The following is a 57186-nucleotide window of genomic DNA, read 5'->3' as shown; positions in this document are numbered from 1 at the left end:
CCCGGCGTGCCCCAGACCACCGGGCCCGTCTGCCAGTCGACCGGCTCGCCGTCACGGCCGACGGACTTGCCGTTGGACTCCATGTCCAGCTGCTGGAGATAGGCGGTGAACTTGGAGAGGTAGTGCGAGTACGGCAGGACGGCGTGCGACTGCGCGTCGTGGAAGTTGCCGTACCAGATGCCCAACAGGCCAAGGAGCAGCGGCACGTTGGACTCGGCGGGCGCGGTGCGGAAGTGCTCGTCGACGAGGTGGAAGCCGTCGAGCATCTCGCGGAAGGCGTCCGGGCCGATCGCGATCATCAGCGAGAGGCCGATCGCCGAGTCGTACGAGTAACGGCCGCCGACCCAGTCCCAGAACTCGAACATGTTGGCCGTGTCGATGCCGAAGTCGGAGACCTTCTCGGCATTCGTCGACAGGGCCACGAAGTGCTTGGCGACCGCGCTCTGGTCGGCGCGAAGGCCGGTCAGGAGCCAGTCGCGCGCGGAGGTCGCGTTCGTGATCGTCTCGATCGTGGTGAACGTCTTCGAGGCGATGATGAAGAGCGTCTCGGCCGGGTCCAGGTCCCGCACGGCCTCGTGCAGGTCGGCGCCGTCGACGTTCGACACGAAGCGCACCGTGAGGTCACGGTCGGTGAAGGACCGGAGCGTCTCGTACGCCATGGCGGGGCCCAGGTCCGAGCCGCCGATGCCGACGTTCACGATGTTCTTGATGCGCTTGCCGGTGTGCCCGGTCCACTCGCCGGAGCGGACCTTGTCCGCGAAGAGGGCCATCTTGTCGAGCACGGCGTGCACGGCCGGCACCACGTTCTCGCCGTCGACCTGGACGTCCGCGTCACGCGGGGCGCGCAGCGCGGTGTGCAGGACGGCGCGGTCCTCGGTGGTGTTGATCTTCTCGCCGCGGAACATGGCGTCCCGCAGGCCGAAGACGTCGGTGGCCGCGGCAAGATCGCGCAGGAGCGTCAGGGTCTCGTCGGTGACGAGGTGCTTGGAGTAGTCGATGTGCAGGTCACCGACCTGGAGCGTGTATCCGGTGCCGCGCGCCGGATCCTTGGCGAACAGCTCACGCAGCTGCACCTCCCCCAGCTGCTCCCGGTGCTTGCTGAGCGCCGCCCATTCGGGCGTCTGGTTGAGCCTGGCGCGGCTTTCTGCGTTCATCTCGGACTTCAGCCTTCTCTCGTACCTGTGTACGTACCTTGCCCCGCTGCACGTTCCAACCTAATTGATCAGGGCCCGGTATGAGATGTCTGCAGCTGTCTGTCCGGACACGTGCCGGTAAACCTCACGTGAAAGCGTGAAAGACGAACTACTCCATGAAAAGCGCAGCGGCCGGACATCCCTGATGTCCGGCCCCATCGCAAGTCCTAGATCTCGCCCCGCAGTTTGGCGAGCGCCTCCGCGAGAATGGCCTCGCCGTCCGCGTCGCTGCGCCGTTCCCGTACGTACGCCAGGTGCGTCTTGTACGGCTCGGTGCGGGGCGGGTCCGGCGGGTTGTCCCGGTCCTGACCGGCGGGGAAGCCGCAGCGGGGGCAGTCCCAAGTATCGGGGACCTGCGCGTCGCTGGCGAAGCTGGGCACCGTCTCGTGTCCGTTGGAGCACCAGAAGGAGATGCGCAGTCGCGGCGCGGACTCACCGCGCTCGGCCTCGCCCATCGGGCCCGCCCCGACCCGACTTCCACGGATCGCGTTGCCACTTGCCACGGTCGTAACTCCCTGCGTGATGGTGCTGCTGCGGGCGCCTCAGTCTACGTAAGGCCCAACGCGCGTCCAGTGTTCGGAGTTACACCCTCACCCCGACACGCAAGCCCCATGATAATCCGCGCTTGTGAGCGCGCACCGTACATGGGGCTTTTAGCGAAGCTTTCGCAAGGTAGCAATCAAGCCGCTTTCGCGGTCAGTTGTTCACCTTCATCAACAGGCCGAGCACGACAATGCACGCGAACCAGAGAAGACCGACCACGACAGTGATGCGGTCGAGGTTGCGCTCGGCGACCGACGAGCCGCCGACGGAGGACTGCATGCCGCCACCGAACATGTCGGACAGACCGCCGCCCTTGCCCTTGTGCATCAGCACCAGCAGCATCATCAGCAGGCTGAAGACGATCAGGGCGATCGAGAACCCCATAACCACGGCTGGACCAACTTCCTCGGATCTGAATCGACTCTGTATCGACGACGGGGGCCGGATGCCTCATGATGTGAAGCCGCCCGGCCCCCGCAAGGGTACGACGTATCGGCGCTACCGCCTACTCACTGGTCGCGGAAGCGGACGATCTTGACGAACTCGTCCGTGTCCAGCGCCGCGCCGCCCACCAGGGCGCCGTCGACGTCGGGCTGCGCCATGATCGCGGCCACATTGCCGGACTTCACGGAGCCGCCGTACTGGATGCGCACCTTGTCGGCGAGCTCCTGCGAGTACAGCTCGGCGAGGCGGCCGCGGATCGCACCGCAGACCTCCTGGGCGTCCTCGGGGGTCGCGACCTTGCCGGTGCCGATGGCCCAGACGGGCTCGTACGCGATCACGATGGACTCGACCTGCTCGGCCGGCACGTCCTTGAGACCGCCGTCGAGCTGGGCAAGGGTGTACTCGATCTGCTGGCCGGCCTCGCGGATGTCCAGGCCCTCGCCGATGCAGAGGATCGGGGTCAGGCCGTGCTTGTAGGCGGCCTTCACCTTGCCGTTGCAGATCTCGTCGGTCTCGTCGTGGTACTGACGGCGCTCGGAGTGGCCCACGGCCACGTACGTGCACTTCAGCTTGGAGAGCATCGGGCCCGAGATCTCGCCGGTGTAGGCACCGGAGTCGTGCGCCGAGATGTCCTGGGCGCCGTACTTGATCTTGAGCTTGTCGCCGTCGACCAGGGTCTGCACCGAGCGCAGGTCGGTGAAGGGGGGCAGGACGGCGACCTCGACGGCCTCGTAGTCCTTGTCGGCCAGGGCGAAGGCGAGCTTCTGGACGTGGGCGATGGCCTCGAGGTGGTTGAGGTTCATCTTCCAGTTGCCCGCCATCAGCGGGGTACGGGTAGTCATCAGGTCTCAGTTCTCCAGTGCGGCGAGGCCGGGGAGCGTCTTGCCCTCGAGGTATTCGAGGGAGGCGCCGCCGCCGGTGGAAATGTGGCCGAATGCGTTCTCGTCGAAGCCCAGGATCCGGACGGCCGCGGCGGAGTCGCCACCGCCGACGACCGTGAAGGCCGGGGAGTCGAGGAGAGCCTGGGCGATTGCCTTGGTGCCCTCGGCGTAGTCGGGGTGCTCGAAGACGCCCATCGGGCCGTTCCAGAAGACGGTGCCCGCGTCGGCGAGCTTCGAGGCGTAGAGCTTACGGGTCTCGGGTCCGATGTCGAGACCCTCCTGGTCGGCCGGGATGGCGTCCGCGGCGACCGTGGTGGGGTTGGCCGGGGCCTTGGTCTTCAGGTCCGGGAACTCGGTGGAGACCAGCACGTCGACGGGGAGGACCAGCTCGACGCCGCTCTCCTTCGCACGCTTGATGTACTCCTTGACGGTCGGGACCTGGTCCTCCTGGAGGAGGGAGATGCCGACCTCGTGGCCCTGGGCCTTGAGGAAGGTGTACGCCATGCCGCCGCCGATCAGGAGACGGTCGGCCTTGCCGAGCAGCTGGTCGATGACGGCCAGCTTGTCGGAGACCTTGGCGCCGCCCAGCGCGACGACGTACGGACGCTTGACGTCGTCGGTGAGCTTCTTCAGGACACCGACCTCGGTGGCGATGAGGTAGCCCGCGTAGTGCGGCAGGCGCGCCGGAAGGTCGTACACGGAGGCGTGCTTGCGGTGCACCGCACCGAAACCGTCGCCTACGTAGACGTCCGCGAGGGCCGCGAGCTTGTCGGCGAACTCGCCGCGCTCGGTGTCGTCCTTGGACGTCTCGCCCGCGTTGAAGCGGAGGTTCTCGATGACGGCGACCTGGCCGGGCTCGAGGCCGTCGACCGCGTCGTGCGCGGCGGGGCCGACGGTGTCCTGGGCGAACGCCACGGGCTTGCCGAGGAGTTCACCGAGGCGCTCGGCGGCGGGCAGCAGCGAGAACACCGGGTCCGGGGCGCCCTTGGGGCGGCCGAGGTGCGAGGCGACGATCACCTTGGCGCCCGCCTCGACGAGCTTGGTGACGGTCGGCAGGACGGCGCGGATGCGGCCGTCGTCGGTGATGGTGCCGTCGGCGAGCGGCACGTTGAGGTCGGCGCGGACGAAGACCCGCTTGCCTTCGACCCCTTCGGCGAGAAGTTCACGAATCGTCTTCATGGCTGGACTCCAGGACTCCTTAAGAGGGCTGACGTGCGACAAGGCCCGGACCACGCAGTATCGCGCGGTCCGGACCCTGTGCTCACATCGAGGTGCCTGCTCTGATGCTGATGCTTAGAGCTGACCGCCGACGAAGACCGTGAGGTCGACGAGGCGGTTGGAGTAGCCCCACTCGTTGTCGTACCAGCCGAGGATCTTCACCGAGTTGCCGTCCTGGACCATGGTCAGGGACGAGTCGAAGGTGCAGGACGCCGGGTCGCTGACGATGTCCGAGGACACGATCGGGTCTTCGGTGTAGGCGAGGAAGCCCTTGAGGTCGCCGTCGTCGGCGGCCTTCTTGAACGCGGCGTTGACCTCGTCCTTGGTGACCTCGCGCTGCAGCGTGACGACGAGGTCGGTGGCGGAACCGGTCGGGACCGGGACGCGCATCGCGATGCCGTCGAGCTTGCCCTTGAGCTGCGGAAGGACCAGAGCGGTGGCCTTGGCGGCACCGGTCGTGGTCGGGATGATGTTCTCGGCGGCGGCGCGGGCGCGACGCAGGTCCGAGTGCGGGAAGTCCAGGATGCGCTGGTCGTTGGTGTACGCGTGCACCGTCGTCATCAGGCCCTTGACGATGCCGAAGTTCTCGTCGAGAACCTTCGCCATCGGCGCCACACAGTTGGTGGTGCAGGACGCGTTCGAGATGACGTGGTGGTTGGCCGCGTCGTACTTGTCCTGGTTGACGCCCATCACGATGGTGATGTCCTCGTCCTTGGCCGGAGCCGAGATGAGGACCTTCTTGGCGCCACCTGCGATGTGCTTGGCGGCATCGGCCTTCTTGGTGAAGATGCCGGTCGACTCGATCACGATGTCGACGCCGAGGTCGCCCCACGGAATGTCGGCGGGGTTGCGCTCGGACAGCACCTTGATGGTGTGGCCGTCGACCGTGATGGTGTCCTCGGTGTGCGACACCTCGGCCTTGAGACGGCCCAGGATGGTGTCGTACTTCAGGAGGTGCGCCGTAGTCGCGGTGTCACCCAGGTCGTTGACAGCCACGATCTCGATGTCCGCACCCTGCTCAAGCAGCGCCCGGAAGTAGTTGCGCCCGATGCGGCCGAAGCCGTTGATGCCTACGCGGATCGTCACGAACCGATCTCCTCGTTGGTACGCCGGTTTCAGACGCCGGCGAGTTGTATGGGATGTCCCCGACCGCCTCCGACCCTACCTCTCTGAGGGCCTTTGGGTGACATCGACAGGGGGCCCGAGCGGCACGGTGGCTCGTACCCCCCAGTAGGGAGCACGAGCCACCGGTATTCAGGTCTTGATTACGCAGCGTCAGCGGCGCAGATGTGCAAGGGATGCGCCCATAAGAGCGGCCCGTTCGGCATTTCCGGGTACGTGCTCGAACCCGAAGCCGAGCAGCACACTGTCACGCGCTGTGACGGCCGCATAGGGCTTGTAGAGCTCCCCTGTACGGGCCCAGTCACCCGTGATGTTGGGGCTGCCGGGGGGCGCCGGAGCGACCGCCCAGGTGCCCAGTGAGGACTCGAATCCCTCGGTCTGCGTGGCGTTGCCCCCTATCACGAGCTGAGCGTTGTCGGCAAACAGTCCGCGGCCCCCGCTGGAGGGGTCGGTGATGGAGCTGAGCGACACCTCGACCGTCTTGCCCGCGTAGGCGCTCAGGTCGAAGGTGACGGGCTTCCAGCCGCCGGAGGATCCGGTGAAGCTGTTCCAGGCGCCGCTGGTGCCGCTCGCCGTGCAGCCGGTCGCCGACTGCGTCAGGTAGTGGCGCAGGAACGGGTGGCCGTTGATGAAGAACCCGGCCCCGCACTCGGCGGGCACGGCCTGGGACGAGTTGCCGTTCGTGTCCGGCAGCGTGGTCCAGTCGTCGGCGCCGGTGGTGTGGGCCTCGAGGACGCCGTGGTCGTAGCCGGGCTCGAGGTTCCAGTTGAGCGCGAACCGCAGCTGCGGCTGGTCCGCGGCCGTGACCCCGGTCAGGTCGATGGTGCGGGTCAGCCGCTTCCAGTCCTGGTCGGCGTGGGTCGCCGAGGCCATGCCCTGGCCCTCGAAGGGCGCGTAGGGGTTGCTGAGGCCGGGGTAGCTGCCTGCCGCCGCGCTCCTGAACTGCGGGAACTGGTCGGCGGGCAGGCTGTCGGACGTGACGGTGTAACGGCCCGCCTTGTCCAGGGGGTTGGTGTCGGCCGCGGCCAGCGGCGTGTTCACGCCGTCGAGCGCGCCGCTGCCGGCGAAGCTGGTGGCGCCGGGCGCGGAAAGGCGTTCGTACGCCCCCAGGTAGTACTGCGCGAAGTCGTCGGAGAGCGCGTCCCCGAGGTCCACGTTGGAGCCGGTGCGCTCACCGGACTCGATCAGCTTGCCGCCCTCGTTCAGGTAGGCGCGCAGGGCGAGTTGGGTCGGCGCTCCGGGCACCGGGTCGCCGGTGTAGTGCACGACCGCGGAGAAGTGCGACAGGACGCCGAGCGGGTGCGGGGTGCCCTGCTTGGCGACGTCCCAGACCACGGCGGAACGCCCGTTGGCCTTCAGGGCGTCGACGTACTTCTGGGCCTGCGTCGCCGCGGCGCCCTCCTCGGCCACGACGAGGGTGTTCGCCTTGGCCCGCTCGGTGACGGTATACGTGAAGTGCGGGCTCTCCGTGCGGCCCTTCTTGTTGCGGCCGGTGAACCACACCTCGACCTTGTCGCCAACGCGCGCGTCCTCGACCTCGGCGCGGTACTGGTCGAAGTGGATGTTGTCCTCGCCGCCGTAGGTCTCGCCGCCCTTCCAGGCCTTGAGGTCCTCGTCCTGCGTACGGCCGCCGTTGATGCGGTAGTTGAGCTCCTTGTCGCGCACCGACTTGCGGGCGGTGACGGCGACTTCCTGGTCACCGCCGCGGGCGTACGAGTCCTTGAAGGTGTCCGGCGTGAAGTCGGGGGCCTCGATGTCGGTGACGGAGACCGGCTGGTCGGGGTGGAGTGCGGTCTCGGCCACGGCGAGCGCGAACGGGACGTTCTTGGCGAACTCCTGCTGGATCAGCTTCTCGTCGTCCGGGAAGGTGAAGATGGAGGCGCAGTCCTCGGGCCTCCAGGGGTCGTTCGGGTCGAGGTTGGAGACCGTCTGGCAGGTGGACATCTCCGGCGTGAACATCGAGAAGCCGTTGACGTTGCCCGCGTGGCCGTCCGCCTCGCCGTTGGTGGTGTAGAGCTCGGAGGCGACCTGCGGGTGGTAGCCGGGGATCGCCGGCTTCTCCGGGGTGCCCGCGAGCGCCTTGTAGAGCACGTCGTCGGGGGTGGGGGTCGCGACCTGCCAGCCCACTCCGTAGAGGATCAGTTCGGCCGCCGAGTGGTAGTTGATCCCGTACTCGAAGCCGATGCGCTTCTGGAAGCGGTCCAGCGCCTTGGTCTCGGGCTCGGAGATGGGGCCCGTGCCGCGGTAGGTCTCAGAGGAGGGCGCCGGGGACGAACCCTCGTTGTCGTAGCCCCACTTGTAGGCGAAGTTGCGGTTGAGGTCGACGCCGTCGCCCGCCGCGATCCTGCCGTCGCCATCGATGTCGCGGAGGTTCTTGCGCCACTGGCGGTTGCCGTCGGGGGCGTGCGTGAAGTCGTAGCCGTCGGGGTTGGCGGAGAGCACGAACCACAGCTCGGTGGAGTCCACGAGCTTGGTGATGCGCTGGTCCTTGCCGTAGTTGTCGAGGTAGTGGTGCATCAGGCGGCGGGTCATCTCGGGGGTGATCCACTCGCGCGCGTGCTGGTTGGACAGGTAGAGCGTGGACGGCTTGGAGCCGTCCTTGGACTTCTTGGCACCCTTGGAGAGCTTGAGCGCGAGGATGTCCTGCCCCTTGAGCGACTTGCCGATGGAGACGACCTTGGTGAGGCCGGGGTGGGCCTGACCGGTCTTGACGATCTCCTCCTTGAGGCCGCCCTTGCCGCTGTACGGCCGGAACACGCCGTCCCCCGCGGCCTTGAGCTTCTGCTGCGTGGCGGCGGAGACCTTCTGCTCGGTGAGCTCGACGCCCTCGCGCTCGACGCCCTTGGCCTGCGCCTCGGTGAGATAGACCTCGACGCGGGCGGTGCCGCGCTCGGGCGCCTGCCCCGCGAGCTCGTGGGCGTCCTGGCCCGCGTCGATGAGGATCGGGATCTGCTTCTTGGTGACCTCGGCCTCGTAGACCTTCACGGCCGCCGGGTCGTCGGTGGCCGGGGCCTTCGTCCCGCTGTCGGCCTGGGCGTGCGGTACGGCGACGAGACCGCCGACGAGCAGCGCGCCCGCGGCGACGACCGATCTGAAACCGGCTCTGGATCTCGCTCTTCGTCTCATGAGCCCCCCTTGCGGTTGTCCGGCACATTTGTGCGCGAACGCCAGGCTCGTGACACTTCATGATCATGTCAATATGGTGTGAGGGCAGACGCGAAAAGGACGCAAAGAAGCCGCCGGGGCCTCGGCGGCCCCGGCGGCTTGCGTGCCCTACGACGGTGGTCAGACCGCCATGTTGTCGGCGAGCTCCTCGCTCAGATTGGACTCCGTACCCGGAATCCCCATGTCCTGCGCCCGCTTGTCCGCCATGGCGAGCAGCCGTCGGATACGGCCCGCGACCGCGTCCTTCGTGAGCACCGGCTCGGCGAGCGCGCCCAGCTCCTCCAGGGAGGCCTGCTTGTGCTCCATGCGCAGCCGTCCGGCCGCCGCGAGGTGCTCGGGGACCTCGTCGCCGAGGATCTCCAGGGCGCGCTGCACGCGGGCGCCGGCGGCGACGGCCGCGCGGGCCGAGCGGCGCAGGTTGGCGTCGTCGAAGTTGGCCAGGCGGTTGGCGGTGGCGCGCACCTCGCGGCGCATCCGCCGCTCCTCCCAGGCGAGCACCGACTCGTGGGCGCCGAGCCGGGTGAGCAGGGCGCCGATCGCGTCTCCGTCCCGGACGACCACGCGGTCCACGCCGCGCACCTCACGGGCCTTGGCCGCGATCTGGAGCCTGCGCGCGGCCCCGACCAGGGCGAGCGCGGCCTCCGGGCCGGGGCAGGTGACCTCCAGGGAGGACGAGCGGCCCGGCTCGGTCAGTGAGCCGTGCGCGAGGAACGCCCCGCGCCAGGCCGCCTCGGCGTCACAGGTGGCCCCCGAGACCACCTGGGGCGGCAGTCCTCTGATGGGGCGGCCGCGGCCGTCCACCAGACCCGTCTGCCGGGCCAGCTGATCGCCGCCCGCCACGACCCGTACGACATAGCGCGAGCCGCGCCGCAGCCCGCCGGGAGCCATCACGATCAGCTCCGAGCTGTGCCCGAAAATCTCAAGAATGTCCCGCTTCAGCCGCCGCGCGGCCATCGCCGTGTCCAGCTCCGCCTCGATCACGATGCGGCCGCTCACCAGGTGAAGGCCGCCCGCGAAGCGCAGGATGGCCGAGACCTCTGCCTTTCTGCAGCAGGTCCGGGTGACGGGAAGCCGGGAGATTTCGTCCTTCACCGCTGCCGTCATCGCCATGGGCCGATCCTTCCATGCATCCGAAAAATACGGTCGTACGCGGTGGCCAGGAGCTCCGGATCGTGCCTCGGAGTGCCATCGTGCCTGGCCACCGGCGCCAGCTCGACCGTGGCGCCGAGCCGCTTGGCGGCATCGGTGAGTGACTCACGGTCGGGCACGGCGGCGTCGTCGGCCAGCACCACGTCCAGGGCGAGTTTAGGGGCGTGTCGGGCCAAAACCTCCAAATGACGCTGCGGAGAGAACCCATCGGTTTCTCCGGGTTGTGGCGCGAGGTTGAGCGAGAGCACCCTGCGGGCCTTCGTCTGGATGAGCGCGTCGAGCAGTTCGGGGACCAGCAGATGGGGGATCACGGAGGAGAACCAGGAGCCGGGACCGAGCACCACCCAGTCCGCGTCGAGCACCGCGGCGACCGCCTCGGGGACGGCCGGCGGGTCGTGCGGGACCAGGTGCACGGACTGCACCTCACCGGGGGTGAGTGCCACCGTGGCCTGCCCGCGCACCGTGTCCACGTCGTCCGGGCGCTCCGGGTCGTGCCCCCTGACCAGGGCCTGGAGCTCCAGCGGGACCGCGGACATGGGCAGCACGCGCCCGTGCGCGCCCAGCAGCTTGCCGACCAGGTCAAGGGCCTGGACGTGGTCGCCGAGCTGCTCCCACAGGGCGACGATCAGCAGATTGCCGACCGCGTGCTCGTGCAGGTCGCCCTTGGACTGGAAGCGGTGCTGGATCACGCGGGCCCAGGTCTGGCCCCAGTCGTCGTCCCCGCACAGGGCGGCGAGCGCCTTGCGCAGGTCGCCGGGCGGCAGGACGCCCAGCTCGTCGCGGAGCCGTCCGCTGGAGCCGCCGTCGTCGGCGACGGTGACCACGGCGGTGAGGTCACCGGTGATGCGGCGCAGCCCCGCCAGGGACGCGGACAGGCCCATCCCGCCGCCGAGCGCCACGACCTTGGGCTGTGCGCCCCGCTTGCGGCCCAGGCGGTTCAGCCGCAGGGAGGATTTCACTCTCGCCCCATGTCCCGATGGACGAGGACGGTCTCGACGCCCTCGGACACGAGGCGCGCCGCGAGCTTCTCCGACATGGCGACGGAGCGGTGCTTGCCGCCCGTACAGCCGACCGCGATCGTCACGTAACGCTTGCCCTCGCGGCGGTAGCCCGCGGCGATGAGCTGGAGCAGCTCGGCGTACCGGTCGAGGAACTCCTTGGCGCCGGGCTGATTGAAGACGTACGCCGCCACCTCTTCGTTGAGCCCGGTGTACTGACGCAGCTCCGGCACCCAGTGCGGGTTGGGCAGGAAGCGCATGTCCACGACGAGGTCCGCGTCGACCGGCAGGCCGTACTTGAAGCCGAAGGACATGACGGTGGCCCGCAGCTCGGGCTCCTCCTCGCCCGCGAACGAGGCGTCCATCTTGGCGCGCAGCTCGTGCACGTTCAGGCTGGAGGTGTCGATCACCAGGTCCGCGTCGCCGCGCAGCTCGCGCAGGAGCTCGCGCTCGGCCGCGATGCCGTCGACGATGCGGCCGTCGCCCTGCAGCGGGTGCGGGCGGCGGACCGACTCGAAGCGGCGCACCAGTGCGTCGTCCGAGGACTCCAGGAAGACGATCCGCCGTGTGACGTGCTTGGCCTCCAGATCCGCGAGGGACTGGCGCAGATTGTCGAAGAAGCGGCGGCCGCGGACGTCGACGACGACCGCGATGCGGGCGACGTTCCCCTGCGAGCGGGCGCCGAGCTCCACCATGGTGGGGATCAGCGCGGGCGGCAGGTTGTCGACGACGAACCAGCCGAGGTCCTCCAGACACTTCGCCGCGGTGCTGCGTCCGGCTCCCGACATGCCGGAGATGATCACCAGCTCGGGGACCACTTCCGCGGTCTCGCCCGGCGTGATGGTCGTGCCCGTACTCACTTGCTCGCCGCCTTCGTCGTGCTCGGTCATGTCTCCTGCCCCCGTCGTTCCTCTGAGGCGCCCGCGGACACGGGCTCCTCGCCGTCGCTGGAGGATCCCGCGCGTGCGGGCTCCTCGTCTTCAATGATCTCTCCGGTCGCCGTGTTCACGGCGGGCGCCACGGGTGCCGCGGCGGCCAGGGCCACGACGATCGCCTCGGCCGTCTTGCGGCCTATGCCCGGAACCTCGCAGATCTGGTCGATTGTCGCGGATCGCAGCTTCTTCACCGAACCGAAGTGCTTGATCAGCGTCTGCTTGCGCGCGTCGCCCAGGCCCGGCACGGCATCCAGGGGTCCGGCCTTGAAACGCTTGGCCCGCTTGGCCCGCTGATACGTGATCGCGAAGCGGTGCGCCTCGTCGCGCACCCGCTGGAGAAGGTACAGGCCTTCGCTGGTGCGCGGCAGGATCACCGGGTCGTCGTCGCCCGGCACCCAGACCTCTTCGAGGCGCTTGGCCAGGCCGCACACCGCGATGTCGTCGATGCCGAGCTCGTCCAGGGCCCGCTGGGCGGCCGCGACCTGCGGCTGGCCGCCGTCCACGACGACGAGCTGGGGCGGGTAGGCGAAGCGCTTGGGGCGGCCGTCCTCCTCGGTCAGGCTCTCCTGCTCGCCGTCGGGGTCCCACTCCCCCGCCTTCTCCTTGTCGGAGAGATAGCGCCTGAAGCGGCGCGTGAGCACCTCGTGCATGGAGCGGACGTCGTCCTGGCCCTCGAAGCCCTTGATCTGGAAGCGCCTGTACTCGCTCTTGCGTGCGAGGCCGTCCTCGAACACGACCATCGAGGCCACGACGTCGTCACCCTGCAGATGCGAGATGTCGTAGCACTCGATGCGCAGCGGGGCGCTGTCCAGCTCGAGCGCCTCGGCGATCTCCTCCAGGGCGCGGGAGCGGGTGGTCAGGTCCGAGGCGCGCTTGGTCTTGTGCAGCACGAGCGACTGCTGGGCGTTGCGCGCCACGGTCTCCATGAGCGCCTTCTTGTCGCCGCGCTGCGGGATGCGCAGCGAGACGTTCGAACCGCGGCGCTCGGTGAGCCACTCCTGGACGGGCTCTATCGGCTCGGGCAGCGCGGGGACGAGGACTTCCTTCGGTACGGAGTCGCCGCTCTCCTCTCCGTAGAGCTGCTGGAGGGCGTGCTCGACGAGGTCGCCGCTGGTGACCGCCTCGACCTTGTCGGTGACCCAGCCGCGCTGACCGCGCACCCGGCCGCCGCGGACGTGGAAGATCTGGACGGCCGCCTCCAGCTCGTCCTCGGCGAGGGCGATGAGGTCGGCGTCCGTGGCGTCGGCCAGGACGACGGCGCTCTTCTCCATGGCCTTCTTCAGGGCCCCGACGTCGTCGCGCAGGCGGGCCGCCTTCTCGTACTCCATGTCCTCGGCGGCCTCCGCCATCTGCCGCTCGATGCGGCGGATGTACGCCCCCGTGCGGCCCGTCATGAACTCGCAGAAGTCCTCGGCGAGTTCGCGGTGCTCCTGGGGCGAGACGCGCTCCACGCAGGGCGCGGCGCACTTGCCGATGTACCCGAGGAGGCAGGGGCGGCCGGTGCGCTCGGCGTTCTTGAAGACCCCGGCCGAGCAGGTGCGGACGGGGAAGACCCGCAGGAGGAGGTCGACGGTGTCGCGGATCGCCCACGCGTGGCCGTACGGACCGAAGTAGCGGACGCCCTTCTTCTTGTGGCCGCGCATCACCTGGACGCGCGGGAACTCCTCGTTCATCGTCACCGCGAGGTACGGATAGCTCTTGTCGTCGCGGTACTTGACGTTGAACCGGGGGTCGTACTCCTTGATCCAGGAGTATTCGAGCTGGAGCGCCTCGACCTCGGTGGAGACCACCGTCCACTCGACGGAGGCGGCCGTCGTCACCATCGTGGCGGTGCGCGGGTGCAGGTTCGTCAGGTCCTGGAAGTAACTGGCCAGGCGCTGGCGCAGGCTTTTCGCCTTGCCGACGTAGATCACCCGGCGGTGTTCGTCGCGGAACCGATAGACCCCCGGCGAGTCGGGGATCTGTCCCGGCTTGGGGCGGTAGCTGGAGGGGTCTGCCATGCTCCACACCCTACTGGCGGGGGCTGACAGTCAGGGGTCGGAGGGGGCCTGCACCGCCGCCTCGGCGAGGTGCCACCCGGGACCGGCAGAGGCCTGCCCTGTGCCGCACCGGCGACCTGACGCACGCGACCGACAGGAGCCTGCACTGCCACACCGGCGACGTGGCGCCCGGGGGTCGGCAGAAGCCTGCCCTGCCGTCCGGGCGACGTGCCGCAGGGGACCGGCAGAACCGGCAGAGGCCTGCCCTGTGCCGCACCGGCGACCTGACGCAGAGGACCGCGACAGGAGCCTGCACTGCCACACCGGCGACGAGGCGCCCGGGGCCGGCAGAAGCCTCCCCTGCCGTCCTGGCGACGTGCCGCAGGGGACCGGCAGAACCGGCAGAGGCCCGCCCTGTGCCGCACCGGCAACCTGACGCACGCGACCGACAGGAGCCTGCCCTGCCACACCGGCGACGTACCGCCCGGGACCGGCAGAAGCCTGCCCCGTGCCGCACCGGCAACCTGACGCACGCGACCGACAGGAGCCTGCCCTGCCGCACCGGCAAGCTGGCGCCTGGGACCGGCAGGAACCCGCCCTGCCGTCCGGGCGACGTGCCGCAGGGAGCCGGCGCCGCATCGCCCGCCCTTGAGCCCACCCGCCCTGAAGGGCGGGTGGGTGGGGGAAGCTCCCGGCCGCAGGCCGGGGCTGGTCAGCCGTGCCGCCGGGCGCGACGGCGCAGGACCGCGGCCCCGGAGAGGCCGAGGGCCAGCACGGCGCCCGCTCCGGCCACGGAGGAGGCGACCGTGACGGGGCCGTCAGCCGAAGCCGGGGCCGAGCCCGAGGCTGCGGCTTCGGCTGCGGGCGAATCAGCCGCCGGGGGCTCCCCGGTCCGCTCCTTCGGGGCGAAGCCCCCCGCCTTGCCGGACTTCGCGTACTCGGAGCCGGGCAGCTTGTCGGCGTACGCATCGTGCACACGCTTCTGATAGGCGGCGACCGAGGCCCCGCCCGAGCCCACGGCCCGCACCGCGTCCGCGTCCAGCGGAAGCACCCGGCCCCGCCCCTGGACGTACCAGGCGTTGATCTGCGGCTCGTGGAACACGGTGCCCCCGGGGAGCTTGTCGGCGCCCACGCGCGCGTAGTGCGTCTCGTCGTCCCCGGTGGCGATGTTCACCACCTGCCAGGAGCCGCCCTGCTTCACCGTCCACAAGGAGGCCTCCTGCCCGTCGGACGAGACCGCCTTGCTGGCGAGGAACTCCACGCGGGCGATCGGCGCGCCCTTCTCGCCCGCGACGAACTCCGGGGAGAGGTAGCGCACGGGCACGGCGTCGTCGCCCCGCACACGCGGGTCCGCCGCGGCCTTGCTGACGGCGCCCTCCCGTGCGAAGAAGCGGGAGAGCGTGTCGAGGGTCTCGGGCGCGCTCGCGGCGTCGTGAGCCGCCTCGCGGGAGGCCTCGGAGGGCCCGGAGTCCGCGGAGGCGTGCGGCGCCGCGACGCCGAGCAGCAGGGCGGCGGCCGAGCCGGCGAGCGCCGCCCTGAGGAAGTGGCGGGGAAGGTGACCGGTCATCGCGCTCACGCCCCTATCCGGTACAGCGAGTGGGTCCAGGAGAAGGTGTTGTTGTTGACGTACCAGCTGTGCGAGGCCCAGTTGTAGCGGTCGCTGGAGGGCCACGGGTCGCCCCAGTAGACCCAGCTGCTCGCGTCGTCGTACCCGTAGATGACATGCATGTGACCGCCGCCGTTCGACCACTGGATGCGGGTCTCGACCGGGCGGCCCGCGTTGATCTCGGCCTGCACGGTCGGATAGCGCAGCCAGCCGTTGACGTACGAACCGGCGTTGATGCCCGCCCAGTCCAGGCCGTTCTGCACGTCGCCGAGCGTGGCCTGGGAGTTGGGGCACTCGGTGTTCTGGCTGCGCCCGAAGGCCGCGTTGCAGAACTGGTTCTGGCTGTACTTCTTGCCGTAGAAGGTGGCGATCGTGTTCCCGGCCGCCGCCCAGCACCAGTTGGTCTTCTGCTGGGCCTGCATCGTGATGTTCAGGCGCTTCGCGGCGAGGACGGAAGGGGTGTCGGCGCCAGGTACGGACGCGGACGGAGGACTGTCGGGGGCGGCCGTGGCCGTGGCCGCCGGGGCGGCGACCAGGGCCGCCGCCACGAGGGCGAGCGCGGACAACCGTCTGCGTCCGCTGAACCTGCTGCTTCTATGGCGCATCGCGTTCCTCCCAAGCGGGGGGTGGGGTGGTGGAGGAGCGCGTCCGGACGCTGCGATTGAGCATCGAGTGTTGTCGGGTGCAGGTCAACAAGGTTCAATGCGGGATTACTTGGGCCGTGAACGGCGGCGTACGTATGTGAACACCCCTCGTACGTCCACCTGGTGGCCCGCCCCGACCGGCGCGTACGCCCGGGCGGCCGATGTGAATGTTCACAGAAGGGTCTTGCGATGCGGCACGGCACACAGCTCGCGGACGGCGCGCCTGCGGATCTGGAGGCCGCGCTGCGCACCGGCCCCTTCCACGTGGCGCTGCGGGCCGCGATCGCCGCACGGCGCCTTCCCCTGCAACGCGTACGGCATCATCTCGCGCGCCAGGGCGTCAACGTCGGGGTGACGAGCCTGAGTTACTGGCAGCAGGGCGCGAGGCGCCCCCAGCGCACCGAGTCGCTGCGCGCCGTGCGCGCCCTGGAGGAGATCCTCGGGCTCCCCGAGGAGTCACTGATCCGGCTCCTGGCCAAGCCCTCCGACCGCCCCGCCTGCGAACGCCCCGCCGCCCGCTCCTACCGCTCGCTCCTGGCGGCGTCCGACGTCCTCCAGGAGCTGATCACCGACCTCGGTTCGCCGCTGGACGGCGGTCTGCACACCGTGGGCCACCACGAGCGGGTGCGGATCGGCGGGCGCCGCGAGCTGCTCGGCCGCGACTCGCAGCACGTGGTGCGCGCCCACCGGGACGGCGTGGACCGCTACCTCGCGATCTACCGCGGCGACCCCGGCTGCGTGCCGGAGCGCATCGGCGTCCACGCCCTGGAGAACTGCCGCACGGGGCGCGTGCGCCTGCACCACGAGACGGGAGTGCTCGTCGCCGAGCTGCTGTTCGACGCGCGCCTGCGCGCGGGCGACACGCATCTGTTCCGCTACGGCTTCGAGGACGGCACGGCGGGGGCGGCCACCGAGTACTTCCGGGGCTTCAGCTTCGCGGGCGGGCAGTACGCGCTCCAGGTGCGGTTCGACGAGGAGGCGCTGCCCGTACGCTGCCACCGCTTCGCCCAGCATTCGGAGGCCGCGCCGCGCGGCGGGCGCCAGGAACTCACGCTGAGCGGCAGCCACCGGTCGGTGCACCTCGTGGAGCCGCAGGTGCGGGCGGGGATTCTGGGGATCGCGTGGGACTGGGAGTGAGTCGTGCACTCCCGGCTAGTGAGCCTTAGGCTCCGGGACCCGCGATGATCTTGCCGTCCTCCACCTTCACCGGCAGCTCCTTGAGCGGCGTGACGGCGGGGTCGTGCAGCACCTTGCCGTTCGTGGCGTCGAACTGGCTGCCGTGGCAGGGGCAGGTCAGCTTGTGCCCCTCGAGCTTGTTGATGGGGCACTTGGCGTGCGTGCAGATGGTGCTGAACGCCTTGTACTCGTCGTCCGAGATGCGGCTCACGACCACGTTCTCGTCGGTGTAGAGCTTGGAGGCCCCCACCTTCACCTCGTCGGACGCACCGAGGTCCGTCGGCGCGGTCGGCGCCGAACGGTTGGAGCCGCCGTCGCCGCCCCCGGACGAGCAGGCCGTGATCCCCAGACCGGCGGCCGGGACGAGAGCGGCGGCGCGCAGCACCGTGCGGCGGGCGGGGGGCGGCGTGCCGGGCATGGAATCTCCACAGGTCAGGCGCTTCGGTGACGGATCAGACCATACCGGTGGGGCGCCGCCTGCCCGCGTTGGGCACGGCCGTGCCCGAGTGGCGCCCGTGCCGGGCCCGGCCCGCCGGGAAGCTCTAGCCTGTGGCGGAAGCCGGGGGCACGAGCGCTGACCACGACAGCAGAGCCGCCGCGGAGCCACCGCAGAGCCGAGAGGAACCACCCGTGATCGTCGTCGCCGGAGAGGCCCTGATCGACCTCGTCCCGCAGGATTCCGCCGGCGCTTTCGGCGGTGGTGACGCCGGGCTGCCCGCGCTCGCCCCGCGGCTCGGCGGCGGTCCGTACAACACCGCGGTGGCCCTCGGCCGTCTCGGCTCCCCCGTCGCCTTCTGCTCGCGGATCTCGGCGGACGCGTTCGGCGACGCCCTGGTCGACGGGTTGCGGACCGCGGGTGTCGACGTGTCGTACGTCCAGCGGGGCGCCGAGCCGACGACGCTCGCGGTGGCCTCGATCGGCGCGGACGGCTCCGCCGGTTACTCCTTCTACGTCGAGGGCACGGCGGACCGGCTCTTCACGGCCCCGGAGCGGCTGCCCGACGCCGTGCGCGCACTCTCGTTCGGCACGTGCTCGCTCGTCCTGGAACCGGGGGCGAGCGCGTACGAGGAGCTGATGCGCCGGGAGGCGGCGCGGGGCGTCTTCACGGCCCTCGACCCCAATGTCCGGGCGGGTCTGATCCCGGACGCGGACGCCTACCGGGCCCGGTTCAAGAGCTGGCTGCCGTCGGTCTCGCTGCTCAAGCTGTCGGAGGACGACGCGAGTTGGCTGGGCGGCACGCCGCGGGAGTGGCTCGCGTCCGGGCCCGGCGCGGTGGTGGTGACGCGGGGCGGCGACGGGCTCACGGTCTTCACGCGGGACGGCGGGGAGTGGTCCGTGCCGGGTGAGCGGGTCGACGTGGTGGACACCATCGGCGCGGGCGACACGGTCAACGCGGCGCTGCTGCACGGGCTTTGCGCACGGGACGCCCTGTCGGCGGATTCCCTCTCCGCGCTCGGCGCGGACAGCTGGGGCGAGGTCCTGCGCTTCGCGGCACGCGCGGCGGCCGTGACCGTGTCCCGCGCGGGGGCGGAGCCGCCGTACGCGCGGGAGTTGGGGTAACCCCGACGGTCAGCCCGTCACGGCGCGCAGGCCGCCCGGCTGACGGCCGTTGAGGCGGTCGAGCGCGGCCGACGAGGCCTCGTCGGCCGGCAGGTGGACGACCAGGCGCTGGCCGTCCGCGTCGGGCAGCGTCAGCGTCTCGTACGAAAGGCGCACCGCACCGACCTCCGGATGCGCCACGCGTTCGACGCCACTGTGCCGGGGCAGCCGCGGCACGGCCGCCATGCGGTCCGCGAACGGGGCACCGGCGATGACGGTCAGCTCGTCGGCGAATCCCTCGGCGTGGGGGTCGCTCAGCATGGAACCGGCCCGCAACGATGCGACCTGTTCGTCGGCGACGCGGTCCCATTCGGGATAGGCGGCGCGGGCGCGCTCGTCGGTGAACAGGAACCGGACGAGGTTGGGCCGCTCGTCGTCGAGGAGACCGATGGGCCCCACGATCCGCTCATAGCCCGAGGTGTACGCGAGGACGTCGCCGAGCCGGTTGAACAGGACGGCGGGGGTGGGCTCCAGGCGGTCGATGAGCGCCCGCACGGTGGGGCGCACCGACTGGGAGGGCACGCTCGCCGTCGGGCAGCAGGGGTCGCCGCTCGTCTCCTTCTCCAGGCGGCGCAGGTGGAAGCGCTCCTCCACGGAGAGCCGCAGGGCATCCGCGAGCGCGCCCATCACCTGCGGTGACGGATGGCGGTCCCGGCCCTGTTCGAGGCGGGCGAGGTACTCGACGCTGACGCCGGCGAGCGTGGCGACCTCGGAGCGGCGCAGGCCCGGCGTGCGGCGCCGGGGGCCGGTCGGGAGGCCGACCTGGGCCGGCGTGACCGCTTCACGGCAGGTGCGCAGGAAGTTGCCCAGCTCGTTGTCGCTCACCGGCCGAACGTACCAGCCGGGAAGGGACCGGATCGTGGCCCTGTCACTACCAGCCTCGGCCCGGCCTTCCTCGGGTGCGGGCGGCCTCGCATCGTGGACGCCATGACTACTTCGGACACGCGTACTACCGCCACTGCTGCCGCCGCGACGACCGCGCTTCCCCTCCCCGCCGGGAGCTGGGAGATCGACCCCTTGCACTCCGCCGTGAACTTCACCATCCGCCACCTCGGGATCTCGAAGGTGCGCGGCCGGTTCGCGGAGGTGACCGCCGGTCTCGTCGTGGGCGAGAGCGCGGAGACCTCGTCGGTGACGGCGACCATCGAGCTGGCGTCGATCGACACCGGCAACAAGGACCGCGACGCGCACGTCCGCGCGCCGGACCTGCTGGACGTGGAGCGCCGCCCCACCATGACGTTCCGCTCGACGCGGGTCGTCGGCCAGGAGGACGAGTGGACCCTGGAGGGCGAACTGACCATCGGTGACGTGACGAAGCCGGTCGCCCTCGCCGTGGAGTTCGGCGGGCTCCAGGCCTTCCCGGGCGACGCCCGACGCCATGCGGGGTTCGAGGCGACCGGGGAGATCAGCCGCAAGGCCTACGGTCTCGACTTCGGCGCGGGGATGCTCGGTGACGTGGTGAAGATCCAGCTGGACATGCAGTTCCTGGAGCCGGCGGCCGCGCCCGCCGAAGGCTAGTCGACGGGGTGCCGGGCCTCTCCCGGGCCGTCGGTGAAGGCTCCGTGCCGCCCCGCACCCGCGGCGAACCTGGCCGCGCCGTCCGCGGCCTCGGCGAGGGACCGCAGGCCGTGGCGCAGTTCGCCCGCCATCGCGTCCTCCTCGGTCAGGCCGCCCTGTTCCTGTACGGAGAGCCGGTCGTTGCGGAGGCAGGTCTGGGGGAACGCGGCGATCTCCGCGGCGAGGCGCTCGGCCGCTGCGCGGGACGTGCCCGGCGGTACGGTCCGGTTGACCAGGCCCATCGCCAGCGCCTCGGCGGCGGGGACGGGGCGGCCGGTGAGCACGAGGTCCATGGCCCGGCTCTCGCCGATGAGGCGGGGCAGCCGCACGGTCCCGCCGTCGATGAGCGGCACGCCCCAGCGACGGCAGAAGACCCCGAGCACCGCGTCCTCGTCGGCGACGCGCAGGTCGCACCAGAGCGCGAGCTCCAGACCGCCGGCGACCGCGTGCCCGGAGATGGCCGCGACGACGGGCTTGGAAAGGCGCATGCGGGTCGGCCCCATGGGCCCGTCGCCCTTCTCGGTGACCTCGTTCCCCGCCGGTGTCCCGATGGCCTTGAGGTCCGCACCGGCGCAGAAGGTGCCGCCCTCGCCCCAGAGCACGGCGACGGACGCGTCGGGGTCCGCGTCGAAGGCACGGAACGCGTCGGCGAGGGCCTGGGCGGTGGGCCCGTCGACGGCGTTGCGCACGCCGGGCCGGGACAACACGATGGTGGTGACGGGGCCTGCACGTTCGGTACGTACGGTCATGCGCCCCAGGCGACCACGAGGACGGGCCGCCGGACAAGGGGGAAACCCATTGTCCGACGGCCCGTTCACACCACCGCGGGGGCGCCCCCGAAGGGGCGCGGGGCTGTGACATGAGCGGCTCCGCCGCGGGGCGCGACCAGCCACAACAGACGCGCGGACGCGCAGCTGCATCAGGCCTTACGAGCCTTGGCCGCCTTCTTAGGGGCAGCCTTCTTGGCAGTGGCCTTCTTGGCAGTGGCCTTCTTGGCGGTGGAGGTCTTGGCGGTGGCCTTGGCCGCCGCCGGCTTCTTCACCGCGGCAGCAATCCGCTTACGCCCCTGCGAAGGGCTCTCCGCAACAAGGATGTTCTGCAGGAACTTGCCCGTATGGCTCGTCGGAACCCCGGCGACCTCCTCGGGCGTGCCCTCGGCGACGACCAGACCGCCGCCGTTGCCGCCCTCGGGGCCCATGTCGACGACCCAGTCCGCGGTCTTGATGACGTCGAGGTTGTGCTCGATGACGATGACCGTGTTGCCCTTGTCGACCAGGCCGGACAGGACCGTGATCAGCTTGCTGATGTCCTCGAAGTGCAGACCGGTGGTCGGCTCGTCCAGGACGTAGACGGTCCGTCCCGTCGAGCGCTTCTGGAGCTCGGAGGCCAGCTTCACGCGCTGGGCCTCGCCTCCGGAGAGCGTCGGCGCGGACTGGCCGAGCCGTACGTACCCGAGACCCACGTCGTTGAGCGTGCGCAGGTGGCGGGAGATGGCCGGCACCGCCTCGAAGAAGTCGAGCGCCTCCTCGATCGGCATGTCCAGGACCTCGGCGATGGACTTGCCCTTGTAGTGGACGTCCAGCGTCTCGCGGTTGTAGCGCGCCCCGTGGCAGACCTCGCAGGGGACGTACACATCCGGCAGGAAGTTCATCTCGATCTTGATCGTGCCGTCACCGGAGCAGTTCTCGCAGCGACCGCCCTTGACGTTGAAGGAGAAGCGGCCGGGCAGATAGCCGCGGACCTTCGCCTCCATCGTCTCCGCGAACAGCCTGCGGACGTGGTCGAAGACTCCGGTGTACGTCGCCGGGTTGGACCGCGGGGTGCGGCCGATGGGCGACTGGTCGACGTGCACGACCTTGTCGACGAGGTCGTCGCCGTCCACGCGCGTGTGCCGCCCGGGGACGGAGCGTGCGCCGTTCAGCTCGCGCGCCAGGTGCGTGTAGAGGATGTCGTTCACGAGCGTCGACTTGCCGGAGCCCGAGACACCCGTGACGGCGGTGAGGACGCCGAGCGGGAAGGAGACGTCGATGTCCTGGAGGTTGTTCTCCCGGGCGCCGTGCACCGTCAGCTGACGGGAGGGGTCCGCGGGGCGGCGGATGTCCGGCACCGGGATGGACCTCTTGCCCGACAGATACTGCCCGGTCACCGAGTCCGGGTTGTCGAGCAGCTCCTTCATGGAGCCGCTGTGCACGACCTTGCCGCCGTGCTCGCCCGCGCCGGGGCCGATGTCGACGACCCAGTCGGCGACCTTGATGGTGTCCTCGTCGTGCTCGACGACGATGAGCGTGTTGCCCATGTCGCGCAGGCGCACGAGGGTCTCGATCAGGCGGTGGTTGTCGCGCTGGTGCAGGCCGATGGACGGCTCGTCCAGTACGTACAGCACGCCGACGAGGCCGGAGCCGATCTGCGTGGCCAGGCGGATGCGCTGGGCCTCGCCGCCGGAGAGGGTGCCCGCCGCGCGGTTCAGCGAGAGGTAGTCCAGGCCGACGTCGACCAGGAAGCGCAGTCGTTCGTTGACCTCCTTCAGGACGCGCTCGGCGATCTTCTTGTCGCGGGCGCCCAGCTTCAGCTCGGCGAGGAAGTCCGCGCAGTCGCTGATGGACATCGCGGCGACCTCGGCGATGGACCGGCCCTTGACCGTGACGGCAAGGACGATCGGCTTGAGCCGCGTGCCCTCACAGGTGGGGCAGGGCACCTCGCGCATGTAGCCCTCGAAGCGCTCACGGCTCGTGTCGCTCTCGGCCTCGCTGTGGCGGCGCTTGACGAAGGGGACGGCGCCTTCGAAGGCGGTGGTGTAGACCCGCTCGCGGCCGTACCGGTTCCTGTAGCGCACCTCGATCTGCGTCTTGTGGCCGTTCAGGAGGGCCTTCTTGGCGCGCTGCGGGAGTCCGGCCCACGGCATGTCCGTGGCGAAGCCGAGCGCGTCGGCGAGCGCGCCGACGAGCCGCCCGAAGTAGTCCTTGGTGTGGCCGTGCGACCAGGGGTGGATGGCGCCCTCGTCGAGCGACTTGTCCTCGTCCGGGACGATCAGCTCGGGGTCGACCTCCATGCGCGTGCCGATGCCCGAGCAGTCCGGGCAGGCGCCGAAGGGCGAGTTGAAGGAGAAGGAGCGGGGCTCGAGCTCCTCGAAGGACAGGTCGTCGTACGCGCAGTACAGGTGCTCCGAGTACATGCGCTCGCGCTCGGGGTCGTCCTCGGGAAGGTCGACGAAGTCGAGGACGACCATGCCGCCGGCGAGACCGAGCGCGGTCTCCACGGAGTCGGTCAGGCGGCGCTTGGCGGAGTCCTTCACCGTGAGGCGGTCGATGACCACCTCGATGGTGTGCTTCTCCTGCTTCTTCAGCGTGGGCGGCTCGGAGAGCTGGATCGTCGTGCCGTCGACCCGCGCGCGGCTGTACCCCTTGGTCTGGAGGTCGGCGAAGAGGTCGACGAACTCGCCCTTGCGCTCGCGGACCAGCGGCGAGAGGACCTGGAAGCGGCTGCCTTCCGGCAGCTCGAGGACCTTGTCGACGATGGCCTGCGGCGACTGCCGGGCGATGGGGCGACCGCACTCGGGGCAGTGCGGCTTGCCGATGCGCGCGAAGAGCAGGCGGAGGTAGTCGTAGACCTCCGTGATGGTGCCGACCGTGGAGCGCGGGTTGCGCGAGGTCGACTTCTGGTCGATGGAGACCGCGGGCGAGAGGCCCTCGATGAAGTCGACGTCCGGCTTGTCCATCTGACCGAGGAACTGCCGGGCGTACGAGGAGAGCGACTCCACATACCGCCGCTGGCCCTCGGCGAAGATCGTGTCGAACGCGAGCGAGGACTTGCCCGACCCGGAGAGCCCGGTGAAGACGATGAGGGAGTCGCGCGGGAGGTCGAGCGAGACGTTCTTGAGATTGTGCTCGCGCGCGCCACGGACGATGAGACGGTCGGCCACGCCGGTCCGCACCTTTCTAGAGAGAAGTGACAGGGGCGGGACCCCCGTCATTCACAGACTAGGGCGAGCCACTGACAACGCCGGGGCGGATGCCCTGGTTGATAACAAACCCGGACCACCAAGAATGCCCGATGCCGCACCCGACCATATAGCACGTGCATTCGATTTGCGGCGCTGCTCAGACACCTTCACCCGAACGTGTGGCGCGACTATCGTCGGGCGCATGATTGATCATGTGCGCGACCTGGCGTCTGTACGTGACGCGACCGACCGGCTGCTCACAGCAGCCGCGAAACTGAACAACGATTCGACCGCGGAGCCGTCACGGCTGCCGGGCTGGACCCGCGGCCATGTGCTCGCCCACATCGCCCGGAACGCGGACGCGCTCGTGAACGTCCTGGCCGGGCGGCCCATGTACGTCAGCGGCGACGCCCGGGACGCGGACATCGAGCGGGACGCGCCCAGGCCGCTGGCCGAGCAGCTGGTGGACGTACGCGAGTCCGCGGAGCGCTTCGAGGCCCAGGCCGCGGTCCCGGCCGACTGGTCCCGCACCATCGAGATGCGCAACGGAGTCACCGACTCCGCTTCGCGGGTGCCGTTCAGGCGGTGGGTCGAGGCCGAGCTGCACCATGTCGATCTGGGCATCGGGTACGAGCTGGAGGACCTGCCGGAGGAGTTCGTGCAGCGGGAGATCGCGTTCCTCGCGGCACGTTTCTCGGGGAACCCCGACGTGCCGCCGACGCGGGTGACGGACGGCACGCACGCGTGGAGAACCGGCCGGGACGGCGAGCCCGAGATCACCGTTTCCGGGCCCGCGCCCGACGTGGTCGGCTGGCTCTCCGGCCGTCGCGACGGCTCGGCGCTGACGGCCGAAGGCGGCCTCCTGCCCTCGCTGCCCCCGCTATAGGCTGAGGAACATGACGTACAGCGGAGCAGTGAAGGTCGGCGGCGGCGCGGACGTGCACGAGCTGCAGGACCTGATGATCTCGAAGGTCGCGGTCGGCCCGATGGACAACAACGCCTATCTGCTCCGCTGCCGGGCCACGGACGAGCAGCTCCTGATCGACGCGGCGAACGACGCCGAGACGCTGCTCACGCTGATCGGTGACGACGGCATCGCGTCCGTCGTCACCACCCATCAGCACGGCGACCACTGGCAGGCACTGGCCGCGGTCGTCGAGGCCACCGGCGCCCGGACCTACGCGGGCCGCGAGGACACCGTCGGCATCCCCGTGCCCACGGACGTCCCGCTCTCGGACGGCGACACCGTGAGCGTCGGGCACGTCTCCCTCACCGCGCGTCACCTGGTGGGCCACACGCCGGGCTCGATCGCCCTCGTGTACGACGACCCGCACGGCCACCCGCACGTCTTCACCGGCGACTGCCTCTTCCCGGGCGGCATCGGCAACACGCACCAGGACCCGCAGGCCTTCGCGAGCCTCCTGAACGACGTCGAGACGAAGATCTTCGGCACGCTGCCCGACGAGACCTGGGTCTACCCCGGCCACGGGAACGACACGACGCTGGGCACGGAGCGCCCGCATCTGCCGGAGTGGCGTCAGCGGGGCTGGTGACCCGCGTACGTCGGCAGGGCTCAGGCCCCGCCGACCAGCGCCGCCACCCGCTCCACCGCGAACGCGTACCCCTGCACACCGCACCCCGCGATGACACCGTCCGCGCGCTGGGAGACGTACGAATGGTGCCGGAACGCCTCGCGCTGGTGGATGTTGGAGATGTGGACCTCCAACACCGGCATTCCGTCGCAGGTGTTGAGCGCGTCCAGAATCGCGACTGACGTGTGCGAGTAGGCCGCCGGGTTGATGACGATGCCCGCGTGGTGCTCGCGTGCCTCGTGGATCCAGTCCACCAACTGACCCTCGTGGTTGCTCTGCCTCAGGTCCACGGTGCCGCCGTGCGCGGCCGCCGCCTTGGCACACAGCGCCTCGACGTCGGCGAGGGTGTCGGAGCCGTAGATCTCGGGCTGGCGCTGACCGAGCAGGTTCAGATTGGGGCCGTTCAGGATCATGATCGGGGCGTTGGCAAGAGTGCGCGTCATGCCGTCAGCGTACTGAGGACGCTCCCCACGCCTCCGCACGCCCCCGTAACCGGCCGTCACGGTGGGTAGTTGACGCGGCATGCGCAAGAGCCACTCCCCCGCCGGTACCGCTGGTGCTTCCGGTACCGCTGGTGCCTCCGGTACCGCTGGTGCCTCCGGTACCGCTGGTGCCTCCGGTACCGCTGGTGCCTCCGGTACCGCTGGTGCCTCCGGCACTCCTTCTCTGCCGCGGCTCGCGGCCGCCTCGCTCGCCGGGACCGCCATCGAGTTCTACGACTTCTTCATCTACGGGACGGCCGCGGCCCTCGTGCTCGGCCCCCTGTTCTTCCCGACGTTCTCGCCGCTCGCGGGAACTCTCGCCGCGTTCGCGACATTCGGAGTGGGCTTCGTGGCGCGGCCCCTGGGGTCCGTCCTCTTCGGGCACATCGGTGACCGGCGCGGGCGGCGTCCCGTGCTCATCGGCTCGCTGCTCCTGACGGGCGTCGCCACGGTCGCCGTCGGCTGTGTGCCCACGTACGACTCGATCGGTACGGCCGCTCCGGTGCTGCTCCTCGTGCTGCGCTTCCTTCAGGGGCTCGGGCTCGGCGGCGAGTGGGGCGGGGCGGTGCTGCTGACCGCCGAGCACGCGCCGGCCGAGCGGCGCGGGCTGTGGTCGAGTTTCCCGCAGATGGGGCCGTCGATCGGGTTCCTGCTTGCCAACGGGATCATGCTGGTGCTCTCCGCGACCCTCACCGACGCGCAGTTCACCTCCTGGGGTTGGCGGGTGCCGTTCTGGGCTGCGGGCCTGCTCGCGGTGGCCGGGCTGGCCCTGCGTACGTCCCTCCCCGAGAGCCCGAGCTTTCTGGAACTGCGGGAGCACGCGCGCGTGCCGCTCGCCGAAGTGGTGCGCGACCACTGGCGGCTCGTGCTGCTGACGGCGGGCGGCCTCGCCGTCGGGTACGCGGTCTTCTACGCCGTGACGACGTGGTCCCTGGCCTACGCGGTGGAGCGGCTCGACGTCAGCCGTACGGTGATGCTCGCCTGCATCATGGCGGCGGTCGTGGTGAAGGGCGCCATGACACCGGTGGCCGCGGTGCTCGGCGACCGGTACGGGCGGCGGCCCCTGTGCCTGCTGGGGTGTGCGCTCTCGGCGCTCTGGATGTTCCCGATGATCGCGCTGCTCGCGACCGGCGAGCCGCTGCTGATGTTCCTGGGCTTTTTGGTGGCGATGCTCGCGTTCATCACGATGTTCGCCGTGATCGCCGCGTATCTGCCCGAGCTGTACGAGCCGCGGGTGCGCTGCACGGGCGCCGCCGTGGGCTACAACCTGGGCGGGGTCCTGGGCGGCGCGCTCACACCGATCGTGGCGACGGCGGTGGCGCGGGGCGAGGGGACTCCGTGGGGTGTGGCGGCGTATCTGACGGCCGTGGCGCTGCTGAGCCTGGGCTGCTTCGCGCTGCTGCCCGAGACGCGGCCGGCCCGCGAACCGGCCCCTGTCACGGTGTGAGCGTCGGCTGACGAACGTACGCGGGGCTCACGGCGTGACCGCGAGCTCCAAGTACGCCGCGAACAGCACCAGATGGACCCCGCCCTGCAGCAGCGTGGCGCGCCCGGGCACGACCGTGAGCGTGCCGACGATCACGGTGAGCGCGAGCAGCACCATGTGGGTCGGGCCGAGCCCGAGCACCAGCGGCCCGGAGAGCCAGACCGAGGCGACCGCGACGGCCGGGATCGTCAGGCCGATGCTGGCCATCGCGGAGCCGAGGGCGAGGTTGAGGCTGGTCTGCACGCGGTCGCGGCGGGTGGCGCGCACGGCCGCGATGGTCTCCGGGAGCAGCACGAGCAGCGCGATGATGACGCCGACCACGGAGTGCGGCATGCCCGCGCTCTCCACGCCGGACTCGATGGTCGGCGAGACCCCCTTGGCGAGGCCGACCACGCCGATCAGGGCGAGGGCGAGCAGCCCCAAGCTGATCAGGGCGGTGCGGATGGAGGGCCCCGCCGCCTCCTCGGAGTCGATCACCTCGCCCTTGCGGGTGATCGGCAGGAAGTACTCGCGGTGGCGCACGGTCTGGGTCGTCACGAACAGGCCGTACAGGATGAGCGAGGCGACGGCGGCGAAGGTGAGCTGCGCCGTGGAGAACTCCGGGCCCGGCTTGGTCGTGGTGAAGGTCGGCAGGACCAGGCTGAGGGTGGCGAGCGTGGCGACGGTCGCGAGTGCGGCGCCGGTGCCCTCGGACTGGAAGTTGACGACGCGGTGGCGCAGGGCGCCCACAAGCAGGCAGAGGCCGATGATGCCGTTGCAGGTGATCATCACGGCGGCGAACACCGTGTCGCGGGCCAGCGTGGAACTCTTGTCGCCGCCATCGGCCATGAGCGTGACGATCAGCGCGACCTCGATGATCGTCACGGCGACCGCGAGGACGAGCGACCCGAAGGGCTCGCCGACGCGGTGCGCGATCACCTCGGCGTGGTGCACGGCGGCGAGCACGGCCCCGGCGAGCACGAGCGTCACCACGGCCACGACCGCGCCGGGCACGTCGCGTCCCCAGGTGAAGGCGAGCAGCACGACGGCGAGGACCGGCACGACCGCGGTCCACTGCGTGGCGGGCGTCCGGAGCCGAGTGATCATGCCTTCGATGCTGCACCGCCCTCAAGGGGCACGCGACCGGGATGAGTGCGGCGCGACGCGTACGACACAGGGAGTGGCCCGCGACGATTCGTCGCGGGCCACTCCCTGTGGTGGTGACTCCTGCATCCGCGGCCGTCAGGCCTCGATGCTGTCCTTGCTGTCCTTCGGGCTCTCGTCGGCCGCCTTCTCCGCGGCTTCCTTCTCCGCCTGCTTCTTGGAGGCGAAGAGGCTGGTGATCGTCGTGATCACCAGGACACCGCAGATGACGCCGAGCGAGACCGGGATGGAGATCTCGGGGACGTGCACCCCGTTCTCGTGCAGGGCGTGCAGCACCAGCTTCACGCCGATGAAGCCCAGGATGACCGAGAGGCCGTAGCTGAGGTGGACCAGCTTCTTGAGCAGTCCGCCGATGAGGAAGTACAGCTGGCGCAGACCCATCAGCGCGAAGGCGTTCGCCGTGAAGACGATGTACGGGTCCTGGGTGAGGCCGAAGATCGCGGGGATCGAGTCCATCGCGAACAGCACGTCGGTCGTACCGATGGCGAGCATGACGATCATGAGCGGCGTCATGATCTTCTTGCCGTTCTTCTGGATGAACAGCTTGGTGCCGTGGTACTGGTCGGCGACGCCGAACTTCTTCTCGGCGGCCTTCAGGAGGCGGTTCTCCTCCCACTCCTCTTCCTCGTCACTGGAGCGCGCCTCCTGGATGAGCTTCCAGGCGGTGTAGATGAGGAACGCGCCGAAGATGTAGAAGACCCAGGAGAAGTTGGCGATGACCGCGGCGCCGGCGGCGATGAAGATCGCTCGCAGGACGAGCGCTATCAGCACACCGAACAGCAGCACCCGCTGCTGGAGATGGCTGGGCACCGAGAACTTCGCCATGATCAGGATGAAGACGAAGAGGTTGTCCACGCTGAGCGACTTCTCGGTGATGAAGCCCGCGAAGAACTCGCCGGAGGCCTGACTGTCGCCCCAGATCAGCAGGCCCACTCCGAAGAGCGCCGCCAGCACGATCCAAACGCCCGTCCAGATTCCGGCTTCCTTGATCGACACGTCATGCGGCTTGCGGCCGATGAAGAAGTCGGCCGCGATCAGGGCACTGAGACCAAGAATGGTCAGCACCCAAAGGGTCATTGAAACGTCCACTGCGCCTCCGGCGTCGTACGGCTACTGATCAGCGTCGTCGCTGCCGGAGGTCTCTTCCACCCGAGGCGGCTCACCGCCCCGCGGGCCGACGCCCCGGGACCGATGGCGGTCCGTATTGACGGGTACGTCGCGTTCGGGAGTACTCCCCTCCGCTGGTAGAAGAGTACGCGAAACACCAAGACTTAGTAAAGGAGATGGCAAGCAATAGGCAAAAGGCCAGGTCGGAGTGGGTCGGGCTGGACCGAAAGTCGCTTTACCGTCTCAGCGTCCGCCCGTGCGCCGGGCGTGCGCGACCTGGTTCAGGACCTGCTGGAGGACCCGGCTGCCGGGCGGCGTCATCGGCGGTTCGTACGTCCACGCATGCCCCACCCAGGGGTCGGAGAGGTGGTCGTCGGCCACCGGCGTCAGGCGCAGCAGCGCGCGCCAGAGCGGGTCGAGCAGCGGACCGTACTCGGCGGCGTCCTCCCGGTCGGCGACCATCATCAGGTGCACGCCGACCGCGGGGCCCTCGTCCGCGAGGTAGCGCAGCTGGGTCACGGCGCGGTCGTCGAAGCCGTGCGGGAAGTCGTTGACGATCAGGAGCTGCTCGGCGGTGTCCAGGTCCGGCGGCAGCGCGTCGGCGGCGCCCGCGCGAATCGCCATCTGTACGAGGTCCACGCGCTGGGTGAGCTTGGCGAGCACCGCGGAGACGCCTGCCGCGCCGGAGGCCGGCGGCTCGGGGAGCACGCCCGCCGTCACCAGCGGCGAGAGCGCCCCGGCCGCGGAGCCCGCCGCGTCGATGACGTGCACCGTGAACTCGCCCGCCGGATAGACCGCGAGCAGCCGCGCGGCGTGCGCGACCGCGCTGTCCATGGCGAGGCGGCGCAGCTGGTCCACGTCGGCCAGGGAGTCCGTGCCGGAGGAGCGGCCGCTGTCGATCCACAGGCCGCGCTCCAGGGGCAGCCTGACCAGCAGCGGGATGTGCAGGTCCGGACGCTCGGGCAGGTGGAGGTCGCCCAGGCGCAGCGCCATGGGGATCTCCATGGGGGTGCGGTAGGCGTGCCAGACGGGGCTGTCCCAGCCGGCGAACGCCATGGGCAGGGCGGGCTCGACGACCTCGGACTCGGCGGCGAGCTGGCCCAGGTCGCGGTCGAGGGCGGCCCGCGCCCGGTCGACGAGAAGGCCGTGCTTGGCGCGGGCGGCCTCGCGCGCGAGGTCTCCGGTGTTGCCGATGCGGCTGCGCGGGTCGGAGAGGACCTTGTCCAGCTCCTGGTCCATGCGCGACTCGGCGAAGTCGACGGCGCTTCGGTACGCGGCCGTGGTGCGGGCCAGGTCCTCGAACATGCCCCACACCTGGTTGTAGAGCCGCTCCTCCATGGACCAGCCGGTCGCGTCGCCCGCCACGGGCTGGGCGGACCTGCCCGGCTCGGCCGGGGCCGCGGTCGGCGGGGGCGGCGGCGGTGCGCTGGTCTGGCGGCCGGGGTGGCTGTAGTTGACGGGGCCGCCGGACGTGCTGCCCGCGTCGCCCGGCTGGGGCGTGGCCGGGGTGGCCTGGGGTGCGGTGGCGGTGCTGTCCGGGCCCTGCGCTCCCGGGCCCGGGGGCGTGCTCTGTCCCGTGGTGCGCACGCGGGCCTCGTCCGAGGGGCGGGGCGGCGGCGCGGCCACCGAGCGGGCGAGGCCCTGGGCCACCGCTTCGTTGATCGTGCCCGCCAGTTCGCGGGCCTGCGGCAGGCCCTGGTCGGTGAGCATGTCGGCGAGGCCGCCCGCGTACCCCTGGCCGACGGCGCGCACCTTCCACGCGTCGTGCCTGCGGTAGAGCTCCAGGGCGACGACGGCGGACTCGGCGTCCAGGTCGGTGATGGTGTAGCTGGCGACCTCGGAGCCGTCGAGTGCGGTGACGGCGACGAAGGGCGCGGCGAGGGAGCCGAAGCTGACCGGTCCCCCGACGCCCACGGGCAGCGCGAGCAGGACGTTGACCCGGTGCACCGCTTCGGGCACGGCGCCGAGGTCCACCGCGAGGCGGTGGTCGGCGGCGGCCTGCCTGGGCACCTCGAGCCCGGGCAGCGTGGGCGAGCCGGGATGGGCCACCCAGTCCGTGCCGCGCACCTTGCCCTGGTCGTCGCTGAGCGTGACCCCCGCCACGATCGGCTTGCCGACCGAGATCCGGATCTCCAGTCGGGTCTCGGGAAGCGGATGGTTCTGCCCCCGGACCAGCTCGGCCGTCATCGCCTTCGTCCCCCTCGTACCCTCTGTACTTGTCGGTGCCGCGTGCCTATAGGTGCGGCAGGATCGACGGCATCAGGTCCTGGAACGTGCGGCCGTTGGCGGGATTGCCGATGGCCGTCATCTGCCAGCCCGCGCCCGCGCGGTGGACCTTCGCCATGATCTGCGCGGTGTACTGACCGCCGCCGTCGAGTGTGTAGCGGGCCAGCTCCTGGCCGTTGGTCTCGTCCACCAGGCGGCAGAACGCGTTCTGCACCTCCTGGAACGTCTGGCCCGTGAAGGAGTTCACCGTGAAGACGATCTGGTCGATGTGGACCGGGATCCGCGCCAGGTCGACGAGGATCGCCTCGTCGTCCCCGCCCTGGCCGACACCGCCGACGAGATTGTCACCGGTGTGCCGCACGGAACCGTCGTCACTGACGAGGTGACGGAAGAACACGACGTCCACCGGCTGCTTGTCGGCGAACAGGACCGCCGACGCGTCCAGGTCGACCTCGCGCGTGCGTGTGCCGAACAGACCGCGCCTCGGGGCCGCTTGCCAGCCGAGCCCCATGCGCACCGCGGTCAGGGCACCCCCGTCGTCCTTCTGCAGGCTGATGGCCTGACCCTTGGTCATGTTGACCGTCACGCGCTGTCCCCTCTCGAACTGCCCTAGGCAACCGCCGGTCTGTGCGGTTGCCCAGCACCCTATGCAGAGGCACTGACAGTGCCGCAGTGCGGGCAGCACTTTGTGTCGGTCTTGCAACACACCAGGCAGTACGCCTACGCCTGTCCTGCCTCCCTCATCTGCCTGAGCTCCTTCTTCATCTCCGACACCTCGTCACGCAGCCGTGCGGCGATCTCGAACTGCAGGTCGGCGGCGGCCGCGCGCATCCGCGCGGTCATCTCCTCGATCTGCTCGGCCAGTTCGGCCGCGGGCCGGTCGGTGGGCACCTTCTCGGCGGCCTTGCCCTTGGCCGCCTTGCCCGCCTTGCCGCCGAGCGCGGGCACGGGCGCCTTGGCTGCCGCCTTCGCGTCGGCGCCCTTCGCCTTGCGGTAGTCCGTGCCGAGCAGCTGCTCCGTGTCGACCTCCTCGCGCGCGATCGCCGACACGATGTCGTTGATCTTCTTGCGCAGCGGCTGGGGGTCGATCCCCTTCTCCTTGTTGTACGCGATCTGCTTCTCGCGCCTGCGGTTGGTCTCGTCGATGGCCTGCTCCATCGCCGGGGTGACCTTGTCCGCGTACATATGGACCTGACCGGAGACGTTGCGCGCCGCGCGGCCGATGGTCTGGATCAGCGAGGTGCCGGAGCGCAGGAAGCCCTGCTTGTCGGCGTCGAGGATCGACACCAGGGAGACCTCGGGCAGGTCGAGGCCCTCACGCAGGAGGTTGATGCCGACCAGGACGTCGTACTCACCGGCGCGCAGTTCGCGCAGGAGCTCGACGCGGCGCAGGGTGTCGACGTCGCTGTGCAGATAGCGGACCTGGATGCCCAGCTCGAGGAAGTAGTCGGTGAGGTCCTCGGCCATCTTCTTGGTGAGCGTGGTGACCAGGACGCGCTCGTCCTTCTCGGTGCGCGTGCGGATCTCGTGCACCAGGTCGTCGATCTGCCCCTGGGTGGGCTTGACCACGACCTCCGGGTCGATGAGGCCGGTGGGGCGGATGATCTGCTCGACGAAGCCGTCGCCGCGCGAGAGTTCGTACTTGCCCGGGGTCGCCGAGAGGTAGACCGTCTGGCCGATGCGGCCGAGGAATTCCTCCCACTTCAGCGGGCGGTTGTCCAGCGCGGACGGCAGCCGGAAGCCGTGGTCCACCAGGGTGCGCTTGCGGGAGGCGTCGCCTTCGTACATCGCGCCGATCTGCGGGACCGTGACGTGCGACTCGTCGATGACGAGGAGGAAGTCCTCGGGGAAGTAGTCGATGAGGGTGTTCGGCGCGGAGCCGGGATCGCGGTCGTCGAAGTGCATCGAGTAGTTCTCGATGCCGGAGCAGGAGCCGATCTGGCGGAGCATCTCCAGGTCGTACGTCGTGCGCATGCGAAGGCGCTGGGCCTCCAGCATCTTGCCCTGCTTCTCCAGCTCGGCGAGGCGCTCGGCGAGCTCCTTCTCGATGCCGGTGACCGCCTTCTCCATTCGCTCCGGTCCCGCCACGTAGTGCGAGGCCGGGAAGACGTACAGGTGGTCGTCGTCGCTGATGACCTCGCCGGTGAGGGGGTGCAGCGTGGAGAGCGCCTCGATCTCGTCGCCGAACATCTCGATGCGGACGGCCAGCTCTTCGTAGACCGGGAAGATCTCGATGGTGTCGCCGCGGACCCGGAAGGTGCCGCGGGCGAAGGCCACGTCGTTGCGCGTGTACTGGATGTCGACGAAGCGGCGCAGGAGCTGGTCGCGGTCGATCTCCTCGCCGACCTTGAGCGAGACCATCCTGTCGACGTACTCCTGCGGGGTGCCGAGGCCGTAGATGCAGGAGACGGATGCGACCACGATCACGTCACGCCGGGTCAGCAGCGAGTTCGTGGCGGAGTGGCGCAGGCGCTCGACCTCCTCGTTGATCGAGGAGTCCTTCTCGATGTACGTGTCCGACTGCGGGACGTACGCCTCGGGCTGGTAGTAGTCGTAGTACGAGACGAAGTACTCCACCGCGTTGTTCGGCAGGAGCTCTCGGAACTCGTTGGCCAGCTGGGCGGCCAGCGTCTTGTTCGGCGCCATCACGAGGGTGGGGCGCTGGAGCTTCTCGATCATCCACGCGGTGGTGGCCGACTTGCCGGTGCCGGTCGCGCCGAGCAGGACGACGTCCTTCTCACCTGCGCGAATGCGCCGCTCCAGGTCGGCGATGGCCGCCGGCTGGTCGCCGCTTGGCGTGTAGTTGCTGACGACCTCGAAAGGCGCCACCGTGCGTTCGATCTTGGATACGGGCCGCATGGAACCCACCGTACGACCCCGCACTGACAACGGGGTCGGATCACCAGCTCTGCGGGGTCCTGGGGCCGGGGCGCTGCGGGGGCCTGCGGCCCCCCCGCGGGTCGTGCCGGTCGCCCGAGCGCGGCACGGGGTAGGGGGCGCGCTGCCCCTGTGCGGCGTTCTGGAGGTCGGCCTTGCCCATGACCATCAGCGGGTCGAACATGACGATCACGCCCGCGAGGAGCAGGAAGGCGAGCGGGCCGATCATCATCGGCGCGAGCAGCTCGGCGGGCGAGTCACCGGCCACCGGGGCCGCGGACGAGCCGTGCAGATGGACCCGGAGTGCGGCCATTCCGGTGTAGTGCATGCCACTGACGGCCAGGCCCATGACGAGGCTCGCGCCCAGGCTCCAGAGGAAACCCCTGACCTGCGCGGCCGCCCACAGGGCGGCGCTGGCGGCGACGACGGCGATCACGACGGAGGCGGAAACGGTGAAGGTGTTGTACTCCAGCGTCCCGCGCAGACGCATACCGGCCATTCCCAGATAGTGCATCGAGGCGACGCCCAGACCGGTGATCGTTCCGCCGGTGAACAGGGCCGTCCCGGTCGCGCCGCGGTAGCCCACGATGAAGATCCCGATGCCGACCATGACGATGGCGACGGCGAGACTCGCGAAGGTCAGCGCCTTGTCGTAGTGGATCGGGGCTTCCTCGACGGTGAAGCCCATCATCGCGATGAAGTGCATCGTCCAGATGCCGGAACCGATCGCCGCCGACCCGAGTGCGAGCCAACCGGGCCTCCAGGAGTGGGCCACGAGGAGCGATCTGGTGGTGCACCGCAGGCCGAGCGCTCCACCGAGACACGCCATGAGGTACGCCGCCACCGGTGTGACAAGTCCATAACTGAAACCGTCGACCGTGCCCTGCATGCGCGGTAGCCCTTCCGCCTGTTGTGTCCAAATGCCCGGGAATGCCCCCAAGTGGCCCCAGCCGACCGTCCACTGACAGGCCATGGGCTGACGCAGAGAGTAAAGCTCACTCCGGAACTTGCGAACGATTTTCCGGGAAAGAATCCCGGTTGTCTCCGTTCAACCTGTGGCCATCCTGCACCTGTCTCGCGTTGGCCGTGGACTGTCACTCTCATCCGGTCCGTGCCCAAACATCGCGAGGAGTCACCGTTGTACGCACGCGCTGCCGCTGCCACCACCGCCGCTCTGCTCGGAGCCGGTGCACTCGCCCTCCCCTCCACCACCGTTCACGCCGCCGACCGGCCGTCGGCGCAGACGTCCGCGCAGACGTCCGTCTCGCACGACAAGCCGCTGGTCGTCGCGCACCGGGGCGCTTCCGCCTATGCCCCGGAGAACACTTTCTCAGCCATCGACAAGGCGGCTGACATGGGGTTCCGCTGGGTCGAGAACGACGTCCAGCGCACCAAGGACGGCGAGCTGGTGATCATGCACGACGACACCCTGAAGCGGACGACGAACGTCGAGGAGCTCTACCCCGACCGCGCGCCGTGGAAGGTCGCGGACTTCACGGCGAAGGAGATCTCCCGGCTGGACGCGGGCAGCTGGTTCAGCCCGAAGTACGCCGGACAGCGCGTGCCGACGCTGAAGCAGTACATGAACCGGGTCTCGCGCAACCACCAGAGCCTCGTCTTCGAGTTCAAGAAGCCCGAGCTCTACCCGGGCATCGAGAAGCAGGGCCTCGCCGTCCTGCGCAAGACCGGCTGGCTCGACCGCCACCACGTCAAGAACAAGCTCGTCATCCAGAGCTTCAGCGCCGACAGCGTCAAGACGGTGCACAAGCTGCGGCCCGACATCAAGACCGGCTTCCTCGGTACGCCCGCGGTCGCCGATCTGCCCGCGTACGCCAAGTTCTCCGACCAGATCAACTCGACGCACACCTCCATCTCCAAGGAGTACGTCGCCGCGATCCACGCGCTCAAGGGGCCGCACCGCAAGCGCCTGGAGATCTTCACCTGGACCGTGAACAACGCGGCCGCGGCGAAGCGGGTGGCGGACTTCGGGGTGGACGGCATCATCACGAACACACCCGACGTCGTGCGCGAGGCCATCTCCGAGTAGCGCCGGCGGGCTCGCGGGACGGCGTTGTCAGTGCCCGGTCGTACGGTGGTCCACATGAACGCCAAGGGGCAGCACGGGCAGGGCCGTCCGGAGCAGGACGACTCACGGCAGGTGGTGTGGGCCGTCGTCGCGAGCGACATCGGCCCACTGCTGCTGGCCGCGACCGACGACGGTCTGGTCAGCGTCGTCTTCCACGCCACGGACGCGGTGCGCGACAAGGCACTGGAGCGGCTCGGCTCCCGACTGGGGGCCGAGCCGGTCGAAGCACCGGACTCTCCGCTCCTCACCGAGTCCATACGCCAGCTCGCGGACTACTTCGCGGGCGAGCGCCACGACTTCGAGCTGCCGCTCGACTGGTCGCTGATCTCCGGGTTCAACCGCCAGGTCCTGCGCGAACTGACCACCGTCCCGTACGGCGCCGTGGTGGGGTACGGAGACCTGGCACGCCGCGTCGGCCAGCCCGGCGCGGCCCAGGCGGTCGGCATGGCGATGGGCGCCAATCCCCTGCCGGTCGTCGTGCCGTGCCACCGCGTGGTCGAGAGCGACGGCGGCATCGGCGGCTTCGGCGGCGGCGTCGAGACCAAGCGACAGCTGCTCGCCCTGGAAGGGGTCCTGCCGCAGCCGTTGTTCTGACGTTCCGGCGCGCGGTGGGCAGGTCCGGCCTGCGGTGGATCTCACGCTCCGGCACGCGGTGGGCAGGTCCGGCCTGCGGTGGATCTCACGCTCCGGCGCGCGGTGGGCAGGTCCGGCCTGCGGTGGATCTCACGTTCCGGCGCGCGGTGGACGAGTCTGTTTCGCGCGCACGGGCGTCCTGGCACACTGCGTCAGTGACTTCGACCCTCGACGCTCCTGACATACCCGCGCCAGAGGCACTGCCCGCCCTGCGCCGCCGCACCACCGCGGTGCTGGTCGCCAGCCAGATACTGGGCGGGCTCGGAGTACCGATCGGCATCGCCCTGGCCCCGATGCTCGCCACCGAGGTGAGCGGGACGGAGGCGCTGTCCGGCCTCGCGCCCACCGCGTCCGTGGCCGGCACGGCCCTGCTCTCGCTGCCGCTCGCCGCGCTGATGACCTCGCGCGGACGGCGGCCGGGACTCGTCCTCGCCTATCTGATCGGCGCGCTGGGGGCCGGGCTCGTGGTGCTCGCCGCCGTCGTCGAGAGCTTCCCCCTGCTGCTCCTCGGCATGGCGGGCTTCGGGGCGGGCTCGTCGGCGAATCTGCAGGCCCGCTTCGCGGCGGCCGACCTCGCCGAACCCGACCGGCGCGGACGTGCCATCTCCCTCGTCATCTGGGCCACCACTATCGGCTCGGTCCTCGGTCCGAACATCGCCGCACCCACGAGCCGTGCCTTCTCCGGCACCTCCATACCCGAGGCGGCAGGCCCCTTCCTCTTCGCCGCCGGGATCTTCGCCGTAGCCGGTCTCGTGGTGGCGGTCCTGCTGCGCCCGGACCCGCTGCTCACCGCCCGGGCGCTGGCCCCGCAGGAGAACCAGTCCGCGCGGAGCCGTTCGCTGCGGGCCGGTGTCGCCGCGGTGGCCGCGTCGCCGATGGCCCGGCTCGCGCTGGTGACGGTGGCCGCTTCGCACACGGTGATGGTCTCCATCATGGTCATGACCCCGGTTGACCTGGGGCACCACGGGGCGAGCCTGCAACTGGTCGGTCTGGTCATCAGCGGCCACATCGCGGGCATGTACGCGCTCTCGCCGGTGATGGGCTGGCTCTCCGACCGGTTCGGGCGGCTCGCCGTGATCGGCCTCGCGGTCGGGCTGCTGTGCTGCGCCGCGCTCCTCGCCGGCACGGCGGGGCCGAGCCACGGCCAGACCGCCGCCGGTCTCTTCGTGCTCGGCCTCGGCTGGTCCGCGGGCCTGGTCTCCGGTTCCGCGCTGCTCACCGACTCGGTGCCGCAGCCCGCCCGGGCCGCCGTGCAGGGCCTCTCGGACCTGACCATGAACACGGCGGCGGGCATCGGCGGCGCGGCGGCCGGGCTGATCGTCGCGCGGGCGAGCTACGGCTGGCTCAACCTCATCGGCGTCTGCGTGCTGCTACCGATGGCGGCGCTGGCGCTGCGCCGGGCGGTCAAGAAGGCCTGAGGTGCCTGGCCTCAGGTGCCTGAGGTGCTGAGGCGCCTGAGGTGGTGCTGAGGCGCCTGAGGTGCTGAGGCGCCTGAGGTGCTGAGGTGCCTGAGGTCAGAAGGCCGAGGTCAAGATGGCCTGACCTCGGATCCTGACCCCGCGGTCAGGCGAGCGTGATGTGGTACGCCTTGCGCAGCGTCTCGTGCACGGTCCACGTCGTACGGTCGCCCTCGCGCAGGACCGCCGCGTCGCCCGGGCCGACCTCGATCACGTCGCCGCCCTCGACCTCGATCGTGGCGCGGCCACTGACGACCACGAAGAGTTCGTTGGCCTCCGTGTCGGTGACCACGCCGGGCGTGATCTGCCAGATGCCGCGCAGCTGCTTGCCGTCGGCCGACTCCCACAGGACCTTGCCGGTGACCTCCGGGGTGCCGGAGACGATCTGCCCGGGGTCGAGCGGCTCGGCCTCCAGGTCGACATCCGGGATGTGCACGGCAAAGGACGGCGTGACGGCTTGATCATTCGTGGTCATGGCCGGTCACCCTAGCCGGGAGCCGCGCGGCCCTCCGTCACGGGTCAGCTTGCCCCGTCTTCTCCGTAGTGCCGCGCTTCGATGACGTTGCCGTCCGGGTCACGGAAGTAGAAGCTGCGGCGGGCCCTGCCGCGGGCGCCGAACGCGTTCTGCGAGATGTCCGACACCGGCGTACCGCGCTCCTCCAGACGGGCGCGCAGCGCATCGAAGTCGGGCTCCGACAGGGCGAGGCAGACGTGGTTGACCGGGTGGCCCGCGCTCTTGGCCGCATCCGGCACGACGTCCATGCGCTCGGCGAGTGTGAGCGGGGCGAGGTCGAAGATGGTCTCCTCGTTGAGCCGCACGGACGGGAAGGATGCCTTGCCCGCCGTGAACTCGGCGACGTGCAGGGGTTCGAGGCCCAGCACCTTCTCGTAGAAGTCGGCTGCCGCCGCGGGGTCGCGCACCCACAGGACGACGTGGTCGAGACGTGTCGTGTTGTCCGTCATGCCCCTCAGGCTGCAGCCCCCTCCCCCGCGCCGCAAGGGTTTGGCGGGGCGCGCCGCCCGCCAGGGATGACAGGGATGAGGAGAGACCCGACAGGCAGGAGGCAGGCCCGTGTTGGTGGTGTCCGACGAGGTACAGGCGGCTGTGGCGGACCGGCGGCCCGTCGTCGCCCTGGAGTCCACGATCATCGCGCACGGGCTGCCGCGCCCGCGCAATCTCCAGGTGGCGCGTGAGCTCGAAGAGGTCGTACGCGAGGAGGGCGCCGTCCCCGCGACGATCGCCGTACTGGACGGGCGCCCCCATGTCGGCCTGGACAAGCAGCAGTTGGAGCGGGTCGCGAACGAGGACGGCATCCGCAAGCTGGGCCACCGCGATCTGGCGCTCGCGGTCGCGGCGGGGGCGAGCGGGGCGACGACCGTGTCCGCGACGGCGCTGCTCGCCGCTCGGGCGGGCGTGCGGGTGTTCGCCACGGGCGGGCTCGGCGGGGTGCACCGGGAGTGGACGGTGACGCAGGACGAGTCCGCCGACCTGGGGCTGCTCGCCCGGACGCGCGTCACGGTCGTCTGCGCGGGCGTGAAGTCGATCCTGGACGTGCCGGCGACGCTTCAGCGCCTGGAGACGCTGGGCGTCGCGGTGGCGGGGTACGGGACGGACCGCTTCCCCGGCTTCTACCTCACCGACTCCGGGCATCCGGTGGACTGGACGCTGCGTACGCCCGGGGAGGTCGCGGCGGTGATGCGGGCCCAGGACGCGGTCGGCGGTCCGGAGTCCGCGCTGCTCGTGGCGAACCCCGTGCCGGAGGCCGAGCAGCTCGATCCCGCGCTGCACGCGCGCGTGCTCGCCGAGGCGTTGGAGGCGTGCGCCGAGCGGGGCATCACCGGGCAGGCGGTCACGCCGTTCCTCCTGGACCAGCTGGTGCGACGCAGCGACGGTGCGTCGCTGAGCGCCAATCTCGCGGCGGTGCGGGGCAATGTGCGGCTCGCGGGGCGGATCGCGGCGGCCTGGGCGGGGCGGTGAGCTCTGGGGGTGGGGCGGTTGGCTCGCGGGGCGAGGCGGGGAGCTCACGGGGTCGGGCGGTGAGTTCGCGGGGCGGAGCCCTGTTGGTGGTCGGCGACGTCGTCACGGACATCGTCGCGCGGCACCGTACGCCGCCGGTTCCCGGCACGGACACGGCGGCGGCGATCCGTACGGTGCCGGGTGGTGCGGGCGCCAACGTGGCCTGCTGGGCGGCTTCGTGGGGGTGCCGCGACGTACGGCTCCTGGGGCGGGTCGGTGCGGATTCGGCGACGTGGCACGAGGAGGCGCTCACGCGCGCGGGGGTGCGTTCGCGTTTGATCGTCGACTCCGAGGCGCCTACGGGGACCGTGATCTGTCTGGTCGACGGGGGTGTCGGGGGCGGGGCCGAGCGGACGTTCCTGACGGACAGCGGCGCGTCGCTGCGCCTGTCGGGCGCGGACTGGTCGTCCGCGCCCGACCTTCTCGACGGGGTGGGATGGCTGCACCTGTCGGGCTACTTGTTCTTCGCGGAGCCGAGCCGGGAGGCGGCCGAGGCGGCGTTGGCCGCGGCACGCGCGCGTGGCGTGCCGGTGAGTGTGGACCCGGCGTCGGCGGGGTTCCTGGCGGAGCTGGGGGCGGAGCGGTTCCTGGCGGCGACGGAGGGGGTGGATGTGCTGCTGCCGAGTGAGGGTGAGGCGCGGTTGCTGGCGGGGGCGCCTGGGGCGGGGCCTGGGGCTGGGGCGGGACGCGAGGTGGGGCTTGGGGTTACGGATGCGGCGGCCGGCCTGAGCCGGCGGTACCCGGTGGTGGTGGTCAAGCAGGGTGCCGCGGGTGCGCTGGTCGCCAGGGGCGGCGAGGTGCGGGCGAAGATCCCCGCGCTGCCCGCGACCGCACGCGACTCGACGGGGGCGGGCGACGCGTTCACGGGCGCGTTCCTTGCGGCGCGCTTGGACGGGGCGGGGCTTTACGAGGCTTCGGCGGAGGGCTGCAGGGCGGGGGCCCGCGCCGTCGAACTGGTGGGCGGGAGGCCGGGGTAGGGGCGGGTTTCCCGTGCGGGGGGGGGCCGTTTCGGGTGTGGGCCGCACTGCCGACTGCGGGTGCGTTGGGGTGAGCGCCGCTGTCCGTCTTGGGGGCGGGGCCGCGCCGGTACGTCCCTCCTCGCTAACACGGCCCGAGCGCCCGCACGCTTCGGCCGACGAGTCCAGCACACCGTGCTCCGGGCAGACATACCGGCACGCCCCCTGACGTGCCTAGCGCGCCGCGGGTACACAGGGGCTAGCGGCACTGTCCGCCTCAGGGGCAGCGCCGCGCCGGTACGTCCCTCCTCGCTAACACGGCCCGAGCGCCCGCACGCTTCGACTGGCGAGTCCAGCACACCGTGCTCCGGGCAGACATACCGGCACGCCCCCTGGCCTGCGTAGCGCGCCGCGGGTGCACAGGGGCTAGCGGCACTGTCCGCCTCAGAGGCAGCGCCGCGCCGGTACGTCCCTCCTCGCTAACACGGCCCGAGCGCCCGCACGCTTCGGCCGACGAGTCCAGCACACCGTGCTCCGGGCAGACATACCGGCACGCCCCCTGGCCTGCGTGGCGCGCTGCGGGTGCGTTGGGGGCCAATCTGCGCATCCGGCCGCGCTGCAGTTCTCGCCACGTCGCGGATGGCCCGCCCGCCCATACCGCGGGGCAATCGGGCGGGTGGGCGGGAAAGGCTTGTTCGGGCAGGGGGCGTGCGGGGTGATCTGGTGGGGGGGGTGGAGAGGTTCGTTCCGTAAGGGGGTGTTGCGGGGGAGGTTAGGGCTTGCGGCCCCAGGCTGAGATCAAGGGGGGTGTCGCCAGGTCCATCGGCTCTGCGGCGATGTTCGCGAGGTGGTCGGTGATGTCGTCCTCCGTGGCCAGGCCCGCGGATGTCAGGGCCGTGCGGGACTGCTGGATCGTGGCCGTCTCCAGGGCCGTGCAGGCGGGGGAGGTCAGGGGGAAGTACGCGTCGGCCTCCACCTGGCGCAGGCCCGCCGCCCGAAGCAGCCGGGGCAGGGCACGCCCGTACGCGAGGTCGGCGCCGCGCTCGGTGAGCAGCGCGTGCCGCAGCCGATTCGCCAGCTGCTGCGCAGGCCCGTACTCGTCCGGGCACGGCAGGGGCTGCAGGGCCGGGTCGGGCTCCTCGATCAGCAGGCGCCCTCCGGGCCGCAGAGCCCGGATCATCGCCCGCAGGGCCAGCTCCCGGTCCGGCACCCGGGCGAGGACGAGCCGCGCGTGGACGAGATCGAAGCCCTCGGCGGGCGGCGCGTCCACCCCCACGTCATGCATGCGCACCTCCACCGGCGGGCGGGCGGCCGACGTCTGCCAGGAGATGTCCGCGTCGGTCGCCAGGACCCGCCCGGTGGGGCCGACCCGCTTGGCGAGCCAGGAGACGACGGAGGTGCCGCCCGCGCCGACCTCCCAGCAGCGCCACCCCGGCCCGATGCCGAGCCGCTCGATGTGCCGGAAGGTCGTGGGGTCGAAGAGCGCGGAGAAGGCTTCGGAGCGCTGCCCCGCACCCGCGCCCGCCCCCTCGGCGTGCCGATTCCGATTGCCGGTCAGATAGCCGTCGATGAGCGTCATGCCGTAATTATCCCAATTACCCGGCTTGCTCCGGGGAGGCGGCTCCGCACGCCCGGAGCGGAGTCTTCCGTTCCCCCAGGCTCCGGCCGCGCTGACAGGACGTACTGGCAGACTGGCACGTCACGTCACCAGAACGAGGAGCCACGCATGTCGATGGCAGGCAACCTGCGAAAGGTAGGGAACCTCCGCAAGGTAGGCGGCCTACGGAAAGTCGCGCGGGTCGCCCAGTTCGTGCGCAAGCACAGCCGTGTGGACCTGAGCCACCCCGCCCGCTCCCCCCTGGGCTCGGCGGTGGTCAAGTGCGTGACGTACCGGAAAGGCGTGCGCCAGGAAGGCGGCCGCGATCTCGTCGAGGAGGTCGAGCGCGTCCGCAAGAGCGGTGACGGGTTCGTCTGGCTCGGGCTGCACGAGCCGACGGAGGAGGAGTTCGCGGGCATCGCCGAGCTCTTCGACCTGCATCCGCTCGCCGTGGAGGACGCGGTCCACGCCCACCAGCGGCCGAAGGTGGAGCGGTACGACGAGACGCTGTTCTCCGTGTTCAAGACCGTCTGTTACGTGGAGCATGCCGAACTCACCGCGACCAGCGAGGTGGTGGACACCGGCGAGATCATGGTCTTCGTCGGCAAGGAGTTCGTGATCACCGTGCGGCACGGCCGCCACGGTTCGCTCGGCCCGCTGCGCGAGGAGCTCGAGTCTGCGCCCGAGCAGCTGGCCAAGGGCCCGGCAGCGGTCCTGCACGCGCTGGCCGACCACGTCGTGGACGACTACCTGGTCGTGACGGACGCGGTACAGGCCGACATCGACCAGGTGGAGATGGACGTCTTCTCCAAGGACGGCGAGCGCACCGACCCGGGCCGCATCTACCAGCTCAAGCGCGAACTCCTCGAACTGAAGCGGGCCGTGGTGCCGCTCGGCCGCCCCCTGCAGACCCTCTCCACCCAGCCGATGCAGGCGATCGCCCCGGAGATACAGGCCTACTTCCGGGACGTGGACGACCACCTCAAGCGCGTCACGGAGCAGATCGCCTCCTTCGACGAACTCCTGAACTCCATCCTCCAGGCCCACCTCGCCCAGGTGACGGTCGCGCAGAACGAGGACATGCGGAAGATCACCGCCTGGGCCGCCGTGATCGCCGTACCGACGATGGTCTGCGGTGTGTACGGAATGAACTTCGACCACATGCCCGAACTGCACTGGAAGTACGGCTACGGCCTGGTGATCGGCGTGATCGTCACCACCTGTTGCGCGCTCTACCGCGGCTTCCGGCGCAACGGCTGGCTCTAGGAGACATCGCGCATCGCGCGTACCGCGGATCTCCGGCGAGCCCTCCGTTGCCCGGCGGGGCGAGGCGACTTGTGGTGCGGTGCTCAGCTCTTCGCGTAGACGCTCTCGACCCAGCCCGCGAGTTGCTCCTCGGTGAGATGGGTGGCGAGGTCGGCCTCGCTGATCATGCCGACCAGGCGTTTGTTCTCGATGACCGGGAGCCTGCGGATCTGGTTGCCCTGCATCTCCTGGAGGACCTCGTCGACGTCCGCGCCCGAGTCGATCCAGCGTGGCGTGCCCTTGGCCATGTCGCCCGCGGTCACCCTGGACGGGTCGTGCCCCATCGCCACGCAGCCGACCACGATGTCGCGGTCGGTGAGGATGCCGCAGAGCCGCTCGTTCTCGTCGCTGATGGGCAGTGCGCCCACGTCCAGCTGACGCATCAGCTGGGCGGCGCGGTCCAGGGTCTCGTGTGCGGGGATCCACTGGGCACCGCGGTGCATGATGTCTCCGGCGGTGGTCATGAGGTACCTCCCGGGGCCGGACGGCCGGCGCGGCGCGGAGGCACCGCTAGTCCCGGCGCCCCTCATTCTCGCCGGGCCCCCGGAGGTCCGCACGCCGAGACTCCGGCCGCCGGGCCACGGACGACCGCCGGGCCACGAGCGGGAACGGCCTCAGACGGGCACGGCCTCAGGCGGAGAAGCCGACGACCTTCTCCGGGGTCACCCTGATGATCACCCGGGCCTCCTCGTCCTTCTCGCCGGGCGGGTCGATGCCCAGGTACTTGTGCGCGAGCTCGTACGGAAGCCGCTTCTCCGGATCGGGGAGGATCTCGGCGACGCCGCGGATCTCGGTCGACGTGTACGGGTTGGCCAGGTCGAAGACCGAGATGCTGATGCGCGGGTCGCGTTCGAGGTTGCGGACCTTCTGACGCCGCGCCGTGGAGGAGAACAGCACGGTGTCGCCCTCCCGTTTGATCCACACCACCGAGTTCTGGGGTGCGCCACCGGGGCCGAGGGTGGCGACACTGGCGAAGTTCTTGCCGTCGAGGAGGGTGCGGACCGATTCGCTGAAGTGGAGCGCTGTCGTTGCCATGCCCAGACTCTAACTACATGCACGTGCATATAAAAGGGGTTCGCTCAATCTCCTTCGTCGCGCCGCCGGCCGCCTGCGCCGGGTGGCATCAGCCGCTCCACTCCGGATGCCGTCAGCCGCTCCACGCCGGGTGCCGTGGATCGTCCGCGCGTACGACCACGTCGGCCGTCGAACCGGGGTCCGTCTCCGCCTCGTACCGCTCGAAGGCGGGCAGCGTCCAGCGCTCGCTCTCCGCCGTACGTCGCCGCAGGGCGCCCGGCGAGAGGCTCGTATGGACGGTCAGGTCGAAGGGGAACCAGTGGCCCAGGAGCAACGGGCCGTGCAGCAACAGCAGCGCGCCGGGCTGGAGTTGAACGTACGGGCTGCGCGTCGCGCGGTCCGCGGCCGGGTCCCACAGGTCGGGCAGCACCCGTCCGGTGCCACCCGGATCGAGCGGGCCGAAGACCTCGCGCCAGAGCGCGCCGGTGTCGAACCAGCCGCTGTAGTACGCCTCCACGTCCTCGTGCCCGTATTCGAGGCGCAGCGAGGCGGGGCGGAGGAAGTCTTCCGTGCCGACGACGAGCGCGGACCGCCCACGCACCCGCAGCGCGCCGGCCACGCTCCGGGCCAGCTCGCCGGGCTCACCCGCCGGGGCCCCGTCGAAGGCGACGCGGGGCCAGGGGCCCGCGTCGGCCGTCTTCAGGTCGAGCAGGCGGTCGGCGAGGGCGTCCGTGAGCCGGTCCCAGGTGATCGCTTCGAGTCGCACGTGTCCCATGATGCAGGGCGCTCCCGCTGCGGGTTCGGGGAGTCGCACCATGGGAGTCGAACCATGGGAGTCGACCATGGAGTCGCATCACGGCCCCGGGGCTCCTGCCCACTCCCCCGCTTCGGGGAGTCGCACCATGACCCGGGGGCCCCTGCCCCCTCCCCCGCGGCGGTACGCGTCCTCCGGCCGGGGAATGAACCCCTTATGGCAGCACCAACTCCCCTCGCCCGAGGCAGACTTCTCGCCATCCAGCCCCTGAAGCGCCGCCATTGCGTGGAGTGCCGCGGTGGGCCGCTCCCCCTCCTGGTCGTCGAGGACGCCGAGCCGCACTGTCTGGACTGCGCCGACCTGGGCCATCTCGTCTTCCTGCCACGCGGCGACACCGCGCTGACGCGTCGGGCCCGCGAGGGGAGCGGGCTCTCTGCGGTGGTCGTCCGCTTCAACCGGCGCCAGGGCCGGTACGAACGCCAGGGCGTACTCGTCGAGGAGGCGGCGCTCGCACGGGCCGAGGAGCGCTGCCTCGCGGACGCGGAGGCGCGGGCGCGCCGCCGGGCGCGGGACGCCGTGCGGCGGGCCGCGCAGGACGTCCGCTTCACCGCGGCCTTCGCGGACGAGATACGCCGTCTCTTTCCCGGGTGCCCCGAGGAGCGGTCCCGCGCGATCGCCGCGCACGCGTCCGTGCGGGGCAGCGGGCGGGTGGGGCGCAGCGCGGCGGGGCGCGCCTTGTCCGCCACCGCGGTGACGGCGGCGGTGGTGGCCGCCGTCCGGCACACGGATACGCCGTACGACCGGCTCCTCATGAGCGGAGTCCCGCGCGGCGAGGCGCGCCGCCGGATCGCCCCGGCGGTGGAGTCGGTGCTGCGGGGCTGGCGGGGGCCCGGGCGGGAGGGGGTTGCGGGCTGAGGGTTCTGGCCGGGGCCTGCGGGGCGGTTGGTGCGGCTGGTGCGGCTGGTGCGCCCACCTCACCGGGGTCTTGCCTCGCCCCCGCCTCTCCTTGCTCCGTGGTCTGCGCCTGGGTCGCGGCTTCACCTTGCGTCGACGGCAACCTGTCCCGGCGCTTCGCGCCGGATACTTCCCGCCCACCCACTCGATTACCCCGCAGCCCAAACGGGTGGGCGGGCGGAGACAACCCGCTGCGAAGCACCGGGCCAGAGGCAACCGCCCCGACCAGCCGCGCGAAGCGGCGGGAAGCGGCGGGAAGCGGCGGGAAGCGGCGGGACAGAACCAACAGGCAACACCGCCAGCGAACACCCCTGCCAGGCAGGGGCGCCCCGCCCGTTCGCGCACGCCTCGACACAGGGAAATCGGGCGGGTGGCGGGGAGCGCATCCGTCGCGAAGCGGCGGGACGGGTGCGGCGCCCGACGGCGGAAAGCGGAGGAACCCGCCCACGCAGAGCCAGGCCACCGGCCGCGGAAAGCGGAAGGGTTCGCCCCGGGCAGGGGCGGGACAGACTCCCGCGTATGGGCCCGCGCGCCCCACGCATGGCCCCCCACCCGGTAAGGGCAATTCACTTGTGGTGCAGGGCCGCGCCATGGAGGATCACTGCGGCTCACTCACCTGACGGCTGCCTTACCCAACGCGGGAGTTGCCATGATCGAGGGACCATACTTCGTGCTCGTCGTACTCGGCGCGCTCGCCACCGGCATGGTCGCCGGAGCGTTCGTCGCGTTCTCGACGTTCGTGATGCCCGCCTTGGCCGCGCTGCCCCCCGCGCAAGGCATCGCAGCCATGCAGTCGATCAACGTCAAGGCGCTCACCGCCGGGTTCATGGCCGTGTTCATGGGCGCCGCCGGCCTCAGTGCCGTCGTCGCCGTCGTCACCTTCGTGCTCTGGCCCGAGGACGGCACCGTCGAGCTGCTGCTGGGCTGCGCGCTGTATCTGTTCGGCTCGTTCGGGGTGACCATCGTCGCGAACGTCCCGCGCAACGACGCCCTCGCCAAGCTCGACGCGCAGGCGCCGGAGAACGCGGACCGCTGGCGTACGTACGTCGGCGAATGGACCATGTGGAACCACGTCCGGGTCGGAGCCTCACTGGCCGCCTCGGCCTCCTTCATCCTCGCCCTGACCTGACCTGACCTGACCTGGCCTGGCCTGGCCGAACCCCGCCCCCGACGTAATCCCCCCTCCCGGCACCCCCGCGCCCCCGCGCCGCCCCACCCCAAGCCCACGTGCCGCCCCCGCCCACCCGTCGTACAGTGGGCCGAAAGCCCGCGAAGCACGCGAGAAGGCACGCGAGGGAGACGGCCATGGCCGACCCCAGAGGCTTCCTCACCACCAGCCGCCAGGAATGGCCGCGCCGGTCCGTCGGCGACCGGATCAAGGACTGGGACGAGGTGTACGTCCCCGGCGCGCTGCTGCCCATCGTCGAGCGGCAGGCCGACCGCTGCATGGACTGCGGCATCCCCTTCTGCCACGACGCCTGCCCGCTCGGCAATCTGATCCCCGAGTGGAACGAACTCGTCTCGCGCGCCGACTGGCGCGCCGCGGCCGAACGGCTGCACGCCACGAACAACTTCCCCGAGTTCACCGGCCGCCTCTGCCCCGCCCCCTGCGAGGCAGGCTGCGTCCTCGCGATCAACCAGCCCGCGGTGACCATCAAGAACGTCGAGGTGGCCATCGCCGACCGTTCCTGGGCGGACGGCCTCAACCCGCCCCGCGCCCCGGACCGGCACTCCGGGAAGACCGTCGCCGTCGTAGGCTCCGGACCGGCCGGACTCGCCGCCGCGCAGCAGCTGACGCGCGCCGGGCACACCGTCGTCGTGTACGAGCGCGACGACCGCGCGGGCGGGCTCCTGCGCTACGGAATCCCCGCGTTCAAGATGGAGAAGCACCACCTGGAGCGGCGGCTCGCGCAGATGCGGGACGAGGGCACGGTCTTCCGGACGTCCGTGGCGATCGGCAGTGACATCGGCGCCCTGGAGCTGCGGGCCCGGCACGACGCGGTGGTGCTCGCCGTCGGCGCCACCGCCTGGCGCGAACTCGACGTACCAGGGCGGGAGTTGAGCGGCATCCAGCAGGCCATGGAGTATCTCCCGCTGGCCAACCGCGTGTGCGAGGGCGACCTCGACACCTCTCCGCTGTCCGCCGCGGGCAAGCACGTCGTGATCGTCGGCGGCGGGGACACCGGAGCGGACTGCCTGGGCACGGCGGTGCGCGAAGGGGCCACATCCGTCACGCAGTTGGACATATACGAGCGGCCGGGCGACGTACGCGACGAGCTGGCCGAGCCCTGGCCGACGTATCCGAAGGTCTACCGCCTCTCCGTCGCGCACGAGGAGGCCGGCGAGCTGCGCACCGCTCCCGCCGCGGACGCCGACGCGCGCCTGTTCGCCGCGTCCACCCTCCGCTTCACCGGCGATTCGGCAGGCCGGGTGCGTGCCCTGCAGCTGACCGAGGTCGACGCCGACCGCCGACCGCGCCCCGGCACCGCACGCGAGCTCCCCGCCGACCTCGTCCTCCTCGCGCTCGGCTTCTCCGGTCCGGACCGTACGCCGGGCGGCCTGATCGACCAGCTCGGCCTGGACGTCGAGGACCGCGGCACCCTCGCCCGCGACGCGGACTTCGCGACGAACGTGCCGGGCGTGTTCGCCGCGGGCGACGCGGCGCGCGGCCAGTCACTGATCGTGTGGGCCATCGCCGAGGGCCGCGCGGCCGCCGCCGCGGTGGACCGCCGGCTGACGGGCGCGACCCAGCTGGCGGCGCCGATCGGCCCGTACGACCGGCCGATGACGGTGTGAGGCGACCGTGTGACTTGACCGTGTGAGCCCGCCCGACCGGCACGACGCGTCCGGCCATGGTCAGCATCTGTTGCCAACGCCGTTACGGGCTCGGGGAATTGGCCCCTCAATGGGTACGTTGGACCAGAAGGCACGGCGTTGCCGGGGCACTGATCCGGCCCCGTACGCCGCCCTGGCTCGATCCTTCGTTCCGCCGTCAGGCGCAGGGCCACCTCCGCGCGTCCCCCCTGTTGGCGGCCGGTCCTGGAGGGTGCTTGATGACGACACTCAATGAACGCCCCGCATTCGACGACTTCGACGGCTTCGACGGTTGCGACGGTTGCGACGGTTTCGGCACCACGAACGGCGGCAGGCACGGCGACACGGGCCTCCCGCTCGTTCCCCTGGACGACCCGCGCGCCGCGCTCCCCCGCCTCACCGGCTCCAAGGCCGCGCATCTCGCGCGCGCCGCCCGCGCCGGGCTTCCCGTACTGCCCGGCTTCGTCGTCCCGCACGACACGGACGGCTCCTACGGCTCCCCCGACGATCCCGGCTCCGTCGACGCCCTGCGCCGCGCCTGGCGCGATCTCTCGGCGGACGGCTCGGCACCTCTCGTCGTCCGCTCCTCATCGCCCCAGGAGGACACCGAAGAGTCCTCCCTGGCCGGGCAGTTCACCTCCGTTCTCGATGTGCGCGGATGGGACGAATTCCGTACGGCGGTCTCCGCCGTCCTGCGGTCGGCACACCGGCCCTCCGACGGGACCACCGCCGCCATGGCCGTCCTCGTCCAGCCGATGCTCGCCGCGCGCGTCGGCGGTGTGCTGTTCGGCGCCGACCCCGTCGAGGGGCGGCTCGACCGGATGCTCGTGAGCGCGGTGCGGGGCGGGCCCGACACCCTCGTCAGCGGCACGCAGCCGGGCACGAACTACGTCCTGAACCGGCGCGGACGTCTCTTGCACACCGAACCCTCGCCTGAAGAGCGGCTGTTGGGGCCCGGCGAACTGCGCCGCCTCGCCCACCTCGCCCGACGCGCCCGGAAGGTGTTCGGCGGGCCGCAGGACATCGAGTTCGGCTTCGACGGCGACGGTCGCCTCTGGCTCTTCCAGAGCCGGCCGATCACGGCGATGGCCGCCCGGCCACGACGCGGCGCCCGGCTGCTCGGGCCGGGGCCGGTCGCGGAGACACTGCCAGGTCAACTCCTGCCGCTGGAAGAGGACTTGTGGGTCGCCCCGATGGCGCGCGGGCTCGCCGCCGCCCTGGACATCGGCGCGGGAGCGGCACGCCGTACGCTGCGCACGACCCCCGTCGTCACGGTGGTCGGCGGGCGCGCGGCGGCGGACCTGCGTCTCCTCGGCGCCGTCCCGCCCCGGCACCCCTGGCTGGCGCTGCTCAACCCGGCACCCGGCGCACGCCGCCTCGCCGCGGCCTGGCGGCTCGGCCGGCTGACCACGGCGCTCCCCGGCCTCGCCCTGGACCTCACCGCGGACATCGACCGCCGCCTGGCCGGTACGGCGCCGCCCGCCGAGCTCCCGCCCGCCACCCTCACCGCCACGCTCCGCTGGACCCGCGCCGCCCTCGTCTCCCTGCACGCCCAGGAGGCCCTGTGCGGCGCCCTGCTCCCCGAGCCGCGTACGGCCACGGCGGCGGGCGCCGCGCTGACCGAGCTCGCCGATGGGCGGGCCCGCGGACTTCCGGACGACCGCGTGGTGACGGCGCACCCGGCGGTGCTCGCGCTGGTCCCGCCGCGCCTGGAGGGGCGGATCCAACTGCCCGCCCGCACATCGGCCCCGGACCCGGCCTCGGCGACCACCCGCTCCGGCGCATCCGGCCTCCCGCCACGGGAAGCCCTGCGGCTGCGCATCCGCTGGGTGCAGGAGTTGCAGGTGCGCCTGGTGCGGGACGCGGCGCGGCGGCTCCGGGTGCGGGGCGAGCTCGGCGCGGCCGGACGGGTCGGGCTGCTGCGGTGGCCGGAGCTGATGGACGCGCTCGCGGGCGGACGGCTGCCCGGAGACGTCGGGGAGCGGCTGCCACGAGCGGTGTCCGCCCAGCTGCCCGACGCGTTCCGGCTCGCGGAGGGCGGTGTGGTCGTCGCGGAACGGCACGCCCGGCGCGCCGCGGACGGTGGCCACGGGGTGTCCGGCGGGCGGGCCGCCGGAACGGTGTGGGACGGCACGGGGGCACGGCCGCCCGAAGCGGTGCTCGTGGTGCGCACCCTCGACCCCGCGCTCGCGCCCCTGCTGCCCGGACTCACGGGACTGATCGCCCAGACCGGCAGCCCGCTCTCCCATCTGGCCGTGCTGGCACGGGAGTTCGGCCTGCCCACGGTCGTCGGCGCCGCGGACGCGGTACGGCGCTTCCCGACAGGGTCCCGCCTCACGCTCGACGGCACGACCGGCGACGTACATCCAGAAGCCCCGTCCGAGGTGCCGCGATGAAGCGTCTGGCGTACGTGTTCGGCGGAGCCGCCGCCGCGGGCGCCGCCGTCTATCTGGTCGTCTACCTCTACCGGTGGCAGTGGCAACGGGCCATCCTCTGCGGGGTGTTGCTCCTGGTCGTCGAGATCCTGCTGCTCGGCGGCGCGCTCCTCGGCCGCATCGCCCGCGTCGAGGAACGGCTGCGGGACGCCGACCGGCGCCAGAAGGACGTCCTGGCGCGGCTGCGCCAGGACGCGTACGCGACGCCCGAGAAACCCGGACGGCCGGCACCCATCACGGGAGCAGCCCGTTTCCGCTGGCTGGACGACGACCCCGCCGGACACACGTACGTCTTCGTGCCCGTCCTCATGGTGACCGGCGTGCTCCTCTCCGGCCTCGCCTGGCTGGTCCAGCGCGTCGCGTCCGCCACCGCGCGCCCCGCCGCCGAACAGCGGCTCGCCGGGCGCCTCGCCGTTCTCGCGGCGCCGCCGCCGGACACCGACCTGGAGGACCTGCCCCCGGTGGCCGCCCGGCGCGACCTGCGCGGGACGGGGCGGGCCGTGGCCGCGGGGGCCGTCGGCGCCGCCCTGCTCGCCGCTGTGGTCGTCGGTCTGGCCGAGCTCACCCAGACCCGCGAGGACCACGAGAACGACGCGGCTGCCACCTCCGTGCTCCTGCGCATCGACATGCGCGGCCAGGACGCCACACCGGAGCGCCGCTCCCTGGCGGTGCGTCAACTCTGGGAACGCTGCCGCGACTCCACCTCCGTCCCGCTGCGTCACGCCGCGCTCGGGCCGCTGGGCGACGACATGTACGCGGGGGTCGTCCGCCCCGCCCTCACCGACCACGACCGCATGCGGCTGCGCGGCTGCCTGGAGGACACGGGTCTGGACAAGGCCCATCTGACGGTGATGGGCATCGGCGACACGGACCCGGACGACGACTGAGTGGTACGGGCGCGCCGCGCCGGGTACACCCGAGTAGACGGGTATCGAGCAACGAGCAGACCCGTAGCGACTAGACCCGAGTAAGCCCGGATGGATCTCAACTCGCCTTTACCCACGGCGCGTTACTCTTCCGGATACGCCATGTCCCCGACCCTTGGTCCCCCATGACGGCTCCCCTGACCGCACCGTCACCGACTGACTCCCCCACAGCATCCGCTCCCCCGCCGCTCTCCCGCGGCCGTCGCCTGCGTCGCGTCTGCCTGCGTGTCCTCGCGGGCTGCCTGCTCGGCTATCTCGCGCTCTGGGCGACCGGCACCTTCGGCATCCTCGCGCTCTCCGGCTGGGCACGGAGCACCACCAGCGCCCCCACGAGCGCCGTCGACGCTCCCGGCATCCACCACTTCCGCCCCGTGGACACCACGGGTCAGGTGTGGCGGGGCGCCGCACCCTCGCCGGAGGGCTATCGCCGCCTGGCGGAGCTGGACTTCGCCACCGTGGTCGATCTGCGCGCCGAGCGTCTGAGCGCGTCCCAGCTCGGCCATCCGCATCGCGCCGGACTCGACGTCGTACGGATGCCGATCCGCGACGGGCAGACGCCGACGCCCTCCCAGGTGCGCCGCTTCCTGTCCGTGGTGCGCGCCGCGCCGGGCCCGGTGTTCGTGCACTGCGGCGCGGGTGTGGGACGTACGGGCGCGATGGCGGCCGCGTATCTCGTGCACACCGGCCAGGGGTCGTCGCAGTCGGCGGCCCGGCGCAATCTCGCGGTCGGGCCGCCCTCGGTCGAGCAGATCTACTACGCGCTGCGCCTGGGGCGCGACCGGGCGCAGCAGCCGCCGATGCCCGTCGTCGCGGTCAGCCGTCTGGTGGACGCGCCGCGCAGGATGTGGTCGTGGCTGTGAGCCCCTGCCCACACGGACAGCGGCTCACAAAGGACGCTCACAAAGGGCGCACGAAGTCGCCGGGGCCTCACGACAGCAGGAAGTCGGCTTCCCCCGCCTTCGCTCCCTGGATGAACGCGGTGATCTCGCCGTGCGTGTAGATCAGCGCCGGGCCGTCCGGATCCGCCGACTGGCGGACCGCGACCCGGCCGTCGGCCAGCTTCATGGCCTCCAGGCAGTTGCCGCCGTTGCCGCCGCTCCACGGCTTGTGCCAGCCCTCGCTGCCGAGTTCACGGGCGGGCATGCCGTTGTATATCCGGGAGTCGTCCCGGGACTCGGGGCGGAACCCGGCTCCGGGCTTTGACCCGGGTCGCGTACCGGCTCGGTGTCGATCCATTCACAGCTCCTTGCGGAGGTCCCGGAGGATCTCCTTTGTGCGATGTGCCGTCGCGGCCTGGGCCGCCATGCGGTCCATGACCTCGAGGTGGGTTGCCACCTCGGTGCGCGCGTCCAGGTAGACGGCGCCGGTCAGGTACTCGCTGTAGACCATGTCCGGCAGCTCCGCCATGGCGAAGCGGAAGAGCACGAACGGTCCGTACGTGCCCGGGTGCGGACCCGCCGCGAACGGCGCGACCTGCAACGTCACATGGGGAAGTTCGACGGCTTCGAGCAGCTTGTCGATCTGCTCGCGCATCACGTCGGGGCCGCCCACGGGCCTGCGCAGGGCGGTCTCGTCCATCACGACCCAGAGCCGTGGCGCGTCCTCGCGGGTGAGCAGCGACTGACGCTCCATCCGCAGCGCCACGTACCGCTCGATGTCCTCGGGACGGGTCTGGCCGATCGCGCCGGAGCGCATCACGCCGCGTGCGTACTCCTCGGTCTGCAGCAGACCGGGGACGAAGTGCGGCTCGTAGGACCTGATGAGGCTCGCGGCGCCCTCCAGGCTGACGTACATGCTGAACCAGCCCGGCAGGATGTCGTGGAACCGCTGCCACCAGCCCGGCTTGTTCGCCTCCTCGGCGAGGGTCACGAAGGCGTCGGCCTCGTCGTCGGCGACGCCGTAGGACTTCAGGAGGAGCTGGAGATACGGGATCTTGAGCGCGACCTCTGCCATCTCCATGCGGCGGACCGTGGCGGGGGCGACGCGAAGAATCCGCGCCGCCTCCTCTCGTTTGAGGCCGGCGCGCTCACGCAGGTCCTGCAAACGACGGCCTAGGACGACCTGGCCGACGGTCGGCGCGGACCGCGGTTCGCTCACGTCCTACCTCCACGTACTCCATGTAATGCCAATTCACTCCGCACCTGGAGCCGTTGCGAGCAGTGTGCCATGTGCCGTCTCGAAGGAACACGCCACTGTGCACTTTTCAGAGTGGGTCTTGCCAAGGTGTTCCCGGCGGGGCGATAGTGGATGGCGTGACTCCGCCCGCGCCGTTACACACAGCTGCCGCCGAAGCCTCTGTTGGCGTTACCGCCGACCTGTGGGCCGATGGCGGTTCCGAGCTCTGCGTCAGCTTCGCGCTGGTGCCACGGCCGGGCTCCGCCGCGCAGGCGAGACGGCTGGCCAAGGCCCAGCTGCTGGGCTGGGACATCGGCGAGGACGCCCGCGACGCCGCGGCCCTCGTGGTGTCCGAGCTGGTCACGAACGCGATCGTGCACACCGCGAGCCACCGGATCGTCTGCGAACTCTGCACCCGGCCCGGGACGCTGCGCATAGCTGTGCGTGACGACGGATATGGATCAGGTGTCCCGCGGCCCGCCCAGGAGGGGCCAGACGCAGACGATGAGCACGGGAGGGGATTGCTTCTCGTCGAGGCGGTGAGCAACGCGTGGGGTGTGCGGGACGAGGGTCCCGGGGTCGGCCTCACCGTATGGGCGGAACTGCGGGCGTGATGTGACCGAGGGTGCGGGTGCGGGCGTGGGAACGACGTGGGCAGGGGGCGTGTGAGCGCGGTGACGGTGCGGCGGCTGTTGGATCTGGACACGCTGGTCCGCCTCGAACGGAGGCGGTCGGCCGCCGCCTCCCCACCGCCGCTCACGCGGCTCGCCGTCCCGGCCGGGATGTCGCAGCCCCTGGGGTGTGACGCGGTCTCGGTGCCCGCGCGGTTCGGCCCTCGGCTGATGGCGCGGTTGCCTCGTGTGGGGTGTGTGTACGAGGACGTGGACGCGGCACGGTGGTGGTGGATCGTGCCCGCGGACTCGGACGTCTCCCTCGAATGGCCCTCCCCCGCGTATTACGCCTCGGGAGCCGTGGTGCCGGGCGCCCGGCACGCTCCCTCGTTGATCCACAGCCCCTCCGGGGGCGAGGTTCCCTATACGCCGCCGATTCCGCTGTATCTG

General features: G+C 71.0%; 52 protein-coding genes (2 of these 52 only partly in view). 20 read left to right on the top strand and 32 right to left on the bottom strand.

Going from position 1 to position 57186, the window contains the following annotated elements; translation table 11 throughout:
• The 13 genes from pgi to ACIGXX_RS22175 form a co-directional block, all read right to left on the bottom strand.
• Positions 1-1154: the 5' portion of a glucose-6-phosphate isomerase gene (gene pgi / locus ACIGXX_RS22235; protein WP_399977975.1), read on the bottom strand. It extends 499 nt beyond the left edge of the window; the window shows 1154 of its 1653 coding nt (coding positions 1-1154); its start codon is at positions 1152-1154; its stop codon lies beyond the left edge, outside the window.
• Positions 1155-1360: 206 nt separating this feature from the next.
• Entirely contained in the window at positions 1361-1696 is a 336-nt protein-coding gene (locus ACIGXX_RS22230; RefSeq protein WP_078077905.1) for an RNA polymerase-binding protein RbpA, read from the bottom strand.
• A 193-nt stretch (positions 1697-1889) separates the two neighbouring features.
• Positions 1890-2120 carry a preprotein translocase subunit SecG gene (gene secG, locus ACIGXX_RS22225; protein WP_135329442.1) on the bottom strand — a complete coding sequence of 77 codons (231 nt, stop codon included), beginning with the start codon at positions 2118-2120 and terminating at the stop codon, positions 1890-1892.
• A gap of 125 nt (positions 2121-2245) precedes the next feature.
• Positions 2246-3022, bottom strand: a complete 777-nt coding sequence (gene tpiA, locus ACIGXX_RS22220; protein ID WP_351162041.1) for a triose-phosphate isomerase — start codon at positions 3020-3022, stop codon at positions 2246-2248.
• 6 nt (positions 3023-3028) lie between these two features.
• The gene (locus tag ACIGXX_RS22215) at positions 3029-4240 is read right to left on the bottom strand and encodes a phosphoglycerate kinase (RefSeq protein WP_399977970.1); all 1212 of its coding nucleotides are present in this window, start codon (positions 4238-4240) and stop codon (positions 3029-3031) included.
• A 114-nt stretch (positions 4241-4354) separates the two neighbouring features.
• Positions 4355-5365: a type I glyceraldehyde-3-phosphate dehydrogenase gene (gap, locus tag ACIGXX_RS22210; protein WP_351162045.1), complete on the bottom strand. Its 1011-nt coding sequence runs from the start codon at positions 5363-5365 to the stop codon at positions 4355-4357.
• Between the two features lie 189 nt (positions 5366-5554).
• Complete coding sequence (locus ACIGXX_RS22205; RefSeq protein ID WP_399977965.1) at positions 5555-8527, bottom strand: M14 family zinc carboxypeptidase; 2973 nt, start codon at positions 8525-8527, stop codon at positions 5555-5557.
• A gap of 159 nt (positions 8528-8686) precedes the next feature.
• Complete coding sequence (gene whiA, locus ACIGXX_RS22200; RefSeq protein WP_249590613.1) at positions 8687-9676, bottom strand: DNA-binding protein WhiA; 990 nt, start codon at positions 9674-9676, stop codon at positions 8687-8689.
• The gene (gene yvcK / locus ACIGXX_RS22195) at positions 9667-10674 is read right to left on the bottom strand and encodes a uridine diphosphate-N-acetylglucosamine-binding protein YvcK (RefSeq protein WP_351162050.1); all 1008 of its coding nucleotides are present in this window, start codon (positions 10672-10674) and stop codon (positions 9667-9669) included. The genes whiA and yvcK overlap by 10 nt, the downstream gene beginning before the upstream one ends.
• Entirely contained in the window at positions 10671-11603 is a 933-nt protein-coding gene (rapZ, locus tag ACIGXX_RS22190) for an RNase adapter RapZ (protein ID WP_351162052.1), read from the bottom strand. The genes yvcK and rapZ overlap by 4 nt, the downstream gene beginning before the upstream one ends.
• Positions 11600-13648, bottom strand: coding sequence for an excinuclease ABC subunit UvrC (gene uvrC / locus ACIGXX_RS22185; protein WP_399977960.1), 2049 nt, complete (start codon positions 13646-13648; stop codon positions 11600-11602). Before uvrC ends, rapZ begins: the two co-directional genes overlap by 4 nt.
• 691 nt (positions 13649-14339) lie before the next feature.
• Positions 14340-15194: a hypothetical protein gene (locus tag ACIGXX_RS22180; protein ID WP_383819955.1), complete on the bottom strand. Its 855-nt coding sequence runs from the start codon at positions 15192-15194 to the stop codon at positions 14340-14342.
• Between the two features lie 5 nt (positions 15195-15199).
• Positions 15200-15838, bottom strand: coding sequence for a papain-like cysteine protease family protein (locus ACIGXX_RS22175; protein WP_399977956.1), 639 nt, complete (start codon positions 15836-15838; stop codon positions 15200-15202).
• A gap of 228 nt (positions 15839-16066) precedes the next feature.
• On the opposite strand from ACIGXX_RS22175, the gene ACIGXX_RS22170 reads away from it, so the two are divergent.
• Entirely contained in the window at positions 16067-17014 is a 948-nt protein-coding gene (locus ACIGXX_RS22170; protein WP_351162057.1) for a hypothetical protein, read from the top strand.
• A 25-nt stretch (positions 17015-17039) separates the two neighbouring features.
• Here ACIGXX_RS22170 and ACIGXX_RS22165 read toward each other — a convergent pair whose 3' ends face one another.
• Positions 17040-17471 (bottom strand): Rieske (2Fe-2S) protein, encoded by a 432-nt coding sequence (locus ACIGXX_RS22165; protein WP_351162059.1) that lies wholly within the window; start codon positions 17469-17471, stop codon positions 17040-17042.
• 212 nt (positions 17472-17683) lie between these two features.
• Here ACIGXX_RS22165 and ACIGXX_RS22160 point away from each other — a divergent pair, with 212 nt between their 5' ends.
• Positions 17684-18613, top strand: coding sequence for a carbohydrate kinase (locus ACIGXX_RS22160; protein ID WP_351162061.1), 930 nt, complete (start codon positions 17684-17686; stop codon positions 18611-18613).
• Between the two features lie 9 nt (positions 18614-18622).
• On the opposite strand, the gene ACIGXX_RS22155 is transcribed toward ACIGXX_RS22160, so the two are convergent.
• A complete protein-coding gene (locus tag ACIGXX_RS22155; RefSeq protein ID WP_399977950.1) occupies positions 18623-19477 on the bottom strand; it encodes a helix-turn-helix domain-containing protein in 855 nt (284 codons plus the stop codon).
• Between the two features lie 102 nt (positions 19478-19579).
• On the opposite strand from ACIGXX_RS22155, the gene ACIGXX_RS22150 reads away from it, so the two are divergent.
• Positions 19580-20170, top strand: a complete 591-nt coding sequence (locus tag ACIGXX_RS22150) for a YceI family protein (protein WP_351162065.1) — start codon at positions 19580-19582, stop codon at positions 20168-20170.
• On the opposite strand, the gene ACIGXX_RS22145 is transcribed toward ACIGXX_RS22150, so the two are convergent.
• Both ACIGXX_RS22145 and uvrA read right to left on the bottom strand, forming a co-directional pair.
• Positions 20167-20958, bottom strand: a complete 792-nt coding sequence (locus ACIGXX_RS22145; RefSeq protein WP_399977945.1) for a crotonase/enoyl-CoA hydratase family protein — start codon at positions 20956-20958, stop codon at positions 20167-20169. The genes ACIGXX_RS22150 and ACIGXX_RS22145 overlap by 4 nt on opposite strands.
• A gap of 170 nt (positions 20959-21128) precedes the next feature.
• Positions 21129-24128 carry an excinuclease ABC subunit UvrA gene (uvrA, locus tag ACIGXX_RS22140; protein WP_351162069.1) on the bottom strand — a complete coding sequence of 1000 codons (3000 nt, stop codon included), beginning with the start codon at positions 24126-24128 and terminating at the stop codon, positions 21129-21131.
• Between the two features lie 223 nt (positions 24129-24351).
• Between uvrA and ACIGXX_RS22135 the strand changes: the two genes are divergently transcribed.
• Positions 24352-25035, top strand: a complete 684-nt coding sequence (locus ACIGXX_RS22135; RefSeq protein ID WP_361463584.1) for a maleylpyruvate isomerase family mycothiol-dependent enzyme — start codon at positions 24352-24354, stop codon at positions 25033-25035.
• 10 nt (positions 25036-25045) lie between these two features.
• Complete coding sequence (locus ACIGXX_RS22130; RefSeq protein ID WP_351162073.1) at positions 25046-25702, top strand: MBL fold metallo-hydrolase; 657 nt, start codon at positions 25046-25048, stop codon at positions 25700-25702.
• A gap of 20 nt (positions 25703-25722) precedes the next feature.
• Here the strand turns inward: ACIGXX_RS22130 and aroQ are convergent, their stop codons facing one another.
• A complete protein-coding gene (gene aroQ, locus ACIGXX_RS22125; RefSeq protein ID WP_190083240.1) occupies positions 25723-26184 on the bottom strand; it encodes a type II 3-dehydroquinate dehydratase in 462 nt (153 codons plus the stop codon).
• Between the two features lie 223 nt (positions 26185-26407).
• Between aroQ and ACIGXX_RS22120 the strand changes: the two genes are divergently transcribed.
• A complete protein-coding gene (locus ACIGXX_RS22120; protein ID WP_366462219.1) occupies positions 26408-27670 on the top strand; it encodes an MFS transporter in 1263 nt (420 codons plus the stop codon).
• Positions 27671-27697: 27 nt separating this feature from the next.
• Here the strand turns inward: ACIGXX_RS22120 and ACIGXX_RS22115 are convergent, their stop codons facing one another.
• The 6 genes from ACIGXX_RS22115 to ACIGXX_RS22090 all read right to left on the bottom strand — a co-directional run bounded on the left by ACIGXX_RS22115 (position 27698) and on the right by ACIGXX_RS22090 (position 35951).
• Positions 27698-28795: an ionic transporter y4hA gene (locus tag ACIGXX_RS22115; RefSeq protein ID WP_366462205.1), complete on the bottom strand. Its 1098-nt coding sequence runs from the start codon at positions 28793-28795 to the stop codon at positions 27698-27700.
• 135 nt (positions 28796-28930) lie between these two features.
• A complete protein-coding gene (locus tag ACIGXX_RS22110; RefSeq protein WP_361463589.1) occupies positions 28931-29929 on the bottom strand; it encodes a TerC family protein in 999 nt (332 codons plus the stop codon).
• Positions 29930-30202: 273 nt separating this feature from the next.
• Positions 30203-32146 carry a TerD family protein gene (locus ACIGXX_RS22105; RefSeq protein WP_361463590.1) on the bottom strand — a complete coding sequence of 648 codons (1944 nt, stop codon included), beginning with the start codon at positions 32144-32146 and terminating at the stop codon, positions 30203-30205.
• A 46-nt stretch (positions 32147-32192) separates the two neighbouring features.
• A complete protein-coding gene (locus ACIGXX_RS22100) occupies positions 32193-32771 on the bottom strand; it encodes a TerD family protein (protein WP_344521847.1) in 579 nt (192 codons plus the stop codon).
• Between the two features lie 134 nt (positions 32772-32905).
• Complete coding sequence (gene uvrB, locus ACIGXX_RS22095; protein ID WP_399977936.1) at positions 32906-35044, bottom strand: excinuclease ABC subunit UvrB; 2139 nt, start codon at positions 35042-35044, stop codon at positions 32906-32908.
• Between the two features lie 40 nt (positions 35045-35084).
• Positions 35085-35951, bottom strand: coding sequence for an MHYT domain-containing protein (locus tag ACIGXX_RS22090; protein WP_399977933.1), 867 nt, complete (start codon positions 35949-35951; stop codon positions 35085-35087).
• Positions 35952-36200: 249 nt separating this feature from the next.
• Here ACIGXX_RS22090 and ACIGXX_RS22085 point away from each other — a divergent pair, with 249 nt between their 5' ends.
• From ACIGXX_RS22085 to ACIGXX_RS22075, 3 genes are all read left to right on the top strand, one after another.
• Entirely contained in the window at positions 36201-37109 is a 909-nt protein-coding gene (locus ACIGXX_RS22085; protein WP_399977931.1) for a glycerophosphodiester phosphodiesterase, read from the top strand.
• A gap of 54 nt (positions 37110-37163) precedes the next feature.
• On the top strand, positions 37164-37742 hold the full coding sequence (locus ACIGXX_RS22080; RefSeq protein WP_399977928.1) for a methylated-DNA--[protein]-cysteine S-methyltransferase: 579 nt from the start codon (positions 37164-37166) through the stop codon (positions 37740-37742).
• Positions 37743-37936: 194 nt separating this feature from the next.
• The gene (locus ACIGXX_RS22075) at positions 37937-39199 is read left to right on the top strand and encodes an MFS transporter (RefSeq protein ID WP_366462203.1); all 1263 of its coding nucleotides are present in this window, start codon (positions 37937-37939) and stop codon (positions 39197-39199) included.
• A gap of 145 nt (positions 39200-39344) precedes the next feature.
• On the opposite strand, the gene ACIGXX_RS22070 is transcribed toward ACIGXX_RS22075, so the two are convergent.
• Positions 39345-39713 carry a cupin domain-containing protein gene (locus ACIGXX_RS22070; protein WP_351162092.1) on the bottom strand — a complete coding sequence of 123 codons (369 nt, stop codon included), beginning with the start codon at positions 39711-39713 and terminating at the stop codon, positions 39345-39347.
• Between the two features lie 44 nt (positions 39714-39757).
• Positions 39758-40201 (bottom strand): VOC family protein, encoded by a 444-nt coding sequence (locus tag ACIGXX_RS22065; RefSeq protein WP_366462202.1) that lies wholly within the window; start codon positions 40199-40201, stop codon positions 39758-39760.
• Between the two features lie 109 nt (positions 40202-40310).
• On the opposite strand from ACIGXX_RS22065, the gene ACIGXX_RS22060 reads away from it, so the two are divergent.
• Positions 40311-41216, top strand: a complete 906-nt coding sequence (locus ACIGXX_RS22060) for a pseudouridine-5'-phosphate glycosidase (protein ID WP_399977922.1) — start codon at positions 40311-40313, stop codon at positions 41214-41216.
• A 59-nt stretch (positions 41217-41275) separates the two neighbouring features.
• Positions 41276-42232, top strand: a complete 957-nt coding sequence (locus ACIGXX_RS22055; protein ID WP_399977919.1) for a carbohydrate kinase family protein — start codon at positions 41276-41278, stop codon at positions 42230-42232.
• Positions 42233-42983: 751 nt separating this feature from the next.
• On the opposite strand, the gene ACIGXX_RS22050 is transcribed toward ACIGXX_RS22055, so the two are convergent.
• Complete coding sequence (locus tag ACIGXX_RS22050; protein ID WP_399977916.1) at positions 42984-43790, bottom strand: methyltransferase domain-containing protein; 807 nt, start codon at positions 43788-43790, stop codon at positions 42984-42986.
• A 147-nt stretch (positions 43791-43937) separates the two neighbouring features.
• On the opposite strand from ACIGXX_RS22050, the gene corA reads away from it, so the two are divergent.
• Positions 43938-45074, top strand: a complete 1137-nt coding sequence (gene corA / locus ACIGXX_RS22045) for a magnesium/cobalt transporter CorA (protein WP_383819676.1) — start codon at positions 43938-43940, stop codon at positions 45072-45074.
• An 83-nt stretch (positions 45075-45157) separates the two neighbouring features.
• Here the strand turns inward: corA and ACIGXX_RS22040 are convergent, their stop codons facing one another.
• From ACIGXX_RS22040 to ACIGXX_RS22030, 3 genes are all read right to left on the bottom strand, one after another.
• Entirely contained in the window at positions 45158-45577 is a 420-nt protein-coding gene (locus tag ACIGXX_RS22040) for a CBS domain-containing protein (RefSeq protein WP_351162104.1), read from the bottom strand.
• 166 nt (positions 45578-45743) lie between these two features.
• Positions 45744-46148 (bottom strand): PPOX class F420-dependent oxidoreductase, encoded by a 405-nt coding sequence (locus tag ACIGXX_RS22035; protein ID WP_351162106.1) that lies wholly within the window; start codon positions 46146-46148, stop codon positions 45744-45746.
• Between the two features lie 112 nt (positions 46149-46260).
• A complete protein-coding gene (locus tag ACIGXX_RS22030) occupies positions 46261-46893 on the bottom strand; it encodes a uridine kinase (RefSeq protein WP_399977911.1) in 633 nt (210 codons plus the stop codon).
• Positions 46894-47097: 204 nt separating this feature from the next.
• Here ACIGXX_RS22030 and ACIGXX_RS22025 point away from each other — a divergent pair, with 204 nt between their 5' ends.
• From ACIGXX_RS22025 to ACIGXX_RS22000, 6 genes are all read left to right on the top strand, one after another.
• A complete protein-coding gene (locus ACIGXX_RS22025; protein WP_399977908.1) occupies positions 47098-47796 on the top strand; it encodes a DUF2293 domain-containing protein in 699 nt (232 codons plus the stop codon).
• A 688-nt stretch (positions 47797-48484) separates the two neighbouring features.
• Positions 48485-48964, top strand: coding sequence for an anthrone oxygenase family protein (locus tag ACIGXX_RS22020; protein WP_351162112.1), 480 nt, complete (start codon positions 48485-48487; stop codon positions 48962-48964).
• A 176-nt stretch (positions 48965-49140) separates the two neighbouring features.
• Positions 49141-50631 (top strand): glutamate synthase subunit beta, encoded by a 1491-nt coding sequence (locus tag ACIGXX_RS22015; protein ID WP_399977904.1) that lies wholly within the window; start codon positions 49141-49143, stop codon positions 50629-50631.
• A gap of 257 nt (positions 50632-50888) precedes the next feature.
• Positions 50889-53045 carry a PEP/pyruvate-binding domain-containing protein gene (locus tag ACIGXX_RS22010; protein WP_399977901.1) on the top strand — a complete coding sequence of 719 codons (2157 nt, stop codon included), beginning with the start codon at positions 50889-50891 and terminating at the stop codon, positions 53043-53045.
• Positions 53042-53971 (top strand): hypothetical protein, encoded by a 930-nt coding sequence (locus ACIGXX_RS22005; RefSeq protein WP_399977898.1) that lies wholly within the window; start codon positions 53042-53044, stop codon positions 53969-53971. Before ACIGXX_RS22010 ends, ACIGXX_RS22005 begins: the two co-directional genes overlap by 4 nt.
• A gap of 164 nt (positions 53972-54135) precedes the next feature.
• The gene (locus ACIGXX_RS22000) at positions 54136-54870 is read left to right on the top strand and encodes a dual specificity protein phosphatase family protein (protein ID WP_383819654.1); all 735 of its coding nucleotides are present in this window, start codon (positions 54136-54138) and stop codon (positions 54868-54870) included.
• Between the two features lie 67 nt (positions 54871-54937).
• On the opposite strand, the gene ACIGXX_RS21995 is transcribed toward ACIGXX_RS22000, so the two are convergent.
• Both ACIGXX_RS21995 and ACIGXX_RS21990 read right to left on the bottom strand, forming a co-directional pair.
• Positions 54938-55153, bottom strand: coding sequence for a DUF397 domain-containing protein (locus tag ACIGXX_RS21995; RefSeq protein ID WP_351162510.1), 216 nt, complete (start codon positions 55151-55153; stop codon positions 54938-54940).
• A 93-nt stretch (positions 55154-55246) separates the two neighbouring features.
• Entirely contained in the window at positions 55247-56107 is an 861-nt protein-coding gene (locus ACIGXX_RS21990; protein ID WP_351162122.1) for a helix-turn-helix transcriptional regulator, read from the bottom strand.
• Between the two features lie 263 nt (positions 56108-56370).
• Here ACIGXX_RS21990 and ACIGXX_RS21985 point away from each other — a divergent pair, with 263 nt between their 5' ends.
• Together ACIGXX_RS21985 and ACIGXX_RS21980 are read left to right on the top strand one after the other, a co-directional pair.
• On the top strand, positions 56371-56739 hold the full coding sequence (locus ACIGXX_RS21985; protein ID WP_351162124.1) for an ATP-binding protein: 369 nt from the start codon (positions 56371-56373) through the stop codon (positions 56737-56739).
• A 51-nt stretch (positions 56740-56790) separates the two neighbouring features.
• Positions 56791-57186 carry the 5' portion of a hypothetical protein gene (locus ACIGXX_RS21980; protein WP_351162126.1) on the top strand. The gene runs 57 nt beyond the window's last position, so 396 of the gene's 453 nt are visible here — the first part of the coding sequence; its start codon is at positions 56791-56793; its stop codon lies off the right edge, out of view.

This window comes from Streptomyces sp. NPDC055243 (assembly GCF_044544025.1).
Lineage (GTDB): Bacteria > Actinomycetota > Actinomycetes > Streptomycetales > Streptomycetaceae > Streptomyces.
This window is presented reverse-complemented; position numbering and strand designations above follow the sequence as displayed.

Bases quoted from the DNA above. Each gene is read 5' to 3' on its own strand.
- ACIGXX_RS21995 (WP_351162510.1), bottom strand. From the start codon at position 55,153: ATGCCCGCCCGTGAACTCGGCAGCGAGGGCTGGCACAAGCCGTGGAGC.
- ACIGXX_RS22115 (WP_366462205.1), bottom strand. From the start codon at position 28,795: ATGATCACTCGGCTCCGGACGCCCGCCACGCAGTGGACCGCGGTCGTG.
- ACIGXX_RS22010 (WP_399977901.1), top strand. From the start codon at position 50,889: ATGACGACACTCAATGAACGCCCCGCATTCGACGACTTCGACGGCTTC.
- tpiA (WP_351162041.1), bottom strand. From the start codon at position 3,022: ATGACTACCCGTACCCCGCTGATGGCGGGCAACTGGAAGATGAACCTC.
- ACIGXX_RS22170 (WP_351162057.1), top strand. From the start codon at position 16,067: ATGCGGCACGGCACACAGCTCGCGGACGGCGCGCCTGCGGATCTGGAG.
- ACIGXX_RS22135 (WP_361463584.1), top strand. From the start codon at position 24,352: ATGATTGATCATGTGCGCGACCTGGCGTCTGTACGTGACGCGACCGAC.
- ACIGXX_RS22165 (WP_351162059.1), bottom strand. From the start codon at position 17,471: ATGCCCGGCACGCCGCCCCCCGCCCGCCGCACGGTGCTGCGCGCCGCC.
- corA (WP_383819676.1), top strand. From the start codon at position 43,938: ATGTCGATGGCAGGCAACCTGCGAAAGGTAGGGAACCTCCGCAAGGTA.
- uvrB (WP_399977936.1), bottom strand. From the start codon at position 35,044: ATGCGGCCCGTATCCAAGATCGAACGCACGGTGGCGCCTTTCGAGGTC.
- ACIGXX_RS22005 (WP_399977898.1), top strand. From the start codon at position 53,042: ATGAAGCGTCTGGCGTACGTGTTCGGCGGAGCCGCCGCCGCGGGCGCC.
- ACIGXX_RS22020 (WP_351162112.1), top strand. From the start codon at position 48,485: ATGATCGAGGGACCATACTTCGTGCTCGTCGTACTCGGCGCGCTCGCC.
- ACIGXX_RS22015 (WP_399977904.1), top strand. From the start codon at position 49,141: ATGGCCGACCCCAGAGGCTTCCTCACCACCAGCCGCCAGGAATGGCCG.
- ACIGXX_RS22065 (WP_366462202.1), bottom strand. From the start codon at position 40,201: ATGACGGACAACACGACACGTCTCGACCACGTCGTCCTGTGGGTGCGC.
- whiA (WP_249590613.1), bottom strand. From the start codon at position 9,676: ATGGCGATGACGGCAGCGGTGAAGGACGAAATCTCCCGGCTTCCCGTC.
- ACIGXX_RS22205 (WP_399977965.1), bottom strand. From the start codon at position 8,527: ATGAGACGAAGAGCGAGATCCAGAGCCGGTTTCAGATCGGTCGTCGCC.
- ACIGXX_RS22175 (WP_399977956.1), bottom strand. From the start codon at position 15,838: ATGCGCCATAGAAGCAGCAGGTTCAGCGGACGCAGACGGTTGTCCGCG.
- ACIGXX_RS22070 (WP_351162092.1), bottom strand. From the start codon at position 39,713: ATGACCACGAATGATCAAGCCGTCACGCCGTCCTTTGCCGTGCACATC.
- ACIGXX_RS22145 (WP_399977945.1), bottom strand. From the start codon at position 20,958: ATGACCGTACGTACCGAACGTGCAGGCCCCGTCACCACCATCGTGTTG.
- ACIGXX_RS22080 (WP_399977928.1), top strand. From the start codon at position 37,164: ATGAACGCCAAGGGGCAGCACGGGCAGGGCCGTCCGGAGCAGGACGAC.
- ACIGXX_RS22110 (WP_361463589.1), bottom strand. From the start codon at position 29,929: ATGACCCTTTGGGTGCTGACCATTCTTGGTCTCAGTGCCCTGATCGCG.
- ACIGXX_RS22025 (WP_399977908.1), top strand. From the start codon at position 47,098: ATGGCAGCACCAACTCCCCTCGCCCGAGGCAGACTTCTCGCCATCCAG.
- ACIGXX_RS22050 (WP_399977916.1), bottom strand. From the start codon at position 43,790: ATGACGCTCATCGACGGCTATCTGACCGGCAATCGGAATCGGCACGCC.
- ACIGXX_RS22215 (WP_399977970.1), bottom strand. From the start codon at position 4,240: ATGAAGACGATTCGTGAACTTCTCGCCGAAGGGGTCGAAGGCAAGCGG.
- rapZ (WP_351162052.1), bottom strand. From the start codon at position 11,603: ATGACCGAGCACGACGAAGGCGGCGAGCAAGTGAGTACGGGCACGACC.
- ACIGXX_RS22000 (WP_383819654.1), top strand. From the start codon at position 54,136: ATGACGGCTCCCCTGACCGCACCGTCACCGACTGACTCCCCCACAGCA.
- secG (WP_135329442.1), bottom strand. From the start codon at position 2,120: ATGGGGTTCTCGATCGCCCTGATCGTCTTCAGCCTGCTGATGATGCTG.
- ACIGXX_RS22040 (WP_351162104.1), bottom strand. From the start codon at position 45,577: ATGACCACCGCCGGAGACATCATGCACCGCGGTGCCCAGTGGATCCCC.
- ACIGXX_RS22090 (WP_399977933.1), bottom strand. From the start codon at position 35,951: ATGCAGGGCACGGTCGACGGTTTCAGTTATGGACTTGTCACACCGGTG.
- aroQ (WP_190083240.1), bottom strand. From the start codon at position 26,184: ATGACGCGCACTCTTGCCAACGCCCCGATCATGATCCTGAACGGCCCC.
- ACIGXX_RS22150 (WP_351162065.1), top strand. From the start codon at position 19,580: ATGACTACTTCGGACACGCGTACTACCGCCACTGCTGCCGCCGCGACG.
- uvrC (WP_399977960.1), bottom strand. From the start codon at position 13,648: ATGGCAGACCCCTCCAGCTACCGCCCCAAGCCGGGACAGATCCCCGAC.
- ACIGXX_RS22180 (WP_383819955.1), bottom strand. From the start codon at position 15,194: ATGACCGGTCACCTTCCCCGCCACTTCCTCAGGGCGGCGCTCGCCGGC.
- ACIGXX_RS22105 (WP_361463590.1), bottom strand. From the start codon at position 32,146: ATGACGGCCGAGCTGGTCCGGGGGCAGAACCATCCGCTTCCCGAGACC.
- ACIGXX_RS22130 (WP_351162073.1), top strand. From the start codon at position 25,046: ATGACGTACAGCGGAGCAGTGAAGGTCGGCGGCGGCGCGGACGTGCAC.
- ACIGXX_RS22035 (WP_351162106.1), bottom strand. From the start codon at position 46,148: ATGGCAACGACAGCGCTCCACTTCAGCGAATCGGTCCGCACCCTCCTC.